Origin of the sequence: Kribbella sp. NPDC026596, assembly GCF_040638415.1 — a bacterium.
Taxonomy (GTDB): Bacteria; Actinomycetota; Actinomycetes; order Propionibacteriales; family Kribbellaceae; genus Kribbella.
This window is the reverse complement of record NZ_JBEZYF010000063.1, coordinates 1-53,255: the sequence shown is the minus strand read 5'-3', so window position 1 is coordinate 53,255 and position 53,255 is coordinate 1. Positions and strand designations below refer to the sequence as shown.

The 53,255-nt window shown below is 68.0% G+C and carries 45 protein-coding genes; 23 read left to right on the top strand and 22 right to left on the bottom strand.

Annotated elements, in window-relative coordinates:
* Positions 1-377 precede the first annotated feature (377 nt).
* Positions 378-1,097 (bottom strand): TetR/AcrR family transcriptional regulator, encoded by a 720-nt coding sequence (locus AB0E63_RS36250; RefSeq protein WP_360376247.1) that lies wholly within the window; start codon positions 1,095-1,097, stop codon positions 378-380.
* Between the two features lie 115 nt (positions 1,098-1,212).
* Here AB0E63_RS36250 and AB0E63_RS36245 point away from each other — a divergent pair, with 115 nt between their 5' ends.
* The gene (locus AB0E63_RS36245; protein WP_360376245.1) at positions 1,213-3,405 is read left to right on the top strand and encodes an MMPL family transporter; all 2,193 of its coding nucleotides are present in this window, start codon (positions 1,213-1,215) and stop codon (positions 3,403-3,405) included.
* On the opposite strand, the gene pdxH is transcribed toward AB0E63_RS36245, so the two are convergent.
* The 3 genes from pdxH to AB0E63_RS36230 form a co-directional block, all read right to left on the bottom strand.
* A complete protein-coding gene (pdxH, locus tag AB0E63_RS36240; RefSeq protein ID WP_360376243.1) occupies positions 3,354-3,995 on the bottom strand; it encodes a pyridoxamine 5'-phosphate oxidase in 642 nt (213 codons plus the stop codon). The two genes, AB0E63_RS36245 and pdxH, sit on opposite strands and share 52 nt — an antisense overlap.
* A gap of 13 nt (positions 3,996-4,008) precedes the next feature.
* Entirely contained in the window at positions 4,009-5,928 is a 1,920-nt protein-coding gene (locus tag AB0E63_RS36235) for a hypothetical protein (RefSeq protein WP_360376241.1), read from the bottom strand.
* A gap of 61 nt (positions 5,929-5,989) precedes the next feature.
* The gene (locus tag AB0E63_RS36230) at positions 5,990-6,553 is read right to left on the bottom strand and encodes a hypothetical protein (RefSeq protein ID WP_360376239.1); all 564 of its coding nucleotides are present in this window, start codon (positions 6,551-6,553) and stop codon (positions 5,990-5,992) included.
* 154 nt (positions 6,554-6,707) lie between these two features.
* Here AB0E63_RS36230 and AB0E63_RS36225 point away from each other — a divergent pair, with 154 nt between their 5' ends.
* Positions 6,708-7,820, top strand: coding sequence for a citrate synthase 2 (locus AB0E63_RS36225; RefSeq protein ID WP_360376237.1), 1,113 nt, complete (start codon positions 6,708-6,710; stop codon positions 7,818-7,820).
* Here the strand turns inward: AB0E63_RS36225 and AB0E63_RS36220 are convergent.
* Positions 7,817-8,569, bottom strand: coding sequence for an AraC family transcriptional regulator (locus AB0E63_RS36220; protein WP_360376235.1), 753 nt, complete (start codon positions 8,567-8,569; stop codon positions 7,817-7,819). The two genes, AB0E63_RS36225 and AB0E63_RS36220, sit on opposite strands and share 4 nt — an antisense overlap.
* Positions 8,570-8,673: 104 nt before the next feature.
* Between AB0E63_RS36220 and AB0E63_RS36215 the strand changes: the two genes are divergently transcribed.
* Together AB0E63_RS36215 and serC are read left to right on the top strand one after the other, a co-directional pair.
* On the top strand, positions 8,674-9,534 hold the full coding sequence (locus AB0E63_RS36215) for a phytanoyl-CoA dioxygenase family protein (RefSeq protein WP_360376232.1): 861 nt from the start codon (positions 8,674-8,676) through the stop codon (positions 9,532-9,534).
* Positions 9,535-9,689: 155 nt separating this feature from the next.
* Positions 9,690-10,817: a phosphoserine transaminase gene (serC, locus tag AB0E63_RS36210; RefSeq protein WP_360376250.1), complete on the top strand. Its 1,128-nt coding sequence runs from the start codon at positions 9,690-9,692 to the stop codon at positions 10,815-10,817.
* Positions 10,818-10,910: 93 nt separating this feature from the next.
* Here serC and AB0E63_RS36205 read toward each other — a convergent pair whose 3' ends face one another.
* From AB0E63_RS36205 to AB0E63_RS36195, 3 genes are all read right to left on the bottom strand, one after another.
* Positions 10,911-12,134 (bottom strand): hypothetical protein, encoded by a 1,224-nt coding sequence (locus AB0E63_RS36205; protein WP_360376229.1) that lies wholly within the window; start codon positions 12,132-12,134, stop codon positions 10,911-10,913.
* Positions 12,131-13,477 (bottom strand): SAM-dependent methyltransferase, encoded by a 1,347-nt coding sequence (locus tag AB0E63_RS36200; protein ID WP_360376227.1) that lies wholly within the window; start codon positions 13,475-13,477, stop codon positions 12,131-12,133. The genes AB0E63_RS36205 and AB0E63_RS36200 overlap by 4 nt, the downstream gene beginning before the upstream one ends.
* A 72-nt stretch (positions 13,478-13,549) precedes the next feature.
* Positions 13,550-13,915 carry a hypothetical protein gene (locus AB0E63_RS36195; protein ID WP_360376225.1) on the bottom strand — a complete coding sequence of 122 codons (366 nt, stop codon included), beginning with the start codon at positions 13,913-13,915 and terminating at the stop codon, positions 13,550-13,552.
* A 177-nt stretch (positions 13,916-14,092) separates the two neighbouring features.
* On the opposite strand from AB0E63_RS36195, the gene AB0E63_RS36190 reads away from it, so the two are divergent.
* Together AB0E63_RS36190 and AB0E63_RS36185 are read left to right on the top strand one after the other, a co-directional pair.
* Positions 14,093-14,701, top strand: a complete 609-nt coding sequence (locus AB0E63_RS36190) for a helix-turn-helix domain-containing protein (RefSeq protein WP_360376222.1) — start codon at positions 14,093-14,095, stop codon at positions 14,699-14,701.
* Positions 14,702-14,730: 29 nt separating this feature from the next.
* Positions 14,731-16,011: an MFS transporter gene (locus AB0E63_RS36185; RefSeq protein ID WP_360376219.1), complete on the top strand. Its 1,281-nt coding sequence runs from the start codon at positions 14,731-14,733 to the stop codon at positions 16,009-16,011.
* Here the strand turns inward: AB0E63_RS36185 and AB0E63_RS36180 are convergent.
* Positions 15,941-17,047 (bottom strand): hypothetical protein, encoded by a 1,107-nt coding sequence (locus AB0E63_RS36180; protein ID WP_360376217.1) that lies wholly within the window; start codon positions 17,045-17,047, stop codon positions 15,941-15,943. The genes AB0E63_RS36185 and AB0E63_RS36180 overlap by 71 nt on opposite strands.
* Before the next feature lie 231 nt (positions 17,048-17,278).
* Between AB0E63_RS36180 and AB0E63_RS36175 the strand changes: the two genes are divergently transcribed.
* The 4 genes from AB0E63_RS36175 to AB0E63_RS36160 are packed head-to-tail and all read left to right on the top strand — an operon-like array spanning position 17,279 to position 22,987.
* Positions 17,279-18,250, top strand: a complete 972-nt coding sequence (locus AB0E63_RS36175; protein ID WP_360376214.1) for a sugar ABC transporter permease — start codon at positions 17,279-17,281, stop codon at positions 18,248-18,250.
* Positions 18,250-19,110: a carbohydrate ABC transporter permease gene (locus AB0E63_RS36170; RefSeq protein WP_360376212.1), complete on the top strand. Its 861-nt coding sequence runs from the start codon at positions 18,250-18,252 to the stop codon at positions 19,108-19,110. Before AB0E63_RS36175 ends, AB0E63_RS36170 begins: the two co-directional genes overlap by 1 nt.
* Positions 19,111-19,128: 18 nt before the next feature.
* Entirely contained in the window at positions 19,129-20,439 is a 1,311-nt protein-coding gene (locus AB0E63_RS36165; protein ID WP_360376210.1) for an extracellular solute-binding protein, read from the top strand.
* A 10-nt stretch (positions 20,440-20,449) separates the two neighbouring features.
* Positions 20,450-22,987, top strand: coding sequence for a hypothetical protein (locus tag AB0E63_RS36160; RefSeq protein ID WP_360376207.1), 2,538 nt, complete (start codon positions 20,450-20,452; stop codon positions 22,985-22,987).
* 126 nt (positions 22,988-23,113) lie between these two features.
* Here AB0E63_RS36160 and AB0E63_RS36155 read toward each other — a convergent pair whose 3' ends face one another.
* On the bottom strand, positions 23,114-24,787 hold the full coding sequence (locus AB0E63_RS36155; RefSeq protein ID WP_360376204.1) for an acyltransferase: 1,674 nt from the start codon (positions 24,785-24,787) through the stop codon (positions 23,114-23,116).
* Between the two features lie 86 nt (positions 24,788-24,873).
* On the opposite strand from AB0E63_RS36155, the gene AB0E63_RS36150 reads away from it, so the two are divergent.
* From AB0E63_RS36150 to AB0E63_RS36130, 5 genes are all read left to right on the top strand, one after another.
* Positions 24,874-25,968: a LacI family DNA-binding transcriptional regulator gene (locus AB0E63_RS36150; protein WP_360376201.1), complete on the top strand. Its 1,095-nt coding sequence runs from the start codon at positions 24,874-24,876 to the stop codon at positions 25,966-25,968.
* 380 nt (positions 25,969-26,348) lie between these two features.
* Positions 26,349-27,674, top strand: a complete 1,326-nt coding sequence (locus tag AB0E63_RS36145) for a sugar ABC transporter substrate-binding protein (protein ID WP_360376198.1) — start codon at positions 26,349-26,351, stop codon at positions 27,672-27,674.
* A 91-nt stretch (positions 27,675-27,765) separates the two neighbouring features.
* Complete coding sequence (locus AB0E63_RS36140) at positions 27,766-28,746, top strand: sugar ABC transporter permease (protein WP_360376196.1); 981 nt, start codon at positions 27,766-27,768, stop codon at positions 28,744-28,746.
* Positions 28,739-29,590, top strand: coding sequence for a carbohydrate ABC transporter permease (locus AB0E63_RS36135; protein ID WP_360376193.1), 852 nt, complete (start codon positions 28,739-28,741; stop codon positions 29,588-29,590). The genes AB0E63_RS36140 and AB0E63_RS36135 overlap by 8 nt, the downstream gene beginning before the upstream one ends.
* Positions 29,591-29,733: 143 nt before the next feature.
* A complete protein-coding gene (locus AB0E63_RS36130) occupies positions 29,734-30,831 on the top strand; it encodes a ScyD/ScyE family protein (protein ID WP_360376190.1) in 1,098 nt (365 codons plus the stop codon).
* 47 nt (positions 30,832-30,878) lie between these two features.
* On the opposite strand, the gene efeB is transcribed toward AB0E63_RS36130, so the two are convergent.
* The 4 genes from efeB to thpR are packed head-to-tail and all read right to left on the bottom strand — an operon-like array spanning position 30,879 to position 34,777.
* Positions 30,879-32,153: an iron uptake transporter deferrochelatase/peroxidase subunit gene (efeB, locus tag AB0E63_RS36125; RefSeq protein WP_360376188.1), complete on the bottom strand. Its 1,275-nt coding sequence runs from the start codon at positions 32,151-32,153 to the stop codon at positions 30,879-30,881.
* Positions 32,150-33,292, bottom strand: a complete 1,143-nt coding sequence (gene efeO, locus AB0E63_RS36120; protein ID WP_360376185.1) for an iron uptake system protein EfeO — start codon at positions 33,290-33,292, stop codon at positions 32,150-32,152. Before efeO ends, efeB begins: the two co-directional genes overlap by 4 nt.
* A 27-nt stretch (positions 33,293-33,319) precedes the next feature.
* The gene (gene efeU / locus AB0E63_RS36115) at positions 33,320-34,168 is read right to left on the bottom strand and encodes an iron uptake transporter permease EfeU (RefSeq protein WP_360376182.1); all 849 of its coding nucleotides are present in this window, start codon (positions 34,166-34,168) and stop codon (positions 33,320-33,322) included.
* Between the two features lie 45 nt (positions 34,169-34,213).
* On the bottom strand, positions 34,214-34,777 hold the full coding sequence (gene thpR / locus AB0E63_RS36110) for an RNA 2',3'-cyclic phosphodiesterase (protein ID WP_360376180.1): 564 nt from the start codon (positions 34,775-34,777) through the stop codon (positions 34,214-34,216).
* A 34-nt stretch (positions 34,778-34,811) separates the two neighbouring features.
* Here thpR and AB0E63_RS36105 point away from each other — a divergent pair, with 34 nt between their 5' ends.
* Positions 34,812-36,257, top strand: coding sequence for an LLM class flavin-dependent oxidoreductase (locus AB0E63_RS36105; RefSeq protein ID WP_360376178.1), 1,446 nt, complete (start codon positions 34,812-34,814; stop codon positions 36,255-36,257).
* Here the strand turns inward: AB0E63_RS36105 and AB0E63_RS36100 are convergent.
* On the bottom strand, positions 36,240-37,643 hold the full coding sequence (locus tag AB0E63_RS36100) for a mycothione reductase (protein WP_360376175.1): 1,404 nt from the start codon (positions 37,641-37,643) through the stop codon (positions 36,240-36,242). The genes AB0E63_RS36105 and AB0E63_RS36100 overlap by 18 nt on opposite strands.
* Before the next feature lie 72 nt (positions 37,644-37,715).
* On the opposite strand from AB0E63_RS36100, the gene AB0E63_RS36095 reads away from it, so the two are divergent.
* Positions 37,716-38,489: a DUF4429 domain-containing protein gene (locus AB0E63_RS36095; RefSeq protein ID WP_360376173.1), complete on the top strand. Its 774-nt coding sequence runs from the start codon at positions 37,716-37,718 to the stop codon at positions 38,487-38,489.
* On the opposite strand, the gene AB0E63_RS36090 is transcribed toward AB0E63_RS36095, so the two are convergent.
* Both AB0E63_RS36090 and AB0E63_RS36085 read right to left on the bottom strand, forming a co-directional pair.
* Complete coding sequence (locus tag AB0E63_RS36090; protein ID WP_360376170.1) at positions 38,486-39,874, bottom strand: MFS transporter; 1,389 nt, start codon at positions 39,872-39,874, stop codon at positions 38,486-38,488. The genes AB0E63_RS36095 and AB0E63_RS36090 overlap by 4 nt on opposite strands.
* On the bottom strand, positions 39,871-40,320 hold the full coding sequence (locus AB0E63_RS36085) for a MarR family transcriptional regulator (protein WP_360376168.1): 450 nt from the start codon (positions 40,318-40,320) through the stop codon (positions 39,871-39,873). Before AB0E63_RS36085 ends, AB0E63_RS36090 begins: the two co-directional genes overlap by 4 nt.
* Before the next feature lie 131 nt (positions 40,321-40,451).
* On the opposite strand from AB0E63_RS36085, the gene AB0E63_RS36080 reads away from it, so the two are divergent.
* Positions 40,452-41,552 carry a hypothetical protein gene (locus AB0E63_RS36080; RefSeq protein ID WP_360376165.1) on the top strand — a complete coding sequence of 367 codons (1,101 nt, stop codon included), beginning with the start codon at positions 40,452-40,454 and terminating at the stop codon, positions 41,550-41,552.
* On the opposite strand, the gene AB0E63_RS36075 is transcribed toward AB0E63_RS36080, so the two are convergent.
* On the bottom strand, positions 41,513-42,985 hold the full coding sequence (locus AB0E63_RS36075) for an NCS2 family permease (protein WP_360376163.1): 1,473 nt from the start codon (positions 42,983-42,985) through the stop codon (positions 41,513-41,515). The two genes, AB0E63_RS36080 and AB0E63_RS36075, sit on opposite strands and share 40 nt — an antisense overlap.
* A gap of 82 nt (positions 42,986-43,067) precedes the next feature.
* On the opposite strand from AB0E63_RS36075, the gene AB0E63_RS36070 reads away from it, so the two are divergent.
* Complete coding sequence (locus tag AB0E63_RS36070) at positions 43,068-43,379, top strand: DUF2530 domain-containing protein (RefSeq protein WP_360376160.1); 312 nt, start codon at positions 43,068-43,070, stop codon at positions 43,377-43,379.
* Between the two features lie 236 nt (positions 43,380-43,615).
* Here the strand turns inward: AB0E63_RS36070 and AB0E63_RS36065 are convergent, their stop codons facing one another.
* Entirely contained in the window at positions 43,616-44,536 is a 921-nt protein-coding gene (locus tag AB0E63_RS36065; protein WP_360376157.1) for a DUF3027 domain-containing protein, read from the bottom strand.
* A gap of 117 nt (positions 44,537-44,653) precedes the next feature.
* Here AB0E63_RS36065 and AB0E63_RS36060 point away from each other — a divergent pair, with 117 nt between their 5' ends.
* Positions 44,654-46,750 carry an MFS transporter gene (locus AB0E63_RS36060; protein WP_360376154.1) on the top strand — a complete coding sequence of 699 codons (2,097 nt, stop codon included), beginning with the start codon at positions 44,654-44,656 and terminating at the stop codon, positions 46,748-46,750.
* Between the two features lie 118 nt (positions 46,751-46,868).
* On the opposite strand, the gene AB0E63_RS36055 is transcribed toward AB0E63_RS36060, so the two are convergent.
* A complete protein-coding gene (locus tag AB0E63_RS36055) occupies positions 46,869-48,512 on the bottom strand; it encodes an MFS transporter (protein WP_360376151.1) in 1,644 nt (547 codons plus the stop codon).
* A gap of 133 nt (positions 48,513-48,645) precedes the next feature.
* On the opposite strand from AB0E63_RS36055, the gene AB0E63_RS36050 reads away from it, so the two are divergent.
* Entirely contained in the window at positions 48,646-49,413 is a 768-nt protein-coding gene (locus tag AB0E63_RS36050) for a TetR/AcrR family transcriptional regulator (protein WP_360376148.1), read from the top strand.
* Here the strand turns inward: AB0E63_RS36050 and AB0E63_RS36045 are convergent.
* Together AB0E63_RS36045 and larE are read right to left on the bottom strand one after the other, a co-directional pair.
* Positions 49,402-49,785, bottom strand: a complete 384-nt coding sequence (locus tag AB0E63_RS36045) for a cold-shock protein (protein ID WP_360376146.1) — start codon at positions 49,783-49,785, stop codon at positions 49,402-49,404. The genes AB0E63_RS36050 and AB0E63_RS36045 overlap by 12 nt on opposite strands.
* Before the next feature lie 129 nt (positions 49,786-49,914).
* Positions 49,915-51,384: an ATP-dependent sacrificial sulfur transferase LarE gene (gene larE / locus AB0E63_RS36040; protein WP_360376143.1), complete on the bottom strand. Its 1,470-nt coding sequence runs from the start codon at positions 51,382-51,384 to the stop codon at positions 49,915-49,917.
* A 149-nt stretch (positions 51,385-51,533) separates the two neighbouring features.
* Between larE and AB0E63_RS36035 the strand changes: the two genes are divergently transcribed.
* Positions 51,534-52,463: a TauD/TfdA family dioxygenase gene (locus AB0E63_RS36035; protein WP_360376141.1), complete on the top strand. Its 930-nt coding sequence runs from the start codon at positions 51,534-51,536 to the stop codon at positions 52,461-52,463.
* Between the two features lie 55 nt (positions 52,464-52,518).
* Positions 52,519-53,157, top strand: coding sequence for a TetR family transcriptional regulator (locus tag AB0E63_RS36030; RefSeq protein WP_360376138.1), 639 nt, complete (start codon positions 52,519-52,521; stop codon positions 53,155-53,157).
* The last annotated feature ends 98 nt before the right edge of the window (positions 53,158-53,255 follow it).

The following is a 53,255-nucleotide window of genomic DNA, read 5'->3' as shown; positions in this document are numbered from 1 at the left end:
GAACTCTTGGTAGGTCCGCGGGTAATCCACCCCGCCGACCGGGCGTTGACTCGCCGACACCCTCAAACCCTACTGCACTCAAGCAGAGATGCAGGTCATGGGTTCGATTGTCGTTCATCCCTGGGCGAAAACTGGTTGAACCCCGGGCGCGCGGACAGTAAGTTCGCAGTACACGCGAAGGGAGGTGGTCCAACGCATGAATTGCTATCGGACTCGTGAGGTGGCGGCGGGCTAACCGCCAACCACTGAATAAGTGGGACAAGTGGTCGGCCAATTCAACGCCAGCCACCGGGCCCGCGGGCAGTCAGGTCAGTCCGCCTGACCCAGAGTTCGGCCACCCGGTCGCGTTCTGGAAGTGCCCGCGGGCTTTTTCACGTCTACTCGGGCGGCGGGCAGTCGAGACCGAGAGCCTGGCCGATCTCGAAGAGCTGCGCCTCGAAGTAGGCGGAGGCGTCCGGAAGCACCCAGTGCAGCTGACCGAAGATCTCCATGCAGATCAGGCCGTAGAGCCTCGTCCAGTAGGTCAGCGACAGATAGATGGCACCGGCCGGCATCCCGCCGAAGTGCTCTGACTCGCAGCTCAGCTGAGCGATCAGCTCGGCCCCCAGCGCCTCGTCGGGCGGGTACGGGAACGGCTTCCAGTGCCAGATCTGCGCCACCAGGTCCTTGAACACCGATCCGAAGCGCATCGCGGCCTGATGCGGCGGAGTCTCCTCGTGGTCCTCCGCGTCCGGGCTCGCAACCGCAGTACCGAACAGGAGCGCGAACTCGGCCGGATGCGCCAGTCCCCAGTCCCGCAAGCCGTTGGCCAGCAGGTAGAGGCGCGCCCCCAGATCGACATCCTCGTCAGAACTCTGCAGTGCCATCAGCGCCGCGGTCAGTTCGTCGTACAGGTCGGCGATCAGGGCGCCGATGAGGGCCTCGTGGCTCGGGAAGTACCGGTAGAGCGCGGGCGGGGTGAGGCCGAGTTCGCGAGCGACCGCGCGCAGGCCGACCGCGGCCGTGCCGCCGCCGACCAGTAGCCGGCGGGCAGCCGCCTTGATCTCGGCCAGCGTCGCCGCTCGCCGCCGGTCCCGCCCGGTCCCACCGAGGTCCACTCGAAAACTCTCCTTGACATCGCCGTAGGGCAGGTGTTTAGAGTTAACACCGTTAACAGTTAACAGTGTTAGCTGAAGCAGCTGCCGCTCAAATCTACCGCCCTGGGGAGAGTTCGTGTTCGAGACGCTCGGCCACTTCACGTACCGGCGCCGCCGTCTGGTGCTCGCCCTGACCGGAGTCTTCGTCGCCCTCGGGCTGGCCTGGGGCACCGGCGTGTTCGGCTCGCTGGCCAACGGCGGCTTCGACGCGCCGAACACCGAGGCCGCCCGCGCGGTCGCGACGATCGAGCAGAACGTCGGCCGGACCGGCACCGACGTGATCGTGCTCTACCGGAGTTCTTCGCAGACCGTCGCAGACCCTGCCTTCCGGCAGTTCGTCGAGCAGCACCTGTCCACGTTGCCGTCCGCCGAGGTGACCGGCGCGAAGACCTACTGGAACACCAAGTCGCCGGTGTTCGTGTCCAAGGACCAGCACAGCACGTACGCCGTACTGACGCTGGCCGGCGCGGATCAGGAGGAACGGCTGGCGACGTTCCATCGGATCGCCGACAAGGTCCGGACCGCCCCGCCCGGACTGGACGCCAAGGTCGGTGGCGAGATCGCGGTGTTCGACGAGGTGAACACGCAGACCGAACACGACATCGTCCGGGCCGAGACGATCTCGACGCCGATCGTGCTGGTGCTGCTGGTGGTCGTCTTCGGTGGTCTGGTCGCGGCGTCGCTGCCGCTCTTCGTCGGCGCGCTCGCGATCCTGGGCGCGTTCGTGTTGCTGCGCGGGCTGTCCGCGGTCACCGATGTGTCGATCTTCTCGATCAACATCGTCACGATGATCGGGCTCGGGCTGGCGATCGACTACGCATTGTTTATCGTCACCCGGTTCCGCGAGGAGCTTGCCAAGGGCAATGATGTGGAGACGGCGCTGACCGCGACGATGGCGACGGCCGGGCGGACGGTCGCGTTCTCCGGCGTCACGGTCGGGGTCGCGATCAGCAGCCTGGCACTGTTCCCGGTGATGTTCCTGCGCTCGATGGCGTACGGCGGTGTGGCCGCAGTGGTCGTGGCGATGACGGCGGCGTTGACCGCACTGCCGGCACTCCTCGCGGTGCTCGGCCATCGGGTCAACAGTCTGCGGGTCTTCAAGTCCCGTAAGGCTGCCGCCGAGCACGGGGCCTGGTATCGGCTCGCGCACAGTGTGATGCGGCGGCCGGTGCGGTATGTGCTGGTGCTGATCCCGGTGCTGCTGATCCTCGGGATTCCCTTCCTGCAGGCGCAGTTGGGTGGGGTCGACCATCGGGCGTTGCCGTCCGGCGCGACCTCGCGGACCGTGACCGAGACCCTGCAGCGCGACTTCGCCGGCGCCGGCGGGTCGGACATCTTCGTGGCGGTGCGGTTCTCCTCGCCGCCGGCCGATCCGGCTGCCGCGCTGTCGCCGTACCTGGGGTCTCTGCGGAAGATTGCCGATGTCGACGACGCTCAGCTCGGGGGCTACGAGAACGGCGTCGCGTCGGTGGTCGTGCACACGCATTACACCGCGCAGGAGTTGCCCGCGCGGGACGTCGTACACGGTGTGCGGGCGGTCGCGGCGCCGGGTGGGACCCAGGTCGAGGTCGGTGGTGAGACGGCGGCGGTGATCGACCTCCTTGACGTGTTGAAGGAGCGGGCGCCGTACATGGCCGGGTTCATCGTGCTGGTCACGTTCGTCCTGCTGTTCCTTGCCTTCGGCTCCTTCGTGCTGCCGGCCAAGGCGCTGGTGATGAACGTGCTGTCGCTGTCGGCGGCGTTCGGGGCGATGGTGTGGATCTTCCAGGACGGGCATCTGTCCGGGCTGCTCGACTTCACCCCGGCCGGGTTCCTCGACGCGACCAACCCGGTGCTGCTGTTCGCCGTCCTGTTCGGGCTGTCGATGGACTACGAGGTGTTCCTGCTCAGCCGGATCCGGGAGGAGTACGACCGGACCGGCGACAACACGCAGGCGGTCGCGCTCGGGCTGCAGCGGACCGGCGGGATCATCACCAGTGCGGCGTTGCTGCTGATCATCGTGGTGGCCGCGTTCTCGACCTCGGGCATCGTGTTCGTGAAGATGATCGGCGTCGGGCTGGTGATCGCGATCGCGCTGGACGCGACGATCGTGCGCGCGTTGCTGGTGCCGGCGACGATGCGGCTGCTCGGCCGGGCGAACTGGTGGGCGCCGAAGCCGCTCCTGCGGTGGTGGGCGCGGTACGGCTTCCGCGAGGAACCGCAGGGCTCTCAGGGCTCTCAGGGCTGGAGCCTGAGCAACTCCCAGCCGGACGAGTTGGTGCGGCGGTAGGCCAGGCGGTCGTGGAGGCGGCCGGTGCGGCCTTGCCAGAACTCGAACGCCTCCGGCTCGACCAGGTAGCCGCCCCAGAAGTACGGCGTCGAGATCTCGGTGCCCTCCGGCCACTGGCGCTCGTACGACGCGTACTGCAGGTCGAGCTCCTCGCGGGACTCGATCGGCTGGCTCTGCTGCGAGGCCCACGCGCCGAGCTGTGAACCGCGTGGGCGGCCGGCGAAGTACTCGTCGACCTCGTCGGTGGGGAGCTTGGTCACGGTGCCTTCGACGCGGACCTGACGCTCCATCGCGTGCCACGGGAACACCAGCGCGCAGTGCGGGTTCGCCGCGAGGTCCTCGGCCTTGCGGGACTGCTGGTTGGTGTAGAAGACGAGACCGCGCTGATCCAACCGCTTCAGCAGCACAGTCCGCGCCGACGGCCGGCCGTTGTTGTCGGCGGTCGCGAGCACCATGGCGTTCGGCTCCGGCAACCCCGCCTCCGTCGCCTGCGTCAACCAGGCCTGGAACTGCACGATCGGATCGGAGTCCACCTGACTCTCGAGCAACTCCCCCAGCCCGTACACACGCCGCATCTCCGCAAGATCCACGCTCCGAGCCTACTTACTTGCCGAGGCTCCGCCACCCACGCCCAACCGCAGTCCCCCGGAACCACCGCCAGAGGCCGGTGTGGGCAAGGGCGCGGATCGCAGGGTTTCGCGCGAGTCGTCGGGCTGGTGGTTTCGGTTGAACCGGCGCAACTGTCTGCAGCCGAACGGGTGCAGGGGTGGTCCCCGGCAAGTGACTGTTGATCTCGGCGAGGTGGTGGTCGAAGGTGGCGCGCCAGAGAGCTTGGCGGAGGGTGGCTTCGCCGGCGGCTGAGCTCGCACCGGCGACGGACGCCACCCACAGCGTGTTGAGTGCTCGGGGATCGAAGCCCTCGACGTCGCCGAAGAGGTTCTCGATCAGCTCGCGGTCGGGCGCGTCGGCCAGGCGCCGGATCTGGGTAGGCGTTCCGCGCGGTGCGACCTGGGCAGGCTGGAAGAACGGGATGTCGGCCCACTCCGGGACAAGGCGACGTACGAGAGCGCGGTGCAGGGCGTTGTCGACCCGCTCGGACGGATCGAGCGCGAACGCGGCCCGCACGAACGCCGGGATCAGCAACGGCGACACCACCCCACTCCGCTCCCCCGTCGTACCCCACCGCCGCAGCCGCTCGACCACGTAGAAGTAGTCGATCATCGTCGCGTTCTCGATCCCCCCATGCACCGCGTCTCGCAGAACACGCTCGATCTGCTCAGCCACCGCAGCACGCGCGGGTTCACTCGGCCCCGCGGTCGGCGTCAGCCGAACCTGCAGGCGGTTGCTGAAGGCATGCACCTTGCGATCCAGCGGCAGCGCATCGAGTTGCAGTACGTCGGCCGGATAGAAGTGGCCGTGGGCAACCTCTCCACCAGCCCCGCCGATCGCCAGATGATCAACCGACGTAAGGCTCTTCGGCGGCGTATGGAACAGATAGCTCGCCGGCCGAAGCCCTTCCGCATACCGATGCCACCGCTGCGCCCGATCCACCAGCTCCAGTGGCTGCGGCTTGGCCTGCTGCGGTCGTACCGGCTTCCCCGGAGTCTTACGACTAACGACGTGTTCGACAGCGACCGGCAGCGTACCGACGAGTGACTCCGCCACCTCCAGCTCACCAGGCACTGCCTCGTAGCTGTTGAGTTTGAGATCCACACCGGCGGCCAGGAACGCCGCCGCCACCACTCTGGAGTCCCGGCCGCCACTCAGGTCGACCGTCGGCCGGCCAGGCCACAGCCGTCCCACCGACCTCGCCACGTCCTGCAGTGCTTCGGCCGTCTCCTCCACCGTGTCCGGACTGTCCGTCGACCACACACTGGCTGTCTCGATCCGGCTGACCGTCCGTTGCCGACGGCTGCCATCGGCAAGGATGTGTGTCGCTCCCGGCACAGCCAGCACCCCGTCGTACGGCGTGCTGTCGTCCATGAACCAGCCGCAGGCCGCCGCGAAGTTCCAGCCGCGCGCAGCCGCCGTCGCGGGCTCACCGGCGAAGAGCAGCGCTGCGACCGGGCGGTTGCTCCACACCCAGCCGTCGGACAGTCGCAACTGGAACAGACGGCCGACACCGACGGAGTCCGTGAACAGCTCCAGCCGTTCGTCCGCCGCGTCCAGCACGGCCATGGTGAACGGTGGCGCCAGTTCGAGGAAGCTCGCCGGAGTACGCCGTACCGCTCGCGCCAGCTGACCGGGAGCGTCGTACGGCGCGACATCGCCGACGACACGCTGATAGCCGAGTGGCGTGTGCAGGCTGGCCACGCGGAGATCACCGGCGTCGTGCCAGGACGGCCAGAAGCAGTGGACGTCGGGCCTGTCCCAGACGTGCAGTCCGATCGTGCTGCCGTCGTACCCCTGGTGCTTGGCCTGGTGATCCCAGAGGTCGCCGTAGTACGCCTCGACGCGGGCCCGGCCCGCGGCAGCCCGCACCACACCGTCATGGGAGAAGGCGTAGGCGATCAGCGTCTCCATGCAGAGCCTGATGCAGGCTCCGCGGCGAAAGTTATCGCGGGGGCTGCTGGCCCGGGTACTGCTATTGCTGCGGCTGGCCCGGGTGCGGCGGTTGTTGCTGCTGGCCCGGGTACCCACCCCACTGCCGCGGCTGCTGTCCCGGGAACATCGGGGGGTAGCCGCCCGTGTCCTGGAGCTGTCCCGGACCCTGGAGTCTCGCAACCCTGGCGTCGGAGATCCAGCGCCCGATGCCGGCGATCAGCAGGACGACCCCGAGCAGCAGCACCGAGCCGTCCATCAGCAGGTACGGCGGAATCTTGGAGCCGGGGACCTGGAACAGCGTGAGCAGGTCGGACACCTGACGGATCGGCGCAACCTGAACGGCCAGCCCGGCGAGCGCCATCAGCGTGCCGGCTCCGACCATGACACCGGCACCGATCGTGCGGCCCGCCATCAGCAGACCGAGCACGGCGGCGATGAGGAGCAACACCGCAAGCCACAGCACACCGTGCTTGTCGATGCTGTCGAACCTGACCTGGCGGACGATCTGCACCTTGGCACCGGCGTACGAGGCGCCGACGACGCCGGCGTAACCGGCGATGATCCCGAGCACGAGCCCGAGGGCGGGGTTGGGCTTGGCTGCCATATCGTCGAGCGTACTGGCGGGACGGGTCCACCACGCGACGTGCCGAGCTGGTCACACCTCTGTCCGGAGGTTACCGGCGAGAACTATGCTGCCTGGGCGCCCGGTGCGCGGTTATTGGTGGGCCGCGGACCGACCACGAGGACGAGGGAGTCGCATGTCAGATCCGAGGACCGAGGTGCAGCACGGGCTGGAGGGCGTGGTCGCCTTCGACACGCAGATCGCCGAGCCGGACAAGGAAGGTTCGGCGCTGCGCTACCGCGGCGTGGACATCGAGGACCTGGTCGGCCGGGTGCCGTTCGAGAATGTCTGGGGTCTGCTGGTCGACGGCGCGTTCACCCCGGGCCTCCCGCCGGCCGAGCCGTTCCCGCTGCCGGTCCACACCGGTGACGTGCGCGTCGACGTACAGTCCGCGCTGGCGATGCTCGCACCCGCCTGGGGTCTGCGGCCGCTCTACGACATCGACGACGTACAGGCTCGGGAAGACCTGTCCCGGGCCGCGGTGATGGCTCTGTCATACGTCGCTCAGGCGGCTCGTGGCATCGGGCAACCGATGGTGCCGCAACGCGAGGTGGACAAGGCGAAGACGATCACCGAGCGGTTCATGATCCGGTGGCGTGGTGAACCGGATCCCAAGCACGTACAGGCGGTGGACGCGTATTGGACGTCCGCGGCCGAGCACGGGATGAACGCATCCACCTTCACAGCACGGGTGATCGCGTCGACCGGTGCCGATGTCGCCGCGGCCCTGTCCGGTGCGGTCGGAGCGATGTCCGGCCCGTTGCACGGTGGGGCCCCGGCGCGCGTGCTGACGATGATCGAGGGCGTGGAGCGCGGTGGTGACGCCCGCTCGTACGTGAAGGGTCTACTCGACGCGGGCGAGCGTTTGATGGGCTTCGGGCACCGCGTCTATCGCGCGGAGGACCCACGCGCTCGAGTGCTTCGTCGTACGGCGCGTGAGCTGGCGGCACCGCGCTATGAGGTCGCGGAGGCATTGGAGCAGGCTGCGCTGGCGGAGCTGCGGGAGCGGCGGCCGGACCGGGTGCTGGAGACCAACGTGGAGTTCTGGGCGGCGATCGTCCTGGACTTCGCGGAGGTGCCGCCGCCGATGTTCACGTCGATGTTCACCTGTGCACGCACCGCCGGGTGGAGTGCGCACGTACTCGAGCAGAAGCGCACCGGCCGGCTGATCCGCCCGTCCGCGATCTACTCCGGTCCGAGCACCCGCCCGGCCGACTCCATCGTGGGCTGGAACCCGGACTGGGCCTAACGGTCCTGGCTTGGTGAGCGGCCGGTGCGTTCCTTGTACTGGCGGCTGAAGTACGGGACGTCTGTGTAGCCGAGGGCGGCAGCGGTCTGGGTGACCGTCATGCCGGTCTCGGTCAGCAGCTCGTGCGCGCGGTCGATCCGCGACTGGATGAGGTACTGCGCCGGCGACATCTCGAACTGCGCGACGAACCGGCGGGTGAATTGAGCCCGGGACAACGCCGCCCGGCGGGCCATCTCGGCCACGGTCCAGTCCCGGCCGGGGTCCTGCCGCAACTGCCGGGCGATCTCGTCGACCGCGGTGTCGGTCGCTCGCCGGCCCGGGTTGTGTGCGGCGTCCCAGATCAGGCCGATCAAGTGTTCGAGGCACAGCTCGACCTGCCGTCGGCCCAGCGCATCGTCCCGGCGGTACGACGCGTCGCTCGTACGCGCGAGCACCCCGAGGAGCTCGCGGTCCATCACCTCACCCCAACGTGGCTCGGTCGCAGCGCGTGGGCTGCTGTCGAAATGCATCCCGAAGACCAGCAGTCGCCGATGCGGATCGTGCGTCGCTTTCGGCGCGTCCCCTGGCTGGAACACGGCGCAGACCCCGCGGTGCAGCTCCTGCCGCTCGCCATCCAGTTCCAGCGACCCGCGGCCGTCGAGCACACACCACAACAGGTGGTCGGACAGTACGCGCGACGTCCACGACCAGCTCGGCTCACACCGCCAGAACGTCGGCGGCGAGCGGATCTCGAGCGTCAGGCGATGCACCAAAAGTTCAACTCCTCGCGTGAATCCTCCGTGGCCGGAGTCCGGATCCGGGCAGGAGAATTGGTGTTCACAGGCAGACTAAGCCAGAGTCGCGGGAGTCGTGCATGAGCGTTTCATACAACATCGAGGAACAGTCCGCGGTGTACCGGGACGAGTTCGAGCGCACCGGGTACACCTTGGTGCGCGGGCTGTTCGGCATCGACGAGGTCGACCAACTGCGGGACCACTACATGGAGCTGCGGCACCGCGGAGCCGATCCCCACGACTTCGCCGGCCACAGTGCGACCGCCCGGGATCCCCTCAAGCGGTACCCGCGGATGGCGCAGATGCACCGGTGGGACGAGGATTCCTTGCGCTGGATGATCGACCCGCGCATCGACGAGGTGATGACGGCGCTGCTCGGCAGGTCGCCGTACGCGGTGCAGACGATGATCTACTTCAAGCCGCCGGGCTCCCGCGGCCAGGCGCTGCACCAGGACAACTTCTATCTGAAGGCCGAGCCGGGCACCTGCGTGGCCGCGTGGATGGCGCTCGACCGGGTCGATCGCGCGAACGGCTGCCTCGAGGTCGTGCCCGGCAGTCACCGCTGGCCGATCCTGTGCACCGAGAAGGCGGACACCACGGTCAGCTTCACCGACATCACCGTCCCGCTTCCTGACCCGGAGGGCGCCGTACCGGTGGAGATGGAGCCGGGCGACGTGTTGTTCTTCCACGGTGCACTGGTGCACGGGAGCAACCCGAACGTCACCACGGACCGCTTCCGGCGCGCGCTGATCGGCCACTACATCGAGGGCGACGCGGAGAAGGTGGCGCAGTACTACCACCCCGCGCTGCGGATGGACGGCTCCGAGCTGGAGCTCGACGTCGCCGAAGGTGGCGGCGCGTGTGGCGAGTGGACCGACACTCCGGACGGTCCCGTCGCGCTCATGACCGGCGTCCACAAGCTCACCCGCAAGCACGAGTGACTCCCCCGTCCACGGGTACGTCGCCGTACCCGTGGACGACCCCGGTGGAGCGGTGGTTGGTGAGACCCGCGCGGGGGCCTGTGGTGGGGTGTGGGAGGATGGGGTGCGCTGACAGCGTCGTCGGCTTTCTGAACGCAGACGACGAAGGGAAAACGCTGGTGACCAGCGAGATTCTGATTCCTGCAGAGCTCAAGCCCGCGGACGGCCGCTTCGGTGCCGGTCCGTCGAAGGTACGCCCGGAGGCCGTCGCCGCGCTGGCGACCGAGGGCGCCAAGCTGCTCGGTACGTCGCACCGGCAGGCGCCGGTGAAGAACCTGGTGGCCCGGGTCCAGCAGGGTGTTTCCGACTTGTTCCAGCTGCCGGACGGCTACCAGGTGGTGCTCGGGAACGGCGGGTCGACCGCGTTCTGGGACATCGCGACGTTCGGGCTGATCCGGGAGAAGAGCCAGCACCTGAGCTTCGGTGAGTTCTCCTCGAAGTTCGCCAAGGCCGCGCAGCTCGCGCCGCACCTGGCCGACCCGACCATCGTCAAGTCCGACCCCGGTACGCGACCGGTCGCGGTCGCCGAAGCCGGCGTCGACCTGTACGCCTGGCCGCACAACGAGACCTCCACTGGCGTGATGGCCCCGGTCAAGCGGGTCGAGGGCGCCGACGAGGGTGCGCTGGTCGCGATCGACGCCACCTCGGGCGCGGGCGGCCTGCCCGTCGACATCAACGAGGTCGACGTCTACTACTTCGCGCCGCAGAAGTGCTTCGCCTCGGACGGCGGTCTGTGGATCGCCGTGATGAGCCCGGCCGCGCTGGCGCGGGTCGAGGAGATCACCGCGACCGGCCGGTGGATCCCGGCGTTCCTGGACCTGGCGACCGCCGTGGACAACTCCAGCAAGCACCAGACGTACAACACGCCGTCGCTGGCGACGCTGTTCCTGATGGCGGAGCAGACCGACTGGATCAACAGCCAGGGCGGCCTGGACTGGAGCGTCGGCCGGACGACCGACTCGAGCACCCGGCTCTACACCTGGGCCGAGAAGTCCGAGTACGCCACGCCGTACGTCGAGGACCCGGACGCTCGCTCACTCGTCATCGGCACCGTCGACCTGGACGACGCGATCGACGCCGCCGCGGTCGCGAAGACGCTGCGCGCCAACGGCATCGTCGACACCGAGCCCTACCGCAAGCTCGGCCGCAACCAGCTCCGCGTCGCCATGTTCCCCGCCGTCAACCCCGACGACGTCGAAAAGCTCACCCAGGCGATCGACTACGTCGTCGAACGCCTGAAGTAACCACGCACTCCCAACAGCCGCCGTGCCCTCCCCGGGGTCGGCGGCTGTTGTCTGTCTGCCGCCTGCTTTGGGCGAGGGGTGCCGCTGGTGGGACTAGGCGTGGTGGCGGCGGCGGGGGGTGGTTTGGGATTGGCCGGTGAGGCGGGCGTTTTCGGCCATGCGGTCCTGGCGTTCGCGGCGGCCCGGGGGGAAGGTGAAGATGGTGATGATGAGGGCGAAGAGGGCGGCGCCGATCAGGATCCAGCGCAGGTTGTGACTCTTGCTGGAGCCGGTGCCATTCGCATCGGCGCCGGCGGCGGGTTTGGGGGCCGCGGTGGCGCCGGCGGGCGGTGGTGAGGCGGCTTGTTTGGCGGGGACCTGGACCTGGTAGACCGCCGAGTTGGGACCCTCGTTGCCGGCCAGGACCGTGTTGTCCGTCTGACCGACGGCGATCGACTCCCCTTGGCCGAACGGAACAGCGCCGCGGGCGATCACGGTCGGGGTGTCACCCCACGCGACGGTGGCGATGTCGACGTACGTCCGGAACACCGCACGCTGCCCGTCCGGGAGGAACGTGCCGTCGGTGATGGCGCCGGACGGCGCCGGGGCGAGCTTGGTCAGCTCGTTCGTACCCTCGCGCGAGGGTGCCGGCGGGGCCGCGTAGATCCCGCCGGTGCCCTTCGTCGTCTTCGTGACGATGTAGAGCTGGTTGGTACCGGGCTCGACCAGCAACGTCTCGGCGTCGTGCGCCCCGTCCGGATACGTGAAGTCGAACCGGTGGTACTTGACGTTGGCGGAATCCTCCAGCGTCGCCGGCTCCGGCATCGTGTAGATCTCGATCATGTCCCGGTTGGCCTTGTTGTCGCCGATGTCCGCGACGTAGATCGTGCCGTCGCGACCGACCCCGACCGCCTCGACGTCCTTCACCTGCGCGTTGAACCGCAGGACCGCCTTCACCTTGCCGCTGGTGTCGATGGCGAACACGCGGGCGGTGTCGCTCGAATCGTTCACGGTCCAGTAGATGCCCGGGTGTTTCTGGCTCTTCGCCAGCCCCGACGACTCCTTGATCCGCGCGTCCCGGATCGTGAACAGCTTCTTCGCCGCCGGCGTCGGATCCGCCGCGGGCAGCAAAGCAGCAGCCTGCGCGGAGTGAGCCGCCGGAGCGGAGTACGCGGCCGGAGCGGAGTGAGCAACCGGAGCGGTCGCGGTGGCCGAACCGGTGGCCGAGGCCGCGCTGGGCAGGGCGGCGCCGGCCAAGGCGATCAAGGCCGCGGCCGTAAGGGCCAGCGCAGTCCGGACCGGGGCGGTCAGGGCGGAGGTTGTCCGGAGGTGTCTCAAGGCGTCACCTCGGAGCCGGCCGCCTGATCGGTCGGCGGGAGCAGGAGCTGTGCCAGGCGTGGCTTGACCTGCCACTCGGTGATCAGCGTCTGATATTCGGACTGGAGTTCGGTGGTGGGTTTGGCGCCGGTACGCGCGGCCCGCAGCAGGAGGTTGCGCGGGGTGTGCTGACTGTCCACGAACTGCACGACCTCCACTCGGTATCCCACCTGTCTCAGGACCGCCGCCCGGAGAGAATCCGTCAGGACGTCGGCGAACCGCTCACGAACGATGCCATATCGCGTCATCAGCGCATAAGGCGCCGGTGGTGTGACGCTCTTGAGCTGCTTTTGGATGTCGTGATGACAGCACGGAGCTGCGAGGACGAGCGGAGCCTCCCAGCCGACCGCCCGCGCCAGGGCGTCGTCGGTGGCCGTGTCGCACGCGTGCAGCGCCAGTACGACGTCGGGGCGTACGTCGAGCTCCGCGGCCTGGATGGTCGCGTCGACGAAGCGCAGGTGCTCCTGCCAGCCGAGCGCCTCGACCACCCGGGTGTTCCGTTTCCGGGCGGCGGGGTTGTGGTCGATACCGGTCATCCGGACGTCGTGCCCGGCCGAGGCCAGCAGGTGATATGCGGCCAGGGTCAGGTAGGCGTTGCCGCAGCCGAGGTCGACCACCTGCAGCGGTCGACCGGTCGCGATCCGGCCAGCAGCGACCGCCTCGTCCAGAGCCGGCTCGAGCAGCTTGCAGAACTCCTCGATCTGCTTGTACTTAGCCTGCCTCGACGGCTTCACCCGGCCGTGGTGGTCGCTGATGCCCAGCTCGATCAGGAACGGCGCGGCTGGGTCGAGCACACGTTGTTTCACCCGGTCGTGGCTGGTCTCTTGCTCGCGGCTGTCCTCCTGCCGGTGCAGCAGCTCCTTGCCCTTCTTGGTGTAGCGCAGCCGCAGTGTCTCGGCGGTCGTCTCGACGTGCCACGTCCCGTACGGCAGGTCCAGAAGCTCGTCGACGGCCTTCTCGACTTCGGGTCCCGCGACGTTGCGGGTGTGGGCCTGGCGTTCGTCGAACTCGGTGATCTGCAGGTGACGGTGCCCCTTGAGGTCGACGTACCGCAGCTCGACCCGAAGGTAGTGCGGCGGCTCCAGCCCGCGACGACGACCGGACGCGAGCGCCCGAACGAGACCGGTCTGGTCCACCAGCGCCGCGCGAACCACCTCCCACGCGCCGGACTCCCCCGTGCCAGACTCCTTCGCGCCCGACTCCCTCGCGCCGGACTCTTCCTGCGACACCGAGGCGGGATCGCCGGACGTCGCCTGCCCATCCGGGACTGCGCCGCCGGGACCCAAGTGCGCCTCTGCCTGCATCGCGCCATTGTCGCCGACCGCTCCAACGGATCACAAAAGGGTCTCGCTGGCAGACAGTTGTGGATGCTGAACTCATAGCAGCTTCTGGTCTTCGGGGAGGAGGCCGAGGCCTCGGAGGCGGGTGGCGATGCCGCCTTCCTGGCGGCCGAGGGTGGCGACCAGGTCGTCCTTGGTGGCGCCCTTCTGGTACATCTCGGCCAGGGTCTGCTCGTCGTCGGCGGTCCACGGGCGGAACGCGTTCGGGTGGTTCTTGCGGGCGGCCTTGATCTTGCGGGTCATCGAGCGGGGGTCCAGCAGTTCCAGGGAGCGGATCCGGGCCTGGCGGTGCCGGCCGACCTCCTCGCCCTCGCGCCAGAACACCACCGCCCCGTCGTCGAACGTCATCAGGTCGGCGGGGACGTCGCAGTAGTCGGCGTCCTCGAGCATCACTCGCAACATGGGTTGGTCTCTCCGTTTCGTGGTGCGGACCGGCGCGGCCGGTCCCTGTCTCACCGGAGAAGATGCCGCGATTCCACCCCGCCACAGCGGCCGATTCGGAACCTGTGGACAGGCAATCGCAGAACTTGTTTGCAAAAACTCTTTGCAAAGAGTCTTTGCAGTCCTACGATCGATGGCATGAGCGAGAAGAACGAGCCCGAGGAAGTGACCCAGCAGGGCGTGGCCGGGAGCAGTGTCCGGCTGGACCGCCATCTGGTCCGGGCGCTGGCGCATCCGATGCGGAATCGGATGCTCGGGCTGCTGCGGATCTACGGGCCGCAGACGGCCACCACGCTGGCGGGACGGCTCGGGGTGAACACCGGCGCCACCAGTTATCACCTCCGGCAACTGGCCGAGGCGGGGCTGGTGGTCGAGGACGACAGCCGCGGGAACGCGCGGGACCGGTGGTGGAAGTCGGCGCACCAGGGGACCGAGTTCGACGCCGCCGAGCTGCTGGATCAGGAGCCCGAGCTGGCGCTGGGGTTCTTGCACGGCATCGGGCAGACGTACGCCGAGAACATGTTCGGCTTCATCGACGCGATGCAGACGCTGCCACCCGAGTGGCAGGAAGCCAGCATGCTGTCCGACTACATGTTCCATCTGCGGCCGGAGGAGCTGGCCGCGATGATGCGCGAGGTCATGGCGGTGTTCGAGAAGTACAAGACACCCGATCTGACCGCACCGCTGCCGGATGGCGCCGAGCAGGTCACGGTGCAGATCCAGGCCTACCCACGCGAGACCCGCTGAGTGCTGCGACCCCAAGAAAGGTGAGGAAAATGGGTGATGAGACGCGCTACCGGGCGCCGTTGGTCGCGTTCCTGGTGGCGAACGTCGTGTCCATCTGCGGGACCCGGGTCAGCGCCATCGCGATTCCATGGTTCGTCCTGACGACCACGGGATCGCCTGTAAAGACAGGGATCGTCGCACTCGCGGAGATGGGCCCACTGGTGCTGGTCAAGGCGATCGGCGGCCCGCTGATCGACCGCGTGGGTGCCCGGCGGATCAGCGTGCTTGCGGACATCGCGAGTACCGGAGTAGTTGCCCTGATCCCCTTGCTGCACACGCTGCACCTGCTGTCGTTTCCGATCTTGCTCACCCTGGTAGCCGTCGCAGGAGCACTCCGGGGACCAGGTGATGCAGCCAAGGGCACACTGATTCCCGACATCGCACGGGCAGCAAGGGTCCCGTTGGAGCGCGTGACCGGACTGGAGAGTACGACGGAGCGCCTGGCCAGCTTCTTCGCGTACGCCCTGGCCGGCGGTCTCATCACCCTCGTCGGAACGGTCAACGCCCTGTGGATCGACGCCGCATCCTTCGGCGTCTGCGCCGTACTCATCTACTGCTGGATCCCCCGGCACCACGAGAAGACCGTCAAGACCGAGGACGGGTACGGCGAAAGGCTCCTGGAGGGCTGGCGGTTTCTCCGCAAGGACAAGCTGATGATGCCGCTCGTCGTGATGATCGCCGTGACCAACCTCCTCGACGCGGCCGTCGGCGCCGTACTGCTTCCCGTCTGGATCAAGGACCACGGCTTCGGGCCTGGCCACACCAGCCTGATCCTCACGTCGTTCGGAGTGACCGCCACGCTGTTCGCACTGCTCGCGTCCGCCGTCGGCGAGCGCATCCCGCGCAAACTGGTCTTCACGGTCGCATTCCTGATCTGTGGTGCGCCACGCTTCGTCGTGATGGCGTTCGACGCTCCGATCTGGGCAGTGATGGCCATCTACGCGGTCGGTGGGATCGGAGCCGGCTTCATCAACCCCGTGCTCGGGGCACTGTTCATCGAGCGGATCCCCCGCCCGATGCTGGGCCGGGTCAGCTCATTGGCCGACGCAGTCTGCTGGACCGGCGTGCCACTCGGCGGGATCGTGGCGGGCGCTGCGATCGCCGGTATCGGCCTGGCGCCCGCACTGCTCGCGGCCGGCGCGGTCTACCTCGTCGCGACCATGTCACCGGTGCTGATCGGCCGCCACGAGAACTGGAAGGCTACACAGGATCCGACGGGTCCTCCGGAAACGGCGGCTCCGAAGGATCCGGTGGCAGTCGCATCGTCTTAGCCTTGCTGACCTCGGTCTGCTTGCGCCGCAGCCGGTCGCGCTCGGCCTTCAGCAGGCCGAGCAGCACCAGGTCGAGGAGCATCCCGAACACCGCGGCGAACTGCGTCCCGGCGAACTGGAACACCTGGGTCACCAGCAGCGACGTCAGCACCGCCAGCTCGAACAACCGGACCGCCCGGGCCCGGTTCCCCTTCCGCAGCTGCCATGCACCGCGCGCCGTGAAAGATGCCGACAGCAAGCTCCCGGCCACCACGCCGAGCACGGGGAAGTCGGTGAACTCCCCGTTGCCGGACCGGACCCAGACGGCGATGACGGGCGCACCGATCGCCTGGATCACCAGTACGACGACAGCAACCCGAGGTGCGAGTGGATGCGTGGCCAGCCGGTCGAATCCACGCTGGATCATCTGCCACGCCGCATCCACCGGAGCCGCCAGCTCCACCTCGTCGGGCGGGCACGCAGTCAGTAGTTCACGTGTCTCCCGGCGACCCGCCACCTCCGGACCCACCTGGCGCAGTTGCTCCGACGCTTGGGCCAGCCGGCGCCGGGACAGGCCGCCCGCCACACCCTCGACCGCGTGGTCGATCACGTTCGCGAGCTGCTCGCGCGGATCGATCGGCCGCCGCGTGGTGAGGAACCGGGTCGCGAGCACGATCAGCACGAAGACGACGTACACGATCGCCGCGGTCGGTTGGTAGAAGTAGTCGTTGTCCGAGGTGACGAACTTCCCGACCTCGTCGATGAACAGGCCGAAGCCGACGCCGCCGACCAGTGCGGCCGCGGGTCGTACGACGGGACCGACGTACCCGAGCAGCAGCGAGATCGAGATCAGCATCAGCAGGCCGCCCGGGAGCACGTGGGCGATGTGCAGGCCCTTCCCGCCGATCTGCGGGTAGCCGCTCAGGCTGAGGATCAGCCGGGTGACCAGGACCGTCGCCACGCCGGACACCACGAAGGTGGTCAGGTGCTCCGCCGACCGCACGTTGCGGACCAGACCGGCCCGCATCAGGTATGAGGACCGCGCACTGGAGCTCATGCGCCAGAACCTTAGCGGGGGCTGTGGATTCACGCTGATGAATACGAATCCACCGCGCTCTTGCGCATCCTCCGGAGCCGTCCTACTCTCTCGCGTAGTGGAACACCACTTCCACCAAGTGAGAACTCACACCACCGGCCGGAGCACTTCCAGACACCCGATCTGAAGGCTTCGGCCGATTTTCCAGCCCGTTTCTACATCGGTGAAGAAGGCCCCTGAGAGGAGGCCACCATGAGCATCAGAACCGAGATCTCTGCTCCGGCCGGCCGCGAACGGACAGCCGAAATCCCGGCCGGCGGTACCCCGGCAGCACGGCCGAAACCCCGCAGGCGAACCGATCGCGTCGCCTATCTCTTCCTGCTCCCGTGGTTCGTGGGATTGCTGCTGCTCACGGCCGGTCCCCTGCTCGGGTCCCTGTACCTGTCGTTCACCAAGTTCAACCTCCTGCAGCCACCCGCCTGGAACGGCTTCGGCAACTACGTGAAGATGTTCACCGACGACCCGCGCTACCTGCAGTCGTTGAAGGTCACCTTCATCTACGTCGCCCTTACGGTCCCCCTGCAGTTGGGATTCGCCCTGGCCGTCGCGGTCATGCTGAACCGCCCGTTGCGCGGGATGGCGTGGTACCGGTCGATCTACTACATCCCCTCGCTACTCGGCGGCAGCGTCGCGATCGCGGTGATCTGGGGCCAACTGTTCGACGACGACGGCGTCCTGAACGCCTTCCTCGCGTTCTTCGGCGTCGCCGGCCGCAGCTGGATCTCCAACCCTGACACGGCCCTCTACACGCTGGTGCTGCTGAACATCTGGCAGTTCGGCTCGCCGATGGTGATCTTCCTGGCCGGGCTCAAACAAATCCCGCAGGAGCTGTACGACGCGGCTTCGGTGGACGGCGCGAACGCCTGGCGGCGGTTCTGGTCGGTCACCGTGCCGCTGCTGACACCGATCATCTTCTTCAACGTGGTGCTGCAGATCATCCAGGCGTTCCAGGCCTTCACCCCGGCGTACGTCGTGAGCGGCGGCAGCGGTGGCCCGTCGGACTCCACGTTGTTCTACACGCTCTACCTGTACCAGCAGGGTTTCACGAACCTCAACATGGGCTACGCCTCCGCGATGGCCTGGGTGCTGCTGCTGATCATCGCCATCTTCACGCTGATCAACTTCGGGCTCGCCCGCCGCTGGGTCTACTACGAGGACCGCTGATGACGACTCTCCAGCAAGCTCCCGCGGACCGTCGACGCGGACGAAGGTGGCTGACCCACCTCGCCTTGATCGCCGGAACTCTGGTGATGGTCTATCCGCTGCTCTGGATGGTCGGCGGATCCTTCAAGGACGAGAAGGACATCTTCTCCCAGCTCAACCCGTTCCCCAGTTCGCTGGATCCGCGCAACTACATCGCGGGCTGGACCGCGACCGATCCCACCTTCACCCGGTTCTACTTCAACTCGCTGCTGATCGCGGTACTCGCGGTGGCCGGCAACGTGATCGCCTGCACGCTCACGGCGTACGCGTTCGCCCGGCTGGAGTTCCGCGGCAAGAAGGTGTTCTTCGGCATCATGCTCGGCTCCATCATGCTGCCGGCGCACGCGCTGCTGATCCCGCAGTACGTGCTGTTCTTCCACCTCGGCTGGGTGAACACCTATCTCCCGCTGGTGGCGCCGAAGTTCCTGGCCACCGACGCGTTCTTCATCTTCTTGATGGTCCAGTTCATCCGCACGATCCCGCGCACGCTGGACGAGGCCGCGATGATCGACGGCTGCGGCAAGGTCCGCATCTTCAGCCGGATCATCCTGCCGCTGACCGGGCCGGTGCTGATCACCACGATGATCTTCACCTTCATCTGGACGTACAACGACTTCTTCGCCCAGCTGATCTACCTGTCCTACCCCAGCAGCGAGACCGTACCGGTGGCTCTGCGCCGGTTCGTCGACGCGACCGGCGACTCGTCGTACGGGCAACTGCTGGCCATGTCGGTGCTGTCGCTGGTGCCGACCTTCATCGTCTTCCTCCTCGCCCAGCGCCGGATCGTCGAGGGCATCGCCACGACCGGCCTGAAGGGCTAGCCCGAAAGGAACCAAGTCATGACCACACAGCTCAACCGGCGGCGCTTCCTGCAGGCCGGACTCGCGGCCGGCGTACTCGCGCCGCTGCTGTCGGCCTGCAACCTCGACCCCGCGGCCAAGGAGGCGAAGGAGTCGGTCCGGTTCAGCAGCTACGGGGACCCGACCAAGCTCGGCCTGCGCGGCAAGCTCGCGGAGCTGTACACCTCGAGCCATCCGGACGTGAAGATCGTGTTCGAGGGCACCGCGACCGCGGAGTACTGGGACAAGCTCGCCACCCAGATGGCCGGCGGCAACGCTCCCGACGTGATCAACATCGACGCCCCGCGGATCGGCCAGTACGGCGCCGCGGGAGCGCTGCAGTCCCTGCAGAAGTACATCCCGGACACCATCGACACGAAGCCGATCGACCAGAACCTGCTCACCCAGGGCCAACTGAAGGGCGAGCAGTTCGGCATCCCGGTCGCGATGAGCACCTACAGCATGGGGTACGACGTGACCGTGCTCGACCAGCTCGGCCTGGAGCACCCGCAGGAGACGTGGACCTGGTCTGATTTCGCGACCCTGGCCAACCAGATCCGGCAGAAGTCCGGCAAGGAGGTCTACGGCGCGGAGGACCCCAGTGGGGACACGGCGTCGTTGCAGATCTTCCTGCGTGGCAAGGGCGAGGACCTGTACAAGGACGGCACGCTCGCCTTCACCGATTCCTCGCTGACCGAGTGGTTCGAGTACTGGGCCGCGCTGCGAGCGACCGGCGGCACGATCCCCGCCGACATCGCGGCTCAGGCCAAGTACGGCGACTGGCCGACCGGGCCGCTGGTCAAGAAGCAGGCGGCGCTCGCGCACATCCAGACGCCCAATCTCAAGGGCGGTTTCCAGGATCTGACCAAGAACACCATCGACATCACCCTGCCACCGCGGCACGCGAAGGGCGGCAAGTGCGGGACCTTCCCGGCACCGAGCAGCTTCCTGTCGCTGAACGCCCGGAGCAAGCGCGCGGACGATGCCGCCGCGTTCATCAACTGGTTCGCCAACGGCGAGGAGGCCGCGAAGACCCTGCGGCTGATCAGCGGACCGCCCGCCTCGGCCGCCGGCCGGGACGTGCTGCTGAAGGGCAGTGATCTGTCGGCGAGCGAGAAGCAGGTGCTGGCCTACACCGACCTGGCGCTGAAGAACTCCTCCGCCCCGCCGCAGGCCAGCCCGGCCGCCTCGACCGCCGTCGGTGACCTGCTGCTGAAGACCAGCCAGGACATCGCTTTCAAGAAGATCTCGATCAAGCAGGGCGTCCCGAAGTTCATCGCCGACGCCCGCAAGACCCTCGACGGCAAGTGATTGGAGTCCTATGCCTGAGTTCGTCATCACCCGGAACGAGAAGAACCCCGTCACCACCGGCCGGGTCGCCACCTGGGCGGCCGAGCAGCTCGCCCAAGCCCTGAGTATGACGGCCACCGATGCATTGGTGATCCGGCTGGCCACCCCCGACGAGGTTCCCGCCGCGGACCTCGCGCCCGTGCCCGAGTCGTACGCCGTACTCCGCGCCGACGGCGAGATCATTGTCGTCGGCAACGATGAGACCGGCCTCCGGTGCGGGCTGCTCGAGCTCGCCGACCGGGTGGCCGTCGGCGCAGACGTCGCCGGTACGACGCCCTTCGCCGAGCAGCCGGCCGTTCCGGTCCGGGGCGTGGTGCGGTCGTTCTCCAGCGTGGACGAGGACCTGTCCTGGTTCCACGACAAGCAGTTCTGGACCGACTACCTGACCTGGCTGGCCGCGTCCCGGTTCAACCGGTTCCACCTCGCGCTCGGCATGCAGTACAACTACGGCGCCGATCGGCACGGCGCCACCGACAACTACTTGTGCCTCGCCTATCCGTTCCTGTTCGACGTGGACGGCTACGACGTACGGGCCGAAGGGGTCGGAGCGGACGAGCAGAAGCGCAACCTGGAGACGCTGCGCTTCATCGCCGCCGAGAGCAAGCGCCGGGGGTTGAAGTTCCAGCTCGGCCTGTGGAACCACGCCTACGACTACGGCCGGGACTCGGTCCACCGGTATCCGATCACCGGGATCGGCCCGGACAACCACGCGGCGTACTGCAAGGCCGGCATCGCCAAGCTGCTCGCCGAGTGCCCCGACATCGACGGGCTCACGTTCCGGGTGCACTACGAGGGCGGCATCGCCGATCACCAGCACGAGATCTTCTGGCGGGCGGTGTTCGAGGGGGCGAACTCGGCCGGCCGGCCGCTGGAGATCGACATGCACGCCAAGGGTGTCGACCAGGCTCTGCTCGACGCCGTCGACCTGCCGAATCTGTCCGCCGTACTGTCGGCCAAGTACTGGGCCGAGCACGTCGGACTGCCGTACCACCAGGCCTCCATCCGGGCCAAGGAGGCGGCCAAGCCGATCCCCCCGGGCCACGAGATGAAGGGCATCACCGAGTTCTCCCGCCGATTCACCCGCTACGGGTACGGCGACTTCCTGCGCGAGGACCGGACGGTCGACCTGATGTTCCGGGTCTGGCCGGGCACGCAGAAGCTCCTGGCGTGGGGCGATCCCGCGATCGCGGCCGGGTACGGGCGATTGTCGACGTTCGGTGGATCCCGTGGTGTCGACCTGTGCGAACCCCTGTTCTTCAAGGGACGCAAGGGCAGCGGCGAACCCGGCGCACGCGACCCCTACGTCCGCGACGACCTCCGGCTGCCCGGCAACCGGGAGTGGACCAAGTACCGCTACGGCTACCTGCTGTGGGGACGGCTCCTCTACAACCCCGATGCCGAGCCCGAGACGTGGCGTCGCCATCTGCGTTCGACGTACGGCGAGGCCGCGACGGCTGTGGAGGACGCCCTGAGCCCGCTCAGCCGGATCCTCCCCCTGGTGACGGTGGTGCACGGCGTCGGCGGATCGAACAACGGCTACTGGCCGGAGGTGTACCTCAACCTCCCGATCTCGTCGCGGGTCCACTCGGATCACTACGCCGGCGACACCGATCCCCCGGCGAACTGGGGTGGCGTCAGCCCGTTCGACCCGACGACCTTCTACGGCGTCGACGAGTACGTCGCTGCGCTGGCCGCCGGCGAACTGAAGGCGAAGTACACGCCGCTCGAAGTGGCCTCCTGGATCGAGCAGCTGGTCGACGACGGCCAGCAGGCCCTGGAACGGGCCCAGCAGAGCGCGGACCAGTCGGATCCGCAGGTGCGCCGGGTGCTGATCGATCTGGAGATCCTGGTCCGGATGGGCAGGTTCTTCGCCGGCAAGTTCCGGGCCGCGGTCGACTACTCGATCTACCGGGCCACCGGGGATGCCGGCTCGCTGGAGTCGGCATTGCGCATCTACCAGGCAGCGCGGGACGCGTACGCCGAGATCCCGGTCATCGTCGACGGCGTCTATCAGCGGGATCTGCGGTTCGGGATCGAGGCATCCGAGCACGGTCACTGGGCGGATCGGGTCCCGGATATGGACACCGACCTGGCAGCCCTCACCGAGGAACTGCAGGAGGCGGCAAGCACGCAATCAGCAGCCGCGTTGCCTCCGGCACCAGCGCCCCGGCCGGCCACTCCCGGGGTGAACCACACGGTGCCGGAGAGCTTCGTCCGAGGCGAACCGGTCACGCTCTCGTTGGAGGTGGTGGACCCGGCCGTGGTCGGCGCGACGCTGCACTACCGGCACGTGGACCAGTCGGAGTCGTGGCAGCAGGTTCCGATGGAACTGTCCGGGCAGACCTTGTCAGGCACGATCGACGGCGACTACACGGCGTCGACGTACCCGCTGATGTACTTCTTCAGCGTGCTGCACCGGGACGGCGGGCAAGCACTCCACCCCGGCCTGGCCGCTGACCTGTCCAACCAGCCGTACGTCGTCCTGGGATCCGCGACCGTCAGCGGATGATCGCCGCGATCACCACGATCGCGACGAGCGCCGCCAAGACGATGGAGGTGACGAGTCGACGGGTCCGGGGGTCCACTGGTTCAGGCTAGTGGACCCCCGTCGCGGTGCCTCACACCAGTGGGTAGTTCAGCGGAGACTGACCAGCGGTTCGGGGCGGTGGACACCGCGCGGGCGGTAGCCGAGTGCGTCCGAGTGTCCGAGGTAGTCCGACAGCAGCCAGATGATCGCCAGCCACATCTCGGTGCCCTGCAGGCCGGGGATCGAGCGGTCGTCGGTGCCGTCCGGGGCGAACGCGAAGCCGGCGCCGTCGACCCAGCGGTCGAGGATCGCGCGGAGCTGCTGCTCGGCCCAGCGGCGACCGTCCTGTTCGCCGTACGACGTCTGTTTGCGAGCCAGCCAGAGTGGGTGGATCACGTCGAGGACGTTGCAGGAGTTGTAGTTGTCACCGGTGAACATCCGGCGGTCATTGCTGTGGGCAAGGACTGTGGTGACGGCCTGCTCCGGGTACGGCAACGGCAGGCCGAACTGGGCGTACGTGCCGCGGGTCAGCCGGTAGAACCCGTTCACCACCTGCAGCCAGCCGTCGTCGGGGTGCGGTTGACCCCAGGCACCGGTGGTCGGATCGGCCGCGATGGTGAGCCAGCCCATCAGGGTCTCGATCGGTCCGGATTCCTTGTGGTCGTGGAGATTCCGGGCGATGGCGGTACCGAGGCCGTCGATGCTGGAACCGGCTGACCAAGCTCTTCTTGCCCAGGGCAAGTTGTCGAGCTCGTCCGGGGTGAAGTCGGTACGGATCCTGTGCTCGAAGCTGCTGTCCAGGACCTGGAGTGCGTAGCCGACGCAGAGGATGTGGTAGCTCGCGGGGCCTTCCAGGACGGAGAGCTTCGCGTCCGACGGGAGGTCGAGACCGGCGTCGGAGAGGTCTCCGGGTGAGACCAGTCCGGTGTCCGGGTCCTGGCGGGCGTGGAGGCGGCGGACGAGGTCGTCGCGGGTGTGGCCGGCGGGGGTACGGCGCAGCAGTACGTCGGCGATCTCGACGGCATCGCACCACGGGCGAATCGCCGGCTCGTGGTCGAGTCCGGGCCGGTCGACGAACCGTACGCCGTCCCAGCACCGCTGCAGCAGATCATCAACCTGATCCCGCGCCTTGGCGGCAAAGGCAGTAAGCCGCTCCGGCAGCTCCGTGGCAGGGCTTGCGGACGAGGTGGCGGCCGCTGGGGATGAGGTGGGCATTGTGTCTTCCGGGGTGCGGGAGCGGAGGATGCGGGCGGGATTGCCGGCGGCGATGGTGTTGGCGGGGATGTCCCGGGTGACTACGGCGCCGGCGCCGATGATGGTGTGGGGGCCGATGGTGACGCCGTCGAGGATGGTGACGTTGGAGCCGATCCAGACATCGTCGCCGATGGTGATGCCGAGTGCCGTGTGCGGCTGTTTGAAGATCGGCTGCCCCGGCGCGGTGCCGTGGTTGAAGCCGAGCAGCGACGTGTGCGCGCCGATCCGCACCCCGTCGCCGATCGTGATCCGGCCGCGGACGGTCGTGAACGGGTTGATCGTCGAGTCGGACCCGAGCACGATCTGCCCGGTGACGTACGCGTGCGCGGCGATGTACGAGCGCTCCCCCATCCGGAGCTCATAGCAGTACACGGCGGCCGACTCCGCGACGTACACGTCGGTGCCGAGCTCGACCGACCCGCCGAGCCGGGCCTGTCGCTCGGTCTGGCGTCCACGCTCCTCCTCCGACGCCTTCCGCGCGTACTCCCAGGGCAGGAAATCCAGCCGCAACGGCTCTTCAGAGGTCATGGGAAAACGCTATCCAAAACCTGTCGAGCCCGCTAGCCCCACGAACCCGCTGCTAATCTCCCGTCTGTGCGGGGAGGCAAGCAACCATGACGACATCCGGGTCCCTGGTCGGCGGTGACGGCGCGGACGACGGTCCGGCGAGCACCAGTGGGCGCCGGAGCCAGCGAGTCACGATCAGCGATCTCGCGCGCCGTCTGCACATCTCCAAGGCCTCGGTTTCGTACGCCCTGAACGGCCGGGCCGGCGTCAGCGAGGAGACCCGCCAGCGGGTTCTCGCCCTGGCCGAAGAGCTGGGCTTCCACCCGAATTCGGCCGCCGTCGCGCTCTCGGCCAGCCGCACCCGGACGATCGGCATCGTGATCGCCCGCGACCCGGCGCTGATCTCGACCGAAGCGTTCTACATGCGGACGCTGGTCGGCATCGAGCAGTACCTGAACGAGGTCGACTCGTCGCTGCTGCTGCGGCTGACCGGCGAGCACGGCGAGGATCTCGACGTACTGCGGAGATGGTCGCGGCAGGGGCGGGTCGACGGGTTCATCCTGTTCGACGAGCACAACGACGACCCGCGGATCCCGATCCTCAAGGAGCTCGGGGTGCCGTGTGTGGTGGTGAGCTCGAACGATCCCGACGACGCGGTCGGCCGGCTGATCAGCTCGCCGGAGGAGACCGTCACGCTGCTGCTCGATCACCTGGTCGAGCTCGGTCATCGCGACATCGCGCACATCAGCGGGCCGTTCACGTTCGTCCACGAGCAACTGCGGGTCCGGATGCTGCGCGAGCACGCCGACCGGCACGGCATCAAGGTCCGGCACATCGAGGGCAGCTACCGGTACGACGACGGCGCCGAGCTGACCCGTCAGCTCCTGACCGGGCCGAACCCGCCGACCGCGATCGTGCTCGGCAACGACCTGATGGCGGTGGCCGCGCTCCAGGTCGCGATGGACCTCGGTACGGCGGTGCCCGGCGAGGTCTCGATCGTCGCCTGGGACGACTCACCCCTGTGCGAACTGGCCCGCCCTGGCATCACCGCGGTCGACCAGAAGACCATGGAACGCGGCCGCGCCGCCGCCGACCTCCTCCTCCGCATCGCGGCCGGCGAACCCGACCTCCACGAACAGGCCCCCGCCGGCGAACTCCGCCCCCGCGACTCCTCCGGCCCGGTCGCACAACCCTCCAACTGAGGGGATAACCCCCCACCTGGAGGGTTGCCCCCTGAGATTCCGAGTGGGCAACCCTCCAACTCGGGGGATAACCCCTCAACTGGAGGGTTGTGCCCGGTGGGCAGGGGATCGGGAGTGCCCCGCCTGACGTTCGAGGGGGTATCCCGTCCCCTCGCGGGGTGGTGAACCGGTTCGGTCAAGACTCTGTGGAATCGGATGGTTCCGGAGTGTGCCGGATTGCGCTTGCCGAGGGGCCGCGAGAAGTTGGATGAGTCACGAGGCAATAACGAACTACCGCCAACTGAACCGGTTAGGGTTTCGAAACTTAACCGGTTAGGCCACTATGGGGCCGATCCGCCTCCGCAGGTCCGCGGGGGCTCGACGGGACGAGGGAGTCCGACGTGAGACTGCGTTCGCTGGTAGCCGCGGCAGCGGCGACCGCCTTGGGAATCAGCCTGGCCGCCTGCGGAGGCAGCGGCGACTCGGGCGACTCCTCCGGCGGCGGTTCGGGTGGTGACCAGACGCTGACCTACTGGGCCAGCAACCAGGGCACCAGCCTGGACAACGACAAGGAGGTGCTGACCCCGGTCCTGCAGAAGTTCACCGCTGACACCGGCATCAAGGTCAACCTCGAGGTGATCGGCTGGAACGACCTGCAGACCCGGATCCAGACCGCGACCACCTCTGGTCAAGGTCCGGACGTGGTCAACATCGGCAACACCTGGGCGGCCTCGCTGCAGGCCACCGACGCGTTCCTGCCGTTCGACGGCGACGCGATGACCGCGATCGGCGGGAAGGACAAGTTCGTGCCGACGGCCCTGGCGACCGGCGGCAAGGAAGGCACCGACCCGACGTCGGTCCCGCTCTACGGTCTGGCCTACGGCCTGTACTACAACAAGGCGATGTTCGCCGCGGCCGGCCTGCAGCCGCCGAAGACCTGGGAAGAGATGGTCACCGACGCGCAGAAGCTGACCGACCCCGCGAAGAAGCAGTGGGGCATGGCGCTGGCGGCCGGCAGCTACACCGAGAACGTGCACTTCGCGTTCATCAACGCCGCGCAGAACGGCGCGGACTGGTTCGACAAGGACGGCAAGCCGACCTTCACCAGTGACGGCAACGTCCAGGGCGTGCTGCGGTACCTCGACCTGATGCAGAAGGACAAGGTCGCGAACCCGTCCAACGCGCAGTACGACAACGGCACCAAGTCGGTGAACGACTTCGCCACCAAGAAGGTGGCGATGGTGATCAACCAGAACAACGCCGACTCCTCGATCGTTGCCAACGGCATGAAGGCCGGCGAGTACGGCGTCGTGCCGTTCCCCGCACCGCAGGGCGCGGCGGCCCCGGTCGCCAGCCACGTGGCCGGGATCAACCTGTCGATCTTCAAGAACACCAAGCACAAGGACGCGGCGCTGAAGTTCGTCAAGTACATGACGGACGCGGACACCCAGACCACGCTGGGCAAGCCGTTCGCCTCGCTCCCGGTGCTGAAGGACGCCAAGGCGGTGTTCACCACGGACGCGGAAGAGGCGGCGACGTTCCAGGACGTCTACAACACCAAGTCCAAGCCGTTGCCGCTGGTGCCGGCCGAGGACCAGTTCGAGAGCACTGTCGGCAAGGCGATGAACAGCATGTTCGCCAAGATCGCCACCGGCGGAACGGTGTCGGCCGACGACGTGAAGGCGGCCCTGAAGACCGCAGAGGATCAGGTGGCCGCGGGTAGCTGACGCGATCCAGATGGCCCGGGCGCAGTGGCGTCCGGGCCATCGATCACGTCAGCCGACCCCACGAATCGAAGGACAGGAGGCGACCACCAGGATGTCCGTCGCCACAACCGAAGCGGCACCGGCGGCCGCGCCCGAGGCCGCGAAGAAACCCAAGCGCGGTCCCGAACATCGGCCCGGCCTCAGCCGGTGGCTGCCGTACGCACTGCTGGCCCCGGCGGTGCTGCTGGAACTGTTCATCCACATCATCCCGATGGTCGTCGGGATCTGGATGAGCTTCGTCAAACTGACCAAGTTCTTCATCGCGAACTGGTCGGCCGCGCCGTGGGCCGGGCTCGGCAACTACAAGGTCGCGCTCGACTTCGACAACGCCGTCGGCGAGGGACTGCTGAAGTCGTTCGGCGTCACGGTCGCCTTCTCGCTCATCACGGTCGCGCTGTCGTGGGTGCTCGGGATGGCCGCGGCCGTCGCGCTGCAGCCGGCGTTCCGCGGCCGGAGCCTCATCCGGACGCTGTTCCTGGTGCCTTACGCACTGCCGGCGTACGCCGGAATCCTGACCTGGAACTTCATGCTCCAGCGGGACACCGGCGCGGTGAACCACGTGCTGAACCAGCTGCATCTCACCGACGGCGGAACGTTCTGGCTGATCGGCAGCAACGCGCTGGTCTCCCTCATCGCGGTCGCGACCTGGAAGCTGTGGACGTTCGCGTTCCTCACGCTGATGGCCGGATTGCAGAGCATCCCGCGCGACATCTATGAGGCCGCGTCGGTGGACGGCGCCGGCAACCTGCGGCAGTGGCGCAACATCACGCTGCCCTCGCTGCGCCCGGTCAACCTGGTGCTCGTGCTGGTCCTGTTCCTGTGGACGTTCAGCGACTTCAACACGCCGTACGTGCTGTTCGGTACGGCGCAGCCGCCGGCCGGCGACCTGATCACGTTCCACATCTACAACGCGTCGTTCCTGACCTGGAACTTCGGCACCGGGGCGGCGATGTCCGTGCTGCTGCTGATCTTCCTGATGATCGTCACCGGCACGTATCTGTTGGTCACCGGAAGGAGGTCACGTCGTGCGTGAGTCTGTGTCAGTGACAAGAGGCTTCAAGATCTACCGCGGTGTCGTGCTGGTCGTGCTCGGGGCGTTCGTCCTGATCCCGCTGTACGTGATGGCGACCTCGTCGCTCAAGCCGCTGAAGGACGTGCAGGGCGCGTTCACCTGGTGGCCGTCGAACCTGACCCTCGCCCCGTTCGTGGACATGTGGAAGACGGTGCCGCTGGCCCGGTACTTCGTGAACAGCACGATCGTCTCGGTGGTCGCGACGGTGTTCTCGGTGGCGATCGCGATCCTGGCCGCGTTCGCGGTCTCGCGGTTCCGATTCCGGGGCCGGACGGTGTTCACCACCACGGTGCTGTCGACGCAGATGTTCCCCGGTGTGCTGTTCCTGCTGCCGTTGTTCCTGATCTTCGTGAACATCAACAACCAGTTCGGAGTGCAGCTGGTCGGGACGCGGCTCGGGCTGATCATCACCTACCTGACGTTCAGCCTGCCGTTCTCGATCTGGATGTTGGCCGGATACTTCGACAGCATCCCGCGCGAGCTGGACGAGGCGGCGCTGGTGGACGGTTGCGGCCCGCTCGGCGCGCTGTGGCGAGTGGTGCTTCCGGCCGCACGGCCCGGTGTCATCGCGGTCGCGATCTACTCGTTCATGACCGCATGGGGTGAGGTGTTGTTCGCCTCGGTGATGACGACCGAAGCCAACCGCACTCTGTCCGTCGGACTGCGCCAGTACTCGACGCAGACCAACATCTACTGGAATCAGATCATGGCCGCCGCCCTGGTGGTCAGCATTCCCGTGGTGATCGGCTTCCTCCTGGCCCAGCGGCACTTCGTCGCCGGTGTGACGGCAGGCGCCGTGAAGTAGTCGCCGTACTACGCTCTGCCGACGGCCCCGGCTTCGACCGGGGCCGTCGGTATGTCCTGCAGGTCCCGAACCCGTGACGGCCGGGACGAACTCGCGCAGACTCGGAAGCAAGGAGGGGTCGTCGTAACGCCTTGGGAGGGGACATGTTCCGACGTTTCATGATCATCGGCACGGCACTGATCACGGGGTTGAGTCTCGTCGTCCTGCCGGTCGTACCGGCAAGCGCACACGGCACTCGGTGGAGAGTGATCGCGTCCGGCCTCGACAGCCCACGCGGCCTGGGATTCGCTCCGAACGGCACGCTCTACGTCGCCGAGGCGGGTGTGGGCGGCAGCGGGCCTTGCATCCCGCATCCGCTCGGGCAGATCTGCTACGGCGCCACGGGCGCGGTGACCCAGGTGAAGCGAGGCCACCAGACGCGGGTCCTCACCGGTCTCCCGTCCTTCGCGCTGCAGGGCACGGACGAGGTCTTCGGTCCGTCCGACGTCGGGCTGAACGACAGCAGCAACCTGTACGTGACGCTCGGTCTCGGCGACGACCCGAGCCTGCGGAGCCAGCTGCCTCCGAACGGCCAGCTCGCCGGGACGCTGATTCGCGCGAAGGTGTCCAAGGGAACGTTCAAGGTCGTCGCGGATATCGGTGCATACGAGCTCGCCGCGAACCCGGACGGTGGCCTGCCGGACACCAACCCGCAGGGCCTGCTGGTGACGAAGCGCGGTCAGGTCGTCGCGGACGCCGGCGGGAACTCCTTGCTGGGCGTCTCGCACGGAAAGATCTCCACGCTCGCCGTCTTCCCGCCGCGGCTGGTGCCGAACCCGAGCCCGGGCGGCCCGGACATCCCGATGCAGGCGGTGCCGACCACGGTGACGCGTGGCCCTGACGGCGCCCTGTACGTCGGCCAGCTCACCGGCTTCCCGTTCCCGGTGGGTGGCGCGAACGTCTATCGGATCGGGTCGGGCGGAAAGCCCAAGGTGGTGGCCAGTGGCTTCACCAACATCATCGACATCGCCTTCGGTCCGGACAAGGCGCTCTACGTGCTGGAGATCGCGCACAACGGCCTGCTGTCCGGTGACCCGACCGGTGCGCTCATCCGGGTCGGCAAGCACGGCAAGCGGACGATCATCGCGAGCACTGGCCTGACGATGCCGACCGGCTTGGCGATCAGGAACGGCAAGGCGTACGTGTCCAACTGCGGCACCTGCGCCGACGTCGGCCAGGTCATCGCCATCCCGCTCCACTGACCGGAGCATGCAGCGAGCCCGGCACCAGTTCGGTGCCGGGCTCGTGGTCAGGCGAACAGCTTCTCGCCCCAGTAAGAGCCTGGGGTAACGCCGGGTGGGCAGGCGAAGATGCCGGAGCCGACGTGGTGGATGTACTCGTTCATCGTGTCGCTGCGGGCCAGCTGGTTCTGGATCGGGATGAACTGCTTGCGCGGATCACGCTGGTAGGCAAGGAAGAACAGCCCGGCGTCCAGCCGTCCGAGACCATCCGAGCCGTCGACGAAGTTGTAGCCGCGGCGGAGCAGTTCGGCGCCGTTGTTGAACTGCGGGTGGGCCAGCCGGACGTGCGAGTCCATCGGGACCTTCGCCTCGCCGTCGGAGTTCTTCGCGGTGAAGTCGATCGTGTCGAACTCGTCCGCCTTGCCCAGTGGCGCGCCGGTGCCCTTGCCCCGGCCGATGATGGTCTCCTGCTCGCCGAGCGACGTACGGTCCCAGATCTCGATGTTCATCCGGATCCGCCGCGACACCAGGTAGGAACCGCCGGTCATCCAGTCCGAGCCGTCCTCCGGCTGCACCCAGACCTGCTGCTCGAGCTTGTCCGCATCCTCCAGCTTCAGGTTGTTCGTGCCGTCCTTGAAGCCGAACAGGTTCCGCGGCGTGGCCTGCGCCCGCGATGTCGACGACGTCCGGCCGAAGCCCAGCTGGGAGTAGCGGACCGCGACCCGGCCAAAGCCGATCCGGGCCAGGTTGCGGATCGCGTGCACCGCCACCTGCGGATCGTCCGAGCAAGCCTGTACGGCGATGTCGCCGCCGGACCGTGATGGGTCCAGGTCGTCGCCGATGAAGTGCGGCAGGTCGACCAAGGCCTCCGGGCGCTGGGATGCGAGCCCGAAACGCTTGTCGAACAGCGATGCGCCGAACCCGACGGTCACCGTCAGCCGGGCCGGCGGCAGACCGACCGCCTCGCCGGTGTCCTCCGGCGGAGCCTCGTCCGGCCCGTTCACTGCGCCGTACTGACCGATGTCTCGGCCGGCCGTGAGCAGCGCGGCCGCCGCGGTCCACTCCTTCAGCAGGGCGATCAGGTCGTCCCGCTTCGTCGTGGTGACGTCGAACGCGGCGAAGTGCAGCCGGTCCTGGACCGGCGTGACGATCCCGGCCTGGTGCGGTCCGTGGAACTCGACCGGACCGTTGTTGTCCGCGGCCTGCGACGGCTCAGTGGACAACGCCGAGTGGGCGGCGTAGCCGGCGACGCCGGTCGCGACCGCGGCTCCGGCCGCGCCGAACAGGCCGCGGCGGGAGAGGCCCCGCCGGGCCGGGGTAGGAGTAGGTGTGTTGTCGGTCATTTCTTCGCAATCACTCCGGCGACCTTGCTGACCGGCTCGGCCAGCCCGTCCACCACCTGGCTGAGCTGCTTCTTCTCCGCCTCGCTGACCAGATACGGCTTGAAGCCGTCGCCTACGCGGTACTTGTCGACCGCGGCGAAGACCGCCTTGAAGTTGGTGTCCAGCGCGGTGACGAGCGCCGCGTCACGCGCCTGCAGGGCCGGTCGGAGCGCCTGGACCGCGGCCTGAGATCCCTCGACGTTGGCCTGGAAGTCCCACAGGTCGGTGTGCGAGTAGCGGTCTTCCTCACCGGTGATCTTGCCGGTCGCGACCTCGTCGAGCAGCTCCTTGGCGCCGTTGGCCAGCTGCAGCGGGTTGAGCTTGACGACCTTGGCCTTCGCCACGACCGTCTTCACGTCCACCAGCAGCTGGTCGGCGTACTTCTCGATGCCCTTGGTGGTGTTGGAGACCCAGAGCGCCTGCTCGATCCGGTGGTACCCGGTCCACTCGGTGCCCGGCTCGACGTCGTTGACCCGGGCGTCGATCTTCGGGTCGAGGTCGCCGAACGACTCCGCGACCGGCTCGATCCGCTCCCAGTACGTGCGCGACACCGGGAACAGCTCCTTGGCCTTGGCCACGTCGCCGGCCTTGACCGCGGTGACGAACTCGGTGGTCTTCTGCTCCAGCGCGACGGCCTGCGAGTTCACGTACCGCTGATAGCTCTCGGTCGCCTGCTTGAGCAGCGTGTCCTCGTCCACCTGCGCGGGCTCGTCACCGGTGACAGTGAGGTCGCCGCGGATGCCGTCGCCGACCATGCCCGGCTTGCAGACCGCCTGGTACTTGCCGGTCGGCAGCTCCACGATCAGGTCGCGCTTCAGGCCCGGGCCGATGTTCTCGACCTCACCCATCACCCGGTCGCCGTCGGCGTACACGTAGAACTCGGTCACCTTGCTGCCGCTGTTGGACACGGTGAAGGTGCTGGTACCGGACTTGACGTCGCGGCGGCTGAGCGAGCAGTCGGAGTCGGTCGCCTTGACGGTGACCGGGCCGGTGCCGTCGTCGGACGTGGCGGCCGGCTTGTCGTCGGCGCACGCGGTCAGGGTGGCGAGGCCGAGGACGACACCGAGCACAGAAGCCCGGCGGGCCGTGGTCGTGAACATGATTCTCCTGGACGGGTGAGGGGTGGATCAGGCCGCTTCTTCAGCGGTCTTCGCCGCAACGGCGGGTGGCGTGCTGCTCTTGACCGGGCGGAAGTAGAGCACCATCACGGGGACGAGGTAGAGGACCCAGACGGTCGCCTCGACGACGGTCGGGGCCGGGTTGAAGTTGAAGATGCCCTTGAGCAGCACGCCGTACCAGCTGTCCGGCGGGATGACGTGCGAGATGTCGAAGGCCAGGTCCTGCAGGCCGGGCAGGATGCCGGCCTCCTGCAGGTCGTGGAAGCCGTAGGCGAAGATGCCGGCCGCGACCAGGATCAGCACCGCGCCGGTCCACTTGAAGAACACCGCCAGGTTGACCTTGACCGCGCCCTTGTAGATCGCGACGCCGAGCAGCACCGACGTACCCAGACCGAGCAGGACGCCGACGAACGGTACGGCGGTGGTCGCGGTGGCGGCCGAGGCGTACACGATGAACGCGGTCTCGATGCTCTCCCGGAACACCGCCAGGAACGCGAGGATCGCGACCGCCCGGGAACCGACCTCGAGCGCCTGCCCCATCCGCTCGCGCAACTCTCTGGCGATGCTGCGTGACGCCTTGCGCATCCAGAAGATCATCCAGGTGACGAAGCCGACCGCGAGGATCGACATCACCCCGCCGATGGTCTCCTGGGCGGTGAACGAGCGGGCGGTCAGCGCGGTGACGAACTGCAGCAGCCCCCAGGCGGCGGCTGCCACGGCCAGTGCCGCTCCGACTCCGATCCAGACCAGTTTGAGTCGATCTCGATGCCCTGATTTGACCAGGAAGGTGGCGAGGATGCTGACGACCAGCGAGGCCTCGAGACCTTCACGGAGTCCGATCAGATAGTTCGCGAGCATGGCGGGACTCTTTCATGGCATTAGGTACGGCTAACCTTCCTGAGGTTAACCTAAGAAGTCCCATTCGCCCACAGTGGTGTACGCCGAACTGTGTCCCGGGCCCTCACCAAGCCGGGACTCGATCAGCTGCAAGCTTCCTGCGGTCCAGACCGGACCGTCGTACGTATCGAAGATCCTGACCCACCGAGTGACGTCGACCGGCCGCCGCAACCGGGCCAGGGTGACGTGCGGGGTGAATTTCCTTCCCTCCACCGGGACGCCGGCGCGACTCGCTGCCGCCCGGGTCGTCATCGCCAGGTGCTTGAGCGACTCGGTCTCGTCGCGCACTCCGGCGTACAGGACGCGCGCTTCGGGCACGCCCGGGAACGCGCCCGCTCCGATCAGTTGCAGTTCGAAGGGCGCCTGCCGCTTGGCGGCCCGCTCGAGCCGCTCCCCCAGTTCCTCGGTCTTCCAGTCCGGCACGTCGCCCAGGAACGCCAGCGTGATGTGCCAGTGCTCGTCCGAGGCCCACCGGATGTCGTCATCCGGATGCTCCCGCCGCGGCTCCACGAACTCGCCCAGATCCTCCACAACCTCGAGAGGTGGCACCACGGCCACGAACAATCGCATCCCAAAACTCTATCCGTGGTGGAAACTCGTTTTCATGGATGAGCGGAAGTTGCCGTCGCCCTGTGTCGTGGTTCTGGTGGGGCCTGGGGCGTCAGGGAAGTCGACGTGGGCGGCGAAGCGGTTCGGGGCGGAGCTGATCGTGTCGAGTGATCGGCTGCGCGCACTCGTCGGGGCCGGGGAGGACGACATCGCCGCCAGTACGGACGCGTTCGCGTTGCTGGAAGAGGTGGTGCGGCAACGGATCGGTCGGCGCCTGACGACGGTGATCGACACGCTCGGACTGGATCGCGACCGGCGGATGCGGTGGCTCGGACTGGCGCGCGAAGCCGGAATGCCTTGTGTGGCAGTCGGTTTCGACACTCCGGCCACCGAGTGCCGGCGACGGAACCGCTCACGGTCGAAGCGGATACCGGCCGACGTGCTGACCGCGCAACTGCGTACGTGGAATGCGGTGAAGAAGGAGTTGCCGGACGAGGGGTACGACGATGTGCTGCAGCCGACCGCGCTGCGCGTCGTACCTTCGACCTTCGTCGAGTCCGGTGCGGCGGCCGCCCGACAGGTCGAGACGCCGACCGGGTTGCGGTTCGGGCTGCAATTGAGCAGCTACACGCACAAGGCCGGCCGGACCGGGACCGCGGCGTGGATCCGCGAGGTGGCTACGCGTGCTGAGGCGGTGGGGTTCGACGCGATCTACGTGATGGATCACTTCCGGCAGATCCCGCAGGTGGGGCGGGCCTGGGACGACTTCCTGGAGAGTTGGACGACACTCGGATATCTCGCTGCCTGCACCACACGGATGCGCCTTGGCACTCTGGTCTCCGGAATCACCTACCGGAACGTTGCGCACCTCGGGAAGATCGCCGCAACTCTCGACGTCTTGAGCGGTGGCCGAGCTGTCTGTGGTGTGGGACTGGCTTGGTTCGAGGCGGAGCACAAGGCTTATGGCTGGCCCTTTCCATCGGTCGGCGAACGCTACGCATTGCTCGAGGACGCGTTGCAGTTGCTGCCGATTTTATGGGGACCAGGCAACAAACCGTTCCATGGCAAGGTGCTCGACGTTCCGGACACCACCTGCTATCCGCGGCCGTTGCAGGAGCACCTGCCTGTGCTGGTTGGTGGCAGCGGTCCGCGGACCTTGCGCCTGGCCGCCCGGTATGCCGATGCGGTCAACGTCTTCGGTGACGTCGCTGCGGTCCGCAAGCATGCTTCCTATCTGTCTGGAAAGGTCGAGCTCACCCATCTGTCCACAACCCTTGTGGGTAAGGATTCTCGCGAGCTCGAGGCATTGGTGAACGGTCTGCGGCCGCGCAACGTGAACCCGGCCCGGTACGCCGCCTCGGTCAACGCGGGCACGATCGACGACCAGATCGGCCGCTTCCGCGAACTCTCCGAGGCCGGAGTCGCCGAGGTGATGATCAGCCTGCCCGACCTCGACACGCTGGACGCGGTCGGCGACGTGATCTCAGCCTTCCGGGTCTAGTTTGATCTTGAGTAGCGCGTTCTCGATCAACTCGGACAGGGCCGGGTGGATCCAGTACTGGTTGCGCGCCATCGAGACCGCGTCGAGGCCGAAGCTCATCGCCTGGATGACGGGCTGGATCACCGCGGACGCCTGCGGTCCGATGATGTGGCAGCCGATGATCTGCGCGGTCTTCGGGTCGGCCAGGATCTTCGCGAAACCGGTGGTGTCCTCCATCGCCCAGCCGTACGCGATGTCGGCGTACTGCTCGACGCCTGCCACATAAGGGATTCCGCGGTCGCGGGCCTCCTGCTCGGTGAGGCCGACCGCGGCGATCTGCGGCGAGCTGAACACGGCGTGCGGGACGAAACGATGATCGGCCTTGATCCGGTCGTCGGGGTTGAGCAGGTTGTGCTTCACCACGCGGGCCTCGTGGTTCGCGACGTGCTTCAGCTGGTGCGGCGTGGTCACGTCACCGAGCGCATAGATGCCGTCGACGGTGGTCTGCTGGTACTCGTCGACCACCACGCGGCCTTCCTTGTCGACCTCGACCCCGGTCGCGTCCAGGTTGAGCACGTCGGAGTTCGGCGTACGACCGACTGCGACCAGGAGCTCGTCGACCACGATCTCGTCGGCGCCGTCCGGGTCCAGCGTCTTGATCAGAATCGTCCCGTCGTGCTGCCGCGTGACCCGGATCGTCTCGTGATTGAGGCGTACGTCGTATTTGCCGCGAGCGATCTCGGTGAAGCGTTCGGCCACGTCCGTGTCCTCGTGGCGCAGCAGCAGCTTCGAGCGCGCGATCAGCGTGACGTCGACGCCGTACGACGAGAAGACGTGGGCGAACTCGGCGGCCACGAAGCCGCTGCCGATGATGCCGAGCCGGCGCGGCAGCTGCTCGATCCGCATGATCGTGTTCGAGGTGTGGTAGCCGACGTCCTCGAGGCCGGGGATGGACGGCTCGATCGGCCGGCTACCGGCGGCCAGCACGAACCGGTCCGCGCTGAACACGCCCGTCGTCCCGTCCTTGTTGTCGACGGTCAGTTCCTTGACGCCGGTGAACCGGCCGGTGCCGTCGTACACGGTGACGTTGGCGTTGTCGGCGTGGTGGTGCCGGTACTCCGAACCACTCGCCGCGATCGGGTCGATCCGGCCGAAGATCCGGTCCCGGACCTCCGGCCAGCGGACGCCGAGCAGTTGCTCGTCGACGCCGTACCGGGAGCTCACCGACGGCGTGGCGGCCAGGTCGGCGGTGTGCACGAACATCTTGGTCGGGATGCAGCCCACGTTCAGGCAGGTGCCGCCGAACGTGCCGCGCTCGACGATCGCCACCTTCCAGTCGGCGAACCGGTGGTTCACGATCGTGTTCCCCGAACCAGTCCCGATGATGACGAGATCGTAATGAGTCACACCCCATTGTGGCGGTGACGTGCAAGCTTCCCTTCGGCGAGGGCAGGAAAAGCAGAAGAGGGGAGGAGGGATGTGAGGGTCGGGTGCAAGCACCTGACGGTGACCCGGCTCAACGGCGATCATGGGGAGGTGGCGGCGGGTGAGCTGAAGAGCACGAACGGGACGGTCGGCTGGGACGGAGCGGGCACGCTCCGGGTGCGGTACGACGGACCGCGCGACGGACTGGACAGGTTGAGCAGTTCGTTGCGGACGCGGCTCGGTGAGCGGGTTGTGCCGGTCGAGGCTCTGAAGAGCATCGAAGTGAGTTCGGACCCTCCGATGCTTCGACTGGTGTTGCGTGAGCACGCCGATCCGCTCCAGTCGATCACTGGCGGCTACTTCGACGCTCTGATCACCCCGTACGACTTCCCGGTCGCCGATCGAGCCCTCGCGGAGAGTCTGGCCACCGACATCCGGACGATGCTCGTACGGCGGGATGTGCCGGCGACACCCGCCGTACGGTGGCTGGTCGCGCCTCCGGCGGCACCGGACCGGCTCGAGGGCCGGGACGCGACGGTGTCGGTGGAGACCGGGCGGCTCGTATTCGCCTACAAGCGGACGGCGCGGCGGAAGAAGCTAGCCGACGGCAACCCGTGGTCGGTACCACTGGGCGACATCATCGACGTCGAGTGGACCCCGAACCAGAGCCGGCTCGGCACTGGCGGCTTCCTCCGGATCAGCACGGCCCGGACGCCGCTGGAGCGCCCGAAGCCACGGCACGACCCGGCCGCGATGATGACCGAACGCCGGACCGACGTCGACGCGCTGTTCTTCGCGGCGCGCCTGCTGACCCGGATCCGGCCCTAGGCGACCTGCGGACCCACGTCCTTCGCCGCGGGCCTGCTCCCGGCTTCTTGCGGAGCGGCTTCGTGCGGGGCGGCTTCGTGTCGGGCGGCTTCGTGTGGGGCGGCACCGACCACGGCCTTCTCGCCGAGGAGCTCGGTCTGCGGGAACACGTCGAGGCGCGGGCGGGGCAGCAGCCGCGGCCGGATCGCGAGGCCGCGCCGGCGGCTGAAGTACAGCACCGACCCGACCGTCCCGAGCACGGTCATCCCACCACCGACGATCAGCGAGTACCGGGCGCCGAACTCCTGCCCGACCCAGCCGATGAACGGCGACCCGATCGGCGTACCGCCCATCAGGACCGTCATGTACAGCGCCATCACCCGGCCGCGCATGGTCGGCTCGATGCTCAACTGCATGGTCGCATTCGCCGAGGTCAGCATGGTCAGTGAGGCCAGTCCGACCAGCGGCAGGACCACCGCGAAGGTCAGGTACGTCGGCATCACGGCACTGACGATCTCGAACACACCGAACGCCAGGGCCGCGCCGATCACCAGCCGGCTGCGGATCCGGACCCGGCGGGCGGCCAGCAGCGCACCGGCGAGTGAGCCGATCGCGAGCACAGAGCCGAGGATGCCGTACTCCCCCGCGCCCTTGTGGAACACCTCGGTCGCCATCAGGGCCGACGTCAGCTGGAAGTTCAGCCCGAAGGTGCCCGCGAAGAACACCGCCACCAGCACCATCATCAAGTCCGGCCGGCGCCACAGGTAGCGCATGCCGTCGCGGATCATGCCCTTGTCCCGGGCCGCGGGCTTGGGCGTGTGCAACTCGGAGACCCGCATCAGTCGCAGCGACAGGATGACGGCGGCGTAGGTGAATCCGTTGATCAGGATCACCGGACCGGTGCCGATCCAGTTGATCAGCAGGCCGGCCAGCGCCGGGCCGAGCAGCCGGGCCGCGTTGAACGACGCGGAGTTCAGCCCGACCGCGTTGGAGAGCTCTTCGCGACCGACCATCTCGACCACGAAGGCCTGCCTGGTCGGGGCGTCGAATGCGGTGCCGACACCGAACAGCAGGGCCAGCAGATACACGTGCCAGGGCTGGACCACTCCGGCGATCGTCAGACCACCTAGGACCAGGGCGACGCTGGCCATCGCGATCTGGGTGCACGTCAGCACCAGTCGCTTCGGGAAACGGTCGGCGATCAGACCGGCGTACGGGCCGAACAGAAGGGCCGGGAGGAACTGCAGTCCGGTGACGATGCCGAGCGCCGTACCGGAATGCGTCAGCTCGAGGACCAGCCAGTCCTGGGCGACCCGCTGCATCCAGGTGCCGACGTTCGAGACGATCGCACCGGAGGCGTAGAGACGGAAGTTACGAACTTTGAACGCGCGGAAAGTGGGGCTCACCTGGCCGCCAGGCGTTCGAGAACAGGGGCTGCTTTGCGCAGGATGTCGCGCTCCTCGGGAGTCAGTTCTTTGAGTTTCGTCTGCAGCCACTCGTCGCGGCGCCGGCGGTTCGCCGTGATCAGCTCGTCCGCGTGCGCGGTGAGCTCGACCATGATCTGGCGCTTGTCGGTCGGGTGCGGGCGGCGGACGACCAGGTCCGCCTCCTCCATGTTGGTCACGATCCGCGTCATCGACGGCGGCTTGACCTGCTCGTGAGCGGCCAGCTCGCCGATCGTCATCGCCTCGTGCTTGGACAGCGCGCCGAGCACGCTGAGCTGGTTGGCGGTGAGGTCGTGACCAGGCTCACGCTGTCGCCGGATCTGCCGGGACAACCGCAACGTGGACGACCTCAGGGCACTCGCCAGCCCGACGTCACTCTTCACCTGCTGTGCTACGACTTCGGGCATACCGTTACCTTAACTCATTACCTTTGCTAACGAAAACGAGTTACCGAGGCGTGGTATTCCCCGGAAGTGCCCTCCGGCCACCGGCGCCGCCGGATGGCATCGCCCGACGTCGGCCGACTAGGGTCGCGGGCATGGGGACGAGTGCTGAGCTCGAGCGCTACGAGCAGCGGTTCCGGCGAGCGGGGCTGCCGTTGTTCATCGAGGACTTCTCGCCGACGCACGACATCTTCACCCGGGCCACACCACTGCTCGTGCTGGTGTTCCTGTCCGAGATGATCGGCGCCACCTCCCTGGACTGGCGGTGGTGGCAGAACCTGCTGGCCTCGGTGGCCGCCCTGATCGTGCTGATCGGCGCGTTCGGAGCGCTGAACAAGCTGCGCGGCCGTCCGTTCTGGTCGTTGCCGACCCGGTTCGGCATCCCTGAACTAGCGGTCTTCGTGCTGGTGCCGGCGCTGTTCCCGCTGGTGACCCAGGGCCAGGTCCGGCAGTTCTTCGGGATTGCCTTCGGCAACCTCCTGCTCCTCGGTGCCGTGTACGTCGTGGTCGGCTACGGCTTGATCGCGACGACGTACTGGGGTCTGCGCCGACTCGCCGGCGAGCTGGCAAACTCGGTCGCCAGCCTGGTCCGGGCGCTGCCGTTGCTGCTGGTGTTCTCACTGGTGCTGTTCGTGAACACCGAGATGTGGCAGGTGTTCGCCGGCATGCCGGTCGCGTTCATCGTCTTCTCGGTGATCGCCTTCACCGTGCTGAGCACGCTGTTCCTGCTGATCCGGCTGCCCCGCGAGGTGGACGCGATCGAACGCGATGCCGGCTCCGGCCCGCCGCTGCGCCGGATCCAGCGGCTGAACATCAGCATCAGCCTGGTGATCCGGCAATGGATGCAGGTCCTCGTGGTCAGCGCCGGCGTCGGCCTGTTCTTCGTTGCCTTCGGCATGCTCGCGATCAGCGCGCACATCTATGACCAGTGGGGCGTCGAGCCCGGCTCCTGGTCGTACGACATCACACTGCTGAACCACGAGCTGCTGATCAGCGCGTCGCTGGTGAAGGTTGCCGTCGGCATCGCCAACTTCACCGGGCTTTACTACTCGATCGCGCTGCTGACCGATTCGACGTACCGGACCGAGTTCCTCGACAACGTCAGCGCCGAACTGCGTGATCTCTTCACGGCCAGAGCGGCGTACCTCGAGCTGCGTCAGGTGAGCCAGTCGCCGAGCGGGCCGATGGCGAAGTAGACGACGAACAGCGCGGCCACCACCCACATCAGCGGGTGGATCTGGCGGGCCTTGCCGAGGACCGCCTTGAGGATCACGAAAGCGACGAAACCGGCGCCGATGCCGGCCGAGATCGAGTACGTGAACGGCATCAGGATGATCGTCAGGAACGCCGGGAACGCGACCTCGATATCGTCGAAGTCGATCCCCTTCACCTGCGTCATCATCAGGAATCCGACCAGGATCAGCGCCGGCGTCGCCGCCTCGTACGGCACCAGGGTGACCAGGGGCGCGACCACCATCGAGATCAGGAAGCAGATCCCGGTCACCACGCTCGCCAGCCCGGTCCGCGCACCCTCACCGACACCTGAGGCCGACTCGATGTACGACGTGTTGCTCGAGACCGATGCGGCACCACCGGCGGCGGCCGCGACCGAGTCGACGATCAGGATGCGCTGCGCGTTCGGCGGGTTGCCGTCCTTGTCGAGGAGGCCCGCCTCGGCGCCGATCGCGGTCATCGTGCCCATCGTGTCGAAGAAGTCGGCCAGCATCAGCGTGAAGACCAGCAGCAGCGCGGACACCACGCCGACCCGCTCGAAGGATCCGAACAGACTGAACTCGCCGATCGTGTCCAGGTTGGGTTTGGTGAACCAGTCGTCCGGCAGCTTCGGCACGCTCAGGCCCCAGCCGCCGGGGTTGTCCGCGGTCCGGGCGCCGACCTTCGTGACCGCCTCGAGGACGATCGCGAGGACAGTGGCGGCCAGGATGCCGATCAGGATCGCGCCTTTCACCTTCCGCGCGTACAGCGTGACGATCAGGATCAGGCCGACCACGAACACCAGCACCGGCCAGCCGCGAAGGTTGCCGCCGACACCCAGTTCGACCGGTGGACCGCCGGCCGCGGCGGGACGCCGGACGAAGCCCGCGTCGACCAGACCGATGAACGCGATGAACAGGCCGATGCCGACGCTGATCGCGATCTTCAGCTGCAGCGGCACCGCCTCGAACACCGCTTTGCGGAACCCGGTCAGCACCAGGACGAGGATGATCAGGCCCTCCAGCACCACTAGGCCCATCGCGTCGGCCCAGGTCATCTTGGTCGCCACCGAGAACGCGATGAACGCGTTCAGGCCGAGGCCGGTCGCCAGCGCGAGCGGGAAGTTCGCCACGACGCCCATCAGGATCGTGACCACGCCGGCCACCAGCGCGGTCGCGACGGCGATCTTCGCGATCGACGCGGCCGGGTCGGTGCCGCCACCGACGAACTGGCCGGTGCCGTCCTTGACGGTGCCGATGATCAGCGGGTTCAGCACGACGATGTAGGCCATCGTGAAGAACGTCACCAGCCCGCCGCGGATCTCCCGGCTGACGGTGGATCCACGTTCACTGATCTTGAAGAAAGACTCGAGAAAACCTGATCCGGAGCGGGCCGTCGCGGCCTGGGGCGAGCTCATGAGCGCATCGTGCCAGTTCCCACCGACAGGTTGCGAGCACTGACGACAAGCTGTTATCTGCGCGCAGGCTAAGGTTGGGGGCGTGACGGAGGAGCAGGCGGCGCCCAAGAAGCGCAACGACCCGACGAGTCAGCTCGCCCGCGGCGAACTGGTCCACGCCGAGGTGAAGCCACTCGACCTGTCCGGCATCCCCAGCGTGATCGTCGGCATCATCGGCTGGGCGATCGCCTTCGTCGTCGTCCTGATCTTCCGCGACGAGCTCAAGAAAGACGGCCTCGAATGGTGGCTCTGGGTCACCGTCGCCGGCTTCGGCCTGGGCCTCATCGGCCTCTGGTACTGCGTACGCCGCTGGAACGCCATCAAAGCAGGCCACCGCCCCGAAACCGAAGACTAACCCGGACACCGCCTTCGGCGGCGGCTGACTCTCGCCGCCTCCGGCGGAGCCGCGAACTGATGTCACGGGCGGATGTGATCGGCGGTTAGTACTGGCGTGAGTTCCACCCCGACCCATTCACCGAGTCGTGAAAAAGGCGTCGTAGATCTCCCGAGAAGCAGCCGAAATCCACGACTGGCCGACATCTCAGCCCGTGTGGCAGCCAAGAGACCCTTCGCAGGTCGAGGCGGTGTTGTTTAGGCCTCGTTTGGCTCGGGGTCGGCGGGAGCTTCGGTGGGCTCGGCGGGTTGGGGGGTCTCCGGGGCCTGGGCGATTTCTTCGGCGGCTGCCTTGGTTACGTCTACCTCGGGTTCGACGGCTTCGGCTTCGAGGGCGTCGGACTTGGCCGCTTGGGCCAGCTCGAGGGTGTCGTAGCCGGTGGTGTCGAAGGCGTGTTCGGCGGAGGGCTGGTCGGGGAGGTCGATGACGGCGTCGGAGTGTGCGCCGCAGCCGTAGTCGTACGCGACGACGCGACCCTCACCCGGTGCCATCTCGTTGGTGCACGCGCCGAACGCCTGCCCGAGGCTGTCGGCCAAGCGGATCCAATACCCGCACGAGTGGCACTTGTACGGAACGGCCTGCGCGATCGCGGACGTCGGCCCAAAGTCCCCGCCGTACCAGCGTTCGGCCGCGTCCTCCCGCCCGTACGGCGAAAGCACGCGCTCGCGGCCGAGTCCGAGCTCCTCGACGACGGTCAGGACGTCCTCGGGAGCGCCCGTGTCGGTGAAGCCGGGCTCGAGGCGCGGGTCGTCCGGATGCGTCGGGAACAGGTCACCGGGGCGCAGGTCGCCGGGCTGGACCCGGTCCGACCACGGCACCCACTCCGGTGCGACGATCGCCTCGTCGCCAGGCAGCATGACGACCTCGTTGACGGTGACCGTCTTCGCCCGGGAGGCGCGGGTCAGCGTGACCGCCCAGCGCCAGCCGCGGTACCCGGGGTGGGTGGAGGCGAAGTAGTGGGTGACGAGGCGCTCGCCCTCGACCAGGTGACCGAGGTGCTCCCCGATGTGCGCGGCGCCGGCCTCGGCGATCGCGGCCTCACGGGCCGGTTCGACGGCCGCGACACAGACGGCGTCGGCCTTGGCACGCACGAGTTCCGGAGTTCTGACGGGGGTCACAATCGCCCATTCTCGCACGCCCCACCCAATGGTTCGAACCGCCGTCGGCGGTCCACAATCCACAGCCTGTACGCGCGGTGACTGCGGTCTGTCCCCGGTACGAGGCAGGATGGTTCCATGCACTCCCCGGATCCCGCCGACCCGAAGGCGACGCCCGGCGGCAAGTCCGCCGGCGACCAGTCGCGCGGTGGCGCGGGAGGCGGTGCAGAGCGCACCGGCAGCACGGGGGCCGACGGGAAGTCCCCCGGCGAGCGCATCGCCGGGGCGCGGGACAAGCTCGGGAGTGCGAGTAAGAAGGTCGGGCACGCGTCGAAGGTCGGTGCCACTGGTTTCGCGTCGGCCTCGAAGAAGACGGCCGAGGTCGGTGGCAAGGTCGGCAAGGCGACCGGGCGGCGGATCCGCGGCCTGACGGGTGCGCAAGGCGCCCGGGAGTCGGGCCTGTCCCGGCTGATCGAGCTGGGCGCGGTGAACGCCGCAGGTGACACCGCCTTCGCCGTCTCGCTGGCCGGGACGGTCTTCTTCACGGTGCCGAGCGACCAGGCTCGCGACCGGGTTGCGTTGTTCTTGCTGCTGACGATGGCGCCGTTCGCGTTGATGGCGCCGCTGATCGGCCCGATCCTGGACCGGTTCCGGCACGGTCGCCGCTGGGCGATCGGCGCGACGCTCGGGCTGCGCGGGTTCCTGGTCTGGAGCCTGGCCGCTTCCATCTCCACCCACAACTCGGCCTGGCTGTACCCGGCCGCCCTCGGCTGCCTGGTCGCTTCCAAGGCGTACGGCGTCACCCGCGCCTCCGCCGTTCCACGGCTGCTGCCCAAAGAGATCACCCTCGTCACGGCCAACTCCCGGATCTCGCTGGCCGGTGTCGCCGGTGCGACGATCGGCGCCGGGCTCGCAGGCGCGTTCGCCGCGATCGGTCCGGAGTGGTCGTTGCGCTGGGCCGCGCTGGTCTACACGATCGGCCTGATCCTCGCGATCCGGCTGCCGAGCGCGGTCGACTCTCCGGCCGGCGAAGAGGTGACGGGTACGGCGGGGCGCGACGCGAGGCGGCGCGCGATCACGGCGGCGGTGGCGCGCGGGATCCGGTGCAACATCGGCCTGCGGTTCGTGTCCGGCTTCCTGACCATGTACTTGGCCTTCCTGCTCCGGGACAAACCGATCAGCGGAGTCGACGGCGCGATCGCCGTCGCCGCGGTGATCGCGGCGGCCGGCATCGGCAACAGCCTCGGCACCTTGGTCGGATCCTTGCTCAAGGCCCGAAAACCCGAGACGGTCGTCCTGGTCGTGCTGTTCGCGGACGCGGCGGTCGCGGTCGGGGTGGCGGTGCTCTACGGCTTCCCGGTGCTGATCGCGCTCGGCCTGGTCGCCGGCCTCTGCAGCTCGCTCGGCAAGCTGTCGCTGGACGCGATGATCCAGCGCGACGTTCCGGAGTCCGTGCGTACGTCGGTCTTCGCGCGCTCGGAGACGGTGCTCCAACTGGCGTGGGTGATCGGCGGCGGCTGCGGGATCGTCCTGCCCCTCATCCCCCGCCTGGGCTTCGGCTTCCTCGCCGGCGTGCTGCTCCTGGTCGTCTTCTTCGTGATCCGGATGCGCCCGACAACTCAGCCGGCCGCCGGCCCCCTCAAACCAGGCGGCGTCGGCGGCCCGCGCGCCGGCGGATCCCACCACCCGCACGACGCCGAGGCTCCCCGCTCCGAGAGCACGACGCGAACCATCCTCACCACCAGCGTCGCCGAACAACGCGCCAACCGCTCCCAACGCTCCAGCACCCACGACGAACCCACCGTCGAGTGGAAGGCAGACGAGCACAACCCGCGCCCGAACGGCGCGGCTCCACAGAACCCGCGGTCGGGTGGTTCGGGTTCACACGAACCGCGGCAGGGCGGATCGGCCTCGCAGGAGCCGCGGCGGGGTGATGGGCCAGCTGGTGCGCGCTCGGATGGCTCGGCCACGCAGGAGCCGCGGCGGGGTGGCGGTGGCGGGGCATCCGGTGGGCGGCCGGATGGATCGGCTTCGCAGGAGCCGCGGCGGGGTGGGGGGTCTGCGCGACCGGATCAGCCGGTTGGGCGGTGGTGGAGTGGTCAGCCGGACGATGACGCCGACGACACGCTCGAGGACCGCAAGTCGTGGGCCGAAGAGCCGACTGTCGAGCGCGGCCGCGACCGCGGACTGTTCCGCCGGCGCCCGGGTGGGGACACCCGCCGGCCGCCGCGCTGACCACAACCATCCACCCGAACTCCTCCACATCTTGCGGGGTGGGACAGCTTCTGGGGCCTTCAGACAGGTTGTGTCATGTCTGAAGGCCCCAGTTGTTGTCCTAGGTCCCGGTGAGCGGTCAGGTGGTCAGTTGGAGCTGATCGGTGGCGGTGGAGGTTCCCGAGGAGGTGGGGGCGCCCGAGGAAGTCGGGTCGTCCGCGGAGGTCGGGTCGTCCGCGGAGGTCGGGTCGTCCGTGGAGGTGGGGTCGTCGGTGGAGGTGGGGTGGGGTGGGGTGGTGCCGCGAAGGGTGAGGGTGGCTGCTACTGCGGTGGTGAGGAGGAGTAGGCAGCCGACTACGGCGACCACGTTCATGCTGTGGGTGAAGGCGTGGCGGGCGGTGGTGAGGACGGTGTCGGCCACCTGGGAGGGGAGGTGGGCGGCTGCGGCGGTGGCGGCGGGAAGGCCTTCGCGGACCGGGGCCGCGACGTCGGCGGGAAGGTCGGACGGGAGGTCGGCGCGGTAGGCCGCCGTACCGATGGAGCCCAGGACGGCGATCCCCAGGGCGCCGCCGAACTCCGCGCAGGTTTCCATCACCGCGGAGGCCGAGCCGGCGCGTTCGGGAGCGACCGATCCGACGACCGCCTCGGTGACCAGGGACATCACCATCACGAGCCCGGCCGCGAGCAGACCGGCACCGGTCAGCGGCACCGCCAGCGACGAGTCCGCGTGCACCTGAGTCAGTACGCCGTACCCGGAAGCGGCCAGGATGAACGCGCCACCGATCACATACGCGCGGTCCATCTTCCCCGCGAGTACCGTCGCGAGCGGAGCGGCACCGCCGACGAGCACGGACGGCGCGAGTGACCAGAGCGCCGCCTTGAACGGGCTCAGCCCGTGCACCAACTGCAGGTACTGGGTCAGGAAGACCGCGTTACCGACCAGCGCCAGCGTGCCGACGGTGTTGGCCGCGAGCGAACCGCTGAACGCGCGGTTGCGGAACATCGACAGCTCGAGCATCGGGTACGCCGCGGTCCGCTGCCGCTGGACGAACAGCACCCCGAAGACCACGCCGGCCACGATCGCGACCACCGGCAACGCGGACGCGCCGTGCGCCGCGAGCTCCTTGATCCCCCAGATCACCGGCAGTACGGCGGCCAGCGACAACACCGACCCGATCAGGTCGAAACGCCCAGCCCGAGGGGTCTTGAACTCCGGCAGCAGCAAAGGCGCCAGGATCAGCAGCAGCACCATCGCCGGGGTGTTGATCAGGAACACCGAACCCCACCAGAAGTGCTCCAGCAGGAACCCGCCGAGCACCGGGCCGAGTGTGATCCCGCCCATCATCACCGCGCTCCAGAACGCGATCGCCTTCGACCGCTGCGCCGGATCGTGGAACATGTTCCGGATCAGCGCCAGCGTCGACGGCATCAGGGTCGCGCCGCCGATGCCGAGCACCGCGCGGGCCGCGATGAGTTGCTCCGGGCTCTGTGCGTATGCCGCCGCGACCGACGCCAGCCCGAACCCGACCGCGCCGAGGACCAGCAGCCGGCGCCGCCCGATCCGGTCACCGAGCGAGCCCATCGTGATCAGCAGGCCGGCCAGCACGAAGCCGTAGATGTCGAAGATCCACAGCTGCTCGGTGGCCGACACGCCCAGGTCCGCGCTGATGAACGGGACCGCGAAATACAGCACCGAGACGTCCATCGAGACCAGCAGCAGCGGCAGTGCGAGCACGCCGAGCGCGATCCACTCCTTGCGTCCCGCTCGTTCCGTCGTACCCATGACACCCCTCCGGATTATCTGTCTACGCCGCACACTGTGTGCGCCATACACAGACCATAAGCGGTATCTGTCTATGATGTAAACAGTCAAAAGCAAAAGAAGCCTCACTCCGCTCGGCGGAGGGGTGGGGCCGATGCAGGAAGGGGCTGGCAGGGTGGGCGACCAGGAGGAACTGCCGCGGGTGTTGCAACTGTTGTGGGGGATCGAGGGGCGGCAGCGGCCGGGGCCTAAGCCGGCGTTTCATATCAGTGATATCGGGCGGGCGGCGATCAAGCTGGCCGACGCGGGCGGGCTGGCCGCGGTCTCGATGAGCAAGGTGGCGGCCGAACTCGGCTTCACCACGATGTCGCTCTACCGGTACGTCGACGCCAAGGACGACCTGTACGTCGTGATGCTCGACCACGCGTTCGGCGCGCCCCCGGACCTGGACGCGCATTCCGGCTGGCGGGACCGGATCACCGCGTGGGCCGAGGCGTTCCGCGACGGGTTGCGGCAGCATCCGTGGATCCTGCAGATCCCGGTGTTCGAACCACCGCTGTCACCGAACCAGCTGACCTGGATGGAGTCGGCGCTGCACGCGTTCGACGGTACGCCGCTGTCGCCGCAGGACCGGTTGTCGTCGATGCTCCTGGTGAACATCTACGTCCGCGGCACGGCGCAGCTCACCGCACACATGGACTCCGAGCCGGACGCGGCCCGCGAGGCCGACCGGCTCTACACCGAGCGGCTCACCATGCTCGCCACCCCGGACCGCTTCCCGGGGATCGCGGCCACCCTCGAGCAACCACCGCCCGAGGGCTACGCCGGCGACTTCGACGCGGCTGAGTTCACCTTCGGCCTGACCACAGTCCTGGACGGCATCCAGTCCCTGATCGACCGTCGCGGGACGTCAGATGTCTAGCTTGTCGGCTACTCCGCGCAGGACGGTGGCGACCTGGCGGGCGGCCTTGCCGTCGGGCTGGCGGCCGCGGCGGTAGCCCTCGCCGAGGTTGTCGAGCAGCTTGATCAGGTCCTCGATGACGAGCTGCATCTCCTCCGGCTTCGGCCGCATCGCCTTGGCCACCGACGGCGGCGGGTCGATCAGCCGGACCTGCAGGGCCTGCTCACCCTTGCGTCCCTCGACGACACCGAACTCGACCTTCTGGCCCGGCTTGAGGTTGGTCACTCCCGCGGGCAGCGCCTCGGCGCGGACGTAAACGTCCCCGCCTTCCTCCTTGCTGAGGAAGCCGAACCCCTTGTCGGAGTCGTACCACTTCACCTTGCCAACGGGCACGGGAACCTCTTCGCGTCAATCGTCGGAACAAGATCGGGCAGGCGGCCCGACCGGGAACCCAGCGTACGTGAACCAGCGCCGCGGCGCCTCCGGGAAATTACCTGAACCGCATCCGATTCGCCCGATACCTCATCGGTACTTGTCCGGCTCCTTCAATCGTTCGTTCATCGAGCCGGACCGGAAGCCGCGCGGGTCGAGCTTGGCGGCCGGGAAACCTTCGGCCATGACCGCATCAACAAGTGCTTGCTGGTCGACCTGATCCAGCAAGTGCTTGTCGATCTCGATGCTCGCCGTCTCGCCGACATCACGGACGCGGACGTTCTGGACGCCGTACGCCGCGAGCCGTGAGCGGACCGCCTGTTCGGCGCGGTCGACCCGGGCCAGCAGGTTCGGCGTGATCCGGATGCCGTACGCGATCCGGCTGGACAGGCACGCGGCGGCCGGCTTGTCCGAGGTCTCCAGTCCCCAACTGCGGGACGCCGCGCGGATCTGCGCCTTGGTCAGTCGCGCATCCTTCAGCGGCGTGAGTGCACCCCGCTCGAACGCGGCCCGGATCCCCGGCCGGAACCCGGCGATCGCGTCGTCGGCGTTGGTCCCGGTAGCGATCGCGGTGATGTCGAACTCGTCCGCGATCGGCTGCAGCGTCTCGACCAGCTCGGCCTTGCAAAAGTAACACCGGTCGCCCGCGTTGGCCTGGTACCCCTCGCGGTCCATCTCGTGCGTGTGCGGGGTGACATGCCGTACGCCGAGACCGTCCGCGAATCGTGCGGCCGGCTCCAGCTCCGCCACCGGCAACGAAGGCGAGACCGCGGTCGCCGCGACCACGTTGGCCGGACCGATCGCCCGTGCCGCGGCCGCGAGCAGGAACGCGGAGTCGGCGCCACCGCTGAAGGCGACGACCATCTTGTCGTAGCTCGACAACCGCCGCATCAACGCTTCCAGCCGCTGCTCGAGCACGTACGCATCGAGCCACGCGGGGAACTCGGTCAAGTCGTTCAGTACGACGTCGGCGCCGTACGCACGCAACTCGTCGGCGGTGAACGGGCCGGTCGCGACCGACACGGCCACCGCACCGGCCGCGTGCGCGCCGTCGATGTCGGCGGTGTGATCGCCGACGTAGATCGTGGCCTGGTGCTCGCGGAGCGCCGTACCCTTCTCGGCTCCGTGCAGGTCACCGACCGGCTCGTCGACGTCCAGGCCGAGGTGTTCGAGGTGCAGTCGCACCGACGGGGTGTACTTCGCCGACACGACCATCGTCCGTCCGCGCAGCGCCCGGATCGCGGCCAGCGACTCTGCCACCCCCTGCAGCGGCAGGCTGCCGGTGATCGCGTGCGCCGGATAGTGCTCGCGGTACCGCGAGACCATCGCGTCGACCTGCTCCGGCGGGAACCAGTTGGCCATCTCCCAGGTCAGCGGCGGCCCGAGGCGGCTCACCACCAGATCGGTGTCGATCGTTACGCCGGTCTCCGCGGCGAGCAGGTCCCAGACGGCCTGGATCCCCGGCCGGGAGTCGATCAGCGTCATGTCGAGGTCGAAACCGACCACCAGTTCCGGCACATCGGCGGTGGCGGGGGTGGGCTGGATCGCGGCGGTTGACACGTCCCCAACCCTACGTCGTCCGCCCGCCCCGTCGGTCTCGCATCCCGAAACGAACTCAATGTCTAGTAAAACAGTTGGATTATAGAAATTGACCAACAACCCCCTCGCTTCGCTCGGGGCGCGGGGTAGTGACCCAGAGGGAGCCCACCATGACCACCCAGCTGGAAGCACCGGAGATCACCGTCACCAAGGCCGGCGGCGCGATCGGCGCCGTCATCGGCAACGTCACGCTCGGCGAGGATCTGAGCCTGCAGACCGTCGCCGCGATCCGGCAGGCCCTGCTCACCCACAAGGTGATCTTCTTCCGCGGGCAGCACCACCTGGACGACGCCGGCCAGCTCGCGTTCGCCCAGCAGCTCGGTACGCCGACCCTCGCGCACCCGACCTCGAAGAGCGTCGAGGGCGCCACGAACGTGCTGCCGATCGACTCCGACTACGGCAAGGCGAACAGCTGGCACACCGACGTCACCTTCGTCGACCGGATCCCGGCGATCAGCATCCTCCGGGCCGTCACGCTGCCGACGTACGGCGGCGCGACCACGTGGGCCAACACGGTCGCGGCGTACGCGAATCTGCCGGCTGCCCTGCAGGCGCTGGTCGACCGGCTGTGGGCGGTGCACAGCAACGTGTACGACTACGCCGGCGCGGCGGACGAGGTCCGGATCGGCGGGGTGGACGTGAAGATCGAGGAGCATCGCAAGCAGTTCGTGTCGAAGCTGTTCGAGACCGAGCACCCGGTCGTCCGCGTGCATCCGGAGACCGGCGAGCGGGCGCTGGTGCTAGGTCATTTCGTCCGGCGGTTCGTCGGCTTCACGTCCGCCGAGACGACCGCCTTGTTCGAGCTGCTGCAGAAACGCGTCACGGATCTCGACAACACGGTCCGCTGGCAGTGGCAGCCGGGCGACCTGGCGGTCTGGGACAACCGGGCGACCCAGCACTACGGCGTCGCGGACTACGACGACCAGCCGCGCCGCCTGCACCGGATCACCCTGGCCGGCCACGTCCCGGTCAGCATCGACGGCGTCCGCAGTACGCCGCGGACCGGCGACGCGGCGCACTTCTCCGCACTTGACAACTGAAGCGACTCTGTCCGAGCACTTGACATCTGAAGGGAAAATGTAAACCCTCGTCTGCATGGACTCGTTCGCCGACCGGACCAAGCGCCGCCTGCGGGACGAGCTGCTGGACGCCGCGTACGACGCGATCGTCGCCGGCGGGTACGACGGACTCCGGATGGCCGAGGTGGGCCGCCGGACCGGTGTGTCACGGCAGACCGTCTACAACGAGTTCGGCGACAAGTGGGGCGTGCTGGAGGCTGTCGCGGCACGCGAGACCGAACGGTTCCTGCTGGACGTCAACGCCGCGCTGGCCGAGCAGTCCGACCCGATCGACGGCCTGCGGGCCGCGGTCGAGCGGGCGCTCACCCTGGCCGGCGACAACCCGCTGGTGCGGGCGGCGTTGAGCCAGCCGGGATCGGACCAGGCCAGTCAGGTGCTGACCACACGGGGGCAGCAAGTGCTGGAACTGGCCCACCTCCGGCTGGATGCTCATGTCAGGGAGCACTGGCCGGAGGTCCCCGCGGAGGACGCGACCAGCTGCGTGGACGTCGCCTTGCGCGTCGTCATCAGCCACATCGTCACGCCCGGCCCTCCCCCGGCGGCGGTGGCCGATCAGCTAGGTCGCGTCCTCTCACCCTTCCTCACCGAGTCCAGGAACCAGCACGACGGTGCTTTTGGCCGGGCCTCCGGCGCCGGCAGGGTCATGGGGCCTTGACTCCCGGCCTTCCCTCGTCACTCCAGTCGCTTCGCTCCCTCCGCTCCTCAGTCCAGGCCGGGAGGCCCCATGACCACGACCAATCCCCTTCACAGGCA

What these genes read in the sequence shown, in the direction of transcription:
- AB0E63_RS36235 (WP_360376241.1), bottom strand. Translation starts at nt 5,928, where the DNA reads ATGGAGACGCTGATCGCCTACGCCTTCTCCCATGACGGTGTGGTGCGG.
- AB0E63_RS36230 (WP_360376239.1), bottom strand. Translation starts at nt 6,553, where the DNA reads ATGGCAGCCAAGCCCAACCCCGCCCTCGGGCTCGTGCTCGGGATCATC.
- AB0E63_RS36225 (WP_360376237.1), top strand. Translation starts at nt 6,708, where the DNA reads ATGTCAGATCCGAGGACCGAGGTGCAGCACGGGCTGGAGGGCGTGGTC.
- AB0E63_RS36215 (WP_360376232.1), top strand. Translation starts at nt 8,674, where the DNA reads ATGAGCGTTTCATACAACATCGAGGAACAGTCCGCGGTGTACCGGGAC.
- AB0E63_RS36200 (WP_360376227.1), bottom strand. Translation starts at nt 13,477, where the DNA reads ATGCAGGCAGAGGCGCACTTGGGTCCCGGCGGCGCAGTCCCGGATGGG.
- AB0E63_RS36195 (WP_360376225.1), bottom strand. Translation starts at nt 13,915, where the DNA reads ATGTTGCGAGTGATGCTCGAGGACGCCGACTACTGCGACGTCCCCGCC.
- AB0E63_RS36190 (WP_360376222.1), top strand. Translation starts at nt 14,093, where the DNA reads ATGAGCGAGAAGAACGAGCCCGAGGAAGTGACCCAGCAGGGCGTGGCC.
- AB0E63_RS36185 (WP_360376219.1), top strand. Translation starts at nt 14,731, where the DNA reads ATGGGTGATGAGACGCGCTACCGGGCGCCGTTGGTCGCGTTCCTGGTG.
- AB0E63_RS36180 (WP_360376217.1), bottom strand. Translation starts at nt 17,047, where the DNA reads ATGAGCTCCAGTGCGCGGTCCTCATACCTGATGCGGGCCGGTCTGGTC.
- AB0E63_RS36175 (WP_360376214.1), top strand. Translation starts at nt 17,279, where the DNA reads ATGAGCATCAGAACCGAGATCTCTGCTCCGGCCGGCCGCGAACGGACA.
- AB0E63_RS36170 (WP_360376212.1), top strand. Translation starts at nt 18,250, where the DNA reads ATGACGACTCTCCAGCAAGCTCCCGCGGACCGTCGACGCGGACGAAGG.
- AB0E63_RS36165 (WP_360376210.1), top strand. Translation starts at nt 19,129, where the DNA reads ATGACCACACAGCTCAACCGGCGGCGCTTCCTGCAGGCCGGACTCGCG.
- AB0E63_RS36160 (WP_360376207.1), top strand. Translation starts at nt 20,450, where the DNA reads ATGCCTGAGTTCGTCATCACCCGGAACGAGAAGAACCCCGTCACCACC.
- AB0E63_RS36155 (WP_360376204.1), bottom strand. Translation starts at nt 24,787, where the DNA reads ATGACCTCTGAAGAGCCGTTGCGGCTGGATTTCCTGCCCTGGGAGTAC.
- AB0E63_RS36150 (WP_360376201.1), top strand. Translation starts at nt 24,874, where the DNA reads ATGACGACATCCGGGTCCCTGGTCGGCGGTGACGGCGCGGACGACGGT.
- AB0E63_RS36140 (WP_360376196.1), top strand. Translation starts at nt 27,766, where the DNA reads ATGTCCGTCGCCACAACCGAAGCGGCACCGGCGGCCGCGCCCGAGGCC.
- AB0E63_RS36130 (WP_360376190.1), top strand. Translation starts at nt 29,734, where the DNA reads ATGTTCCGACGTTTCATGATCATCGGCACGGCACTGATCACGGGGTTG.
- efeB (WP_360376188.1), bottom strand. Translation starts at nt 32,153, where the DNA reads ATGACCGACAACACACCTACTCCTACCCCGGCCCGGCGGGGCCTCTCC.
- efeO (WP_360376185.1), bottom strand. Translation starts at nt 33,292, where the DNA reads ATGTTCACGACCACGGCCCGCCGGGCTTCTGTGCTCGGTGTCGTCCTC.
- efeU (WP_360376182.1), bottom strand. Translation starts at nt 34,168, where the DNA reads ATGCTCGCGAACTATCTGATCGGACTCCGTGAAGGTCTCGAGGCCTCG.
- thpR (WP_360376180.1), bottom strand. Translation starts at nt 34,777, where the DNA reads ATGCGATTGTTCGTGGCCGTGGTGCCACCTCTCGAGGTTGTGGAGGAT.
- AB0E63_RS36105 (WP_360376178.1), top strand. Translation starts at nt 34,812, where the DNA reads ATGGATGAGCGGAAGTTGCCGTCGCCCTGTGTCGTGGTTCTGGTGGGG.
- AB0E63_RS36085 (WP_360376168.1), bottom strand. Translation starts at nt 40,320, where the DNA reads ATGCCCGAAGTCGTAGCACAGCAGGTGAAGAGTGACGTCGGGCTGGCG.
- AB0E63_RS36080 (WP_360376165.1), top strand. Translation starts at nt 40,452, where the DNA reads ATGGGGACGAGTGCTGAGCTCGAGCGCTACGAGCAGCGGTTCCGGCGA.
- AB0E63_RS36075 (WP_360376163.1), bottom strand. Translation starts at nt 42,985, where the DNA reads ATGAGCTCGCCCCAGGCCGCGACGGCCCGCTCCGGATCAGGTTTTCTC.
- AB0E63_RS36060 (WP_360376154.1), top strand. Translation starts at nt 44,654, where the DNA reads ATGCACTCCCCGGATCCCGCCGACCCGAAGGCGACGCCCGGCGGCAAG.
- AB0E63_RS36055 (WP_360376151.1), bottom strand. Translation starts at nt 48,512, where the DNA reads ATGGGTACGACGGAACGAGCGGGACGCAAGGAGTGGATCGCGCTCGGC.
- AB0E63_RS36050 (WP_360376148.1), top strand. Translation starts at nt 48,646, where the DNA reads ATGCAGGAAGGGGCTGGCAGGGTGGGCGACCAGGAGGAACTGCCGCGG.
- AB0E63_RS36035 (WP_360376141.1), top strand. Translation starts at nt 51,534, where the DNA reads ATGACCACCCAGCTGGAAGCACCGGAGATCACCGTCACCAAGGCCGGC.
- AB0E63_RS36030 (WP_360376138.1), top strand. Translation starts at nt 52,519, where the DNA reads ATGGACTCGTTCGCCGACCGGACCAAGCGCCGCCTGCGGGACGAGCTG.